This is a genomic window from Endozoicomonas sp. ALD040 (assembly GCF_049275945.1).
In the GTDB taxonomy this organism is placed as follows: domain Bacteria; phylum Pseudomonadota; class Gammaproteobacteria; order Pseudomonadales; family Endozoicomonadaceae; genus Endozoicomonas_A.
The window spans coordinates 230,687-288,357 of sequence record NZ_CP184829.1; the positions used below are offsets into that span (position 1 = coordinate 230,687).

Below are 57,671 nucleotides of genomic sequence, written 5' to 3' on the forward strand. Positions count from 1 at the left end.
TGAGGTTATTGAGCAACTGGCCACTATTATCAACATCAAACAGAGCGAATATTATCCGGGGCAGAGTCCGGAACACCCTATTGTCATCCTGGGAGAGTTCTCTGCCGACGTTCTGGAAAAGGCAGAAAACAGAGACCTGCTACTGAAGAGCCTGCCGGAAGAAGCCCGCTGTCGGGTGGATATTGTCCCCGGAGACACCTTCTTCCATAACCTTTCAGGCGGTGGGCTGCAAATACTGGAGAAAGATCGTTAGGTCTGCTAACCAGACGGTCATTAAGCAGCTTTTGAAAAAAGGAATACATCTTCCTCCAGCTTTCTATCAATACTTCGGATAATGTCCGAGACCGGTATGGTCATGAGAGAAAACAGCGAAAATAGAGAGACAAGACTTCTCCGGAGTCGGAGAGAAGTTGTCCAAAAACATCATTGCAATATCATCCCCTGAAGAACCGTTGTTAATAATGTGACTAGCGAAAGGGCTGTGAATGTCGAAGAGCTATGTACTTCTGTGCCGTTTTCTATGCTGACTTTTATCCGGGTTTTCGTAACAGCTTCTGTTGTCGGTGCTCTTAAACCATCGACCCGATAAATCATGATCTTTCCATCATCCCCCCCGGTGACCAGCCATTTGCCATCGCGGCTGTAAACAACCGTCGGTGACCTGCCGGAGGGCAGGGTGTGCAGATGGGAGAACGGAATGATTCCCTCAAAAACACTGACCTTGCCATTGCCCTGCCCAACTACCAGCCGGGTACCACTTGGGTTATAGGCAAGGCTCGATACCTGGCCTGATACGGATAGAGTGTGCAGGGTGTTGTTCGGGTTCATCCCGTTATAAAACCTGACCTGTCCTACCATATCCCCGGATGTCAGCAGGGTGCCGTTGGGATTGTAGGCAACAGCCAACATCTGGCAGCACGAATCAAACAGGGTTTTCAGAAGATTGTACGGACTGGTCCCGCGATAAGTTCTTACAATTCGGTGACGTTGAGCTGCTGCCAGCTGGCTGTTGATGGGGTTGAAGTCAAGATCTACTACACTACTAAGCCGTGATGCTTGGGACAGGGTTTTCACGTAGGTGAACTGATTGGTTTCGTTCTTAAGATAAAGCATGATCTTTGTGTTATATCCCCCGGCTGCCAGCAGGGTGCCGTTCGGGTTAATGGCAACGGTTCGTAAATCTCTTAGCGCTTCGGACAGGGTGTCCTGGTAGCTGAACGGGCTTATCCCTCCATAAATCTTGACCTTGCCATCCTTCCCCCCGGCTATCAGCTGAGTGCCGTCGGGGCTGAAAGTAACGCTTTCTATCCAGTTTGTTGCGTGATGGGTACGCACGAGTCTCGGGTATCCTGAGGCACTCACATTAAAGATTTGCAGGGCTCCTGAAAGCCGACACTTTCTCGTATCGTCATCGTTATCCCCAGAACCTATTCCCACAGCTATGAGCGTACTGTTTTTATTCCATGAAATACTCAATGCCCTGTGAGGGGGACAATGTGTTGGCGCAGGAGCAGTGGGTATTTCCGGTAGCTGGTTCGGATCTACTTCAAATTCATAGAATAATTGAGGTGGTATTTCTGTTGGCTGAATTGAGCCTGACGTTTGAGCCTGTGCCTGTAGACAGCTTACTGCCGGTAAGATAATCAGGCTTGCAACAGCCAGGTTCTTCACAATGTTCATCCACCTTCCACCTTGTATCTGAGCATTAACATCCTAGCTTGTTGTTCACCCGGTGTTGGAAAAAGAGTATCCGAACTTGAGCTTCTTGATCATAAAAAGATTGAGCGTTGAATTAATGCAGACATTCGTACTCAATCAGAAGCCCATACCTGCTTTGGCTGCACATACTGGAGAAAGATCGTTAGTTCTGCTGACCAGAAGGTCATTAAGCAGCTTTTGAAAAAAGGGTAAGCTGAATATCAATAACAGCATTCAAGGATAGAAAGGAGTTGCCTATGTACTCATGTATGATCACCAAATCACCGGACACTGAAACAGGCAGTACACTGCAATTTGCTCTCAATGCATTTTCAGAGGGCAAAAAGCAAGTCAAAAACTGGCTGTGTGATGGTGCTTCGAGGGCAGTATCCATATTTTATTCCGGAGCCAGTGCAGTCGGGTCCATGGCGAAAGACTCCATAACCAATATGCTTGACCTCTATGAGAACGGCATGTTCTTTGAGTGGGATTTGGATGAAACGGATATTGGCGACAGGCAGGTATCCGTTGCTGACACCACTTCCTATATCAAAGAGCCGTCCAGCAAAGAACAGCCCTTAAAAGAGCGATCCACGAAAGCGCCATCTCGAATTCCTCGTCCAGTGGGCCAGTTAAAGAAAAATCCAGACCATGCCTTCATGACGGCTCTTGCCAAGCCTCACACCATCCCTCTCGATACTCCGGGGGCAGAGGTCGCTGACCGTTATCAAAAGAACATCCGCACGGTGGTTTTCGGTGACAAAAATGAACGCAAGCCCAAGGCACAACAGAAAGCCCTCTCTGCAGATTTTCTGGCCAGACAAAACGCACTGGTCGAAGCCAGAAAAAAATATGAGGATAACCTGAAAGCCCCTGTAGCCCGGGATAAAAGCGGCAAGGTTAACCCTGAAACAATCAAACGGCTGGCACAACCCAAACACACCCGGACAAAGGGTGAGAAAAAAGCCATTCGTGACTTTACTCAACAAGAGTTTGCCAACCACGCTTTTCCAAAACTGTATCTGAGACAGGACTTTGAAAAGAACCGCCCGCTGGAAGGCCAGAACAGGCAGAAAACCAGGGTTAGAACCACCACCGCGAAATAATTGAGAACACTCCTTTTTGCCAGGACTTGCTCCTGGCTTTTTTTTGCAAATAAACGATACTGGAAGCCTGAATTCGACTGCTATTGGACATTTGACCACTATTTGACGGATACCGAGAATCAACTATTTTTCCTAGGAGCCTGACCGAGAATAGCGCCTGTAGCGAGGACGGCAGAAAATTGAGGATGAAAATTCGGTTTTGTGAGGAGAATAGCGAGCTATTTGACGAACAAAAGCGGATTTACAGACCAATTTGCTGCCGCCGCAGTAGGGCAGTCTATTCTCGGTCAGGCTCCTAGAGCGCTAACTTCTACCTGGAGTACTCCAATGAAGACGCCAAACACCTGCGTTGCTACCTACAAAACCCATAATGCGGCCGATGATGCGGTTAAAAGCTTGCAAAAAGCTGGCTTTGAGATGAAGAAAATTTCAGTAGTTGGTAATGACTACCATACCGAAGAGCACGTAGTAGGTTACTACAACACCGGGGACCGGATGAAAGCCTGGGGCAAGATCGGTGCCTTCTGGGGTGGTCTGTGGGGTATTTTGTTTGGTGCTGCGTTTTTTGTGATTCCTGGCATTGGTCCCATGGTGATCGCAGGACCGCTGGTATCAGCTATTGCCGGCGGGCTTGAAGGTGCGGTTATTGTCGGCGGGCTGTCAGCTCTCGGGGCTGGTCTGGCCAGTATGGGGATTCCTAAAAACAGCATTGTCCGCTACGAGAAATCTCTGTCTGCCGGCAACTTTCTGCTGCTGTATAACGGCACAGAGGAAGAGGTTGCAACAGCTGCCGCGTTACTGTTGGAAAAGACTGACCATGACGGTGTCGAAACCCATAATGAAGCCGACGTCGGATAATACCAGTTTCTCCCTCTGAAATAGCTTGCTTGACATCATAAGAAGAACTGACCAGCAGCTATGCAAAACCGGCACGCATTTTTTCGGTTTGTTGTTGATCTGCTCCAAATCGGTGCTATACCTAAAGCGCCAAATATTTTTCATGATCCAACTACAGACTGTCAGCGACGACAGGCCAGTGGAAAACCATGCGCCTGAAACACTGCCACAACACCAGAGACTTCCGGGAACTCGCCCGAAGACGGTTGCCCTCCCCCATTTTTCATTACATTGACGGCGCTGCGGATGATGAGACCACACGGCGAAGAAATACCGAGGCCTATTCCAACTGTGACCTGGTACCCAATGTTTTGAGAGGTGCAGAGCATGTTGATCTCTCTACCCGGGTTATGGGGCTGGATCTGGACATCCCTCTCTTCTTATCGCCCACCGCACTGCAGTGCCTCTTTCATCATGAAGGTGAGATGGCTGTAGGAAAAGCAGCAGAACAGTTTGGCACGCTTTTTGGCCTTTCTTCTCTGGGTACCACCAGCATCGAAGAGATTGCCTCAACCATTAAAACCCCGAAGCTGTTCCAGCTTTACGTACATAAGGATAAGGGGCTGACCCGCAACATGATAGACCGATGCAAGGCAGCCAACTTCGATGCCATGGCATTAACGGTGGATACAGCTGTGGGAGGCAACAGGGAAAGGGATCTTGTCACCGGTTTTACCATCCCCCCCAAACTGACATTGAAGAGTCTGCTGAGTTTTACCTGTCATCCGGCCTGGGGTCTGAATTACTTGTCCCATGGTGGCTTTGAGCTGCCTCAGCTTCAGGACTATGTTGGCGAAGGCACCAGCATTACCCTTTCGATCGGTAGCTACATCAATACCATGCTGGATCAAAGTATGGACTGGCAGGCAGCTGAAGAGATTGTCCGCTACTGGGAAAAGCCATTGGTATTGAAAGGCATCATGTCGGTCGAAGATGCACGCAGAGCCGTAGATATTGGCGCTGCAGCCATCATGATTTCCAACCATGGTGGCCGACAGCTGGATGGCTCACGCTCTCCCTTTGACCAGCTGGCAGAAATCGTAGATGCCGTTGGAGATCGGATTGATGTCATATGCGACGGCGGAATACAGAGGGGTACACACGTTCTTAAAGCTCTGTCAATGGGCGCCAGAGCCTGCTCAGGTGGCCGCCTGTATCTTTATGCTTTGGCAGCAGCGGGAAGAGCTGGCGTTGAAAAGGCTCTGGGTAATCTGTGCAGCGAAATGGAGCGGGATATGAAACTGATGGGTTGTAAAAGCATTTCAGAGTTGAACCGGAGTAATCTCCGGTTCCGACCAGAATTCGCCTATCATTCCCGGTGACTTGAGTGAGTGTCTTAACGATTTAACGATCATTTATAGAGTTAGAATATCAATGTTGCTTTTCTTTATTAAGCATTTTGGCCAACCCTGTGCGCATTGATATTTTTTTTCCCGGAATGGTTCTAAGCATAATGGATAACTGTTCGGCATCAAATTTGTGAGTGTAGCTTCTTCCCGTAGACACAGTATAAACATTCTCTTTACTGGTACCCGTCATTATAAATACAGCCCTGAAGCCCATAGTGGGAAATGCTTCATTTTTTTTAATGACTCTGGACAGACTTACAAAATCAGAAGCTGTTTCCTCTAACATTTTTCTTTCGGCAAAGTCTACCCCATGAAGGGTTAACGCGTAATTTGAATCCTGATAGCCTGCCAAGCCCACTTTGGAATGTTTAAGAATCCATTCGAATGAAAGCATTTTTTTGTAATCATCAAACATTGAGCCTTCATCATTGCTTTGAGTTGTACTTTCGGCATTAAGTATTAAGTGTTGAGCATTAGGAGGTTGGCAAATATCGTTCGACGTAAGGCATTCCAGAGTTGCAGCTTTGTGGCTGAAAGAATAAACATAGACAGACTCAATATCAGCAGCTTTTATTAGTTCCTGACGAACAGTATACTCATCGCTGAACAATTCAATCATATGGTCTTTTATTGCGCCAAAGATTTGATTGAACTTCTCCAGTTCATCATCAGAAAGAGCATCCATGTTTATACTCCCCCTGCTTAATGAGAATAATCTGGATTCATAGTCTTCGGGCAGAGTTTTCCCATCTAACTCCATCAGCTCGTTGATTATCGTCTTTTCCAAGCCGGAAGTTCGAAGCTGCGTTTCTATGCCTGTTCCTCTATTGACTGGTTGAGGCAATTCCAAACCTGTTTCAAAAGATTGAGGCGCTTCCAATCCTCTTTCAACAGATTGTTGCACTTCCAACCCTGTTTCAGTCGTTTCAGTCCGGGTATCTGGAACATCTTCTGAAAAAAAACCAAAAAGATATGCCAGTCCTGCTAATGCAACCGTTTTTAATAACATCTGCTTAACCTTCTTTTTTGAACGCCTACTTAAAGCGAGTATTTCATTAATTGATAGCTCTGGGAGCCTGACCGATTAGAATCGGGTTACTAACTCCCACTGGGAAAGACCTTCTTCCCACTGGTTTGAGATAAAAACTTTCACCGAAATTTTTGATCCCAAAACTGAAATTAAGCTCACTGAACTCTCTGGTTATTATTGCTTTTTGGGTAAATGGCTTTGATTCCGCACAGGAATATAAGTACTCAACCATACAAAATCATATTTTCTGACTTATTGTTCAGGGACTCGCGGCAACTGCTCCTGCGTTGCTCTAGCTCCTGCATCCATGCAGTCGTGATGCGTTGCAACTCTGGTCACATAGCTTGCTATGTTCCCGTCGTTGCGCCTTGCAGAGCACCTGCCCAATAAGCCAGAAATATTCGATTCCGTATGGCTGAGTAATTATGAAGTGTGGTGATACTGACAAAAGATAAACCCCGATAATATTGAAGCGTCACACGCTATTGGCAATTGACGCTTTGGAGTGTAGCCGACTCTTTGTAAAAGGCAATATTATGGCCAATCGGTCAGCATCACACCCATGCTGTTTCGGTTCAGACTGAAATTGTAATCAATCAGGCTTTCATCATAGCCATTAGAGTATTGGACATAGACGCGAAAACGGTCATTAAGAGGGAAGGACCAGCCCAGTGGTAACTGGGCCTTTGTTATCAGAAAAATGAAGGTTACTTCTAAGCATCGTGAAAAATTTTGTGTTCATAGAGTTTATAGCCAGAATGAAGCTCACCATGTCCTATAAACTTTTCAATATCAAGGTTGATTTTTTTTATTAAGCCTTTTTCCGATTCCTGTAAACTTTGATATTTGTTTTCCCGGAATGGTTTTGAGTAACTCTGATAACTGTTCGGCATTGTGAGCGCCAGTGTACCTTCTGTCAGTACTTAGAATATAAAGGTTCTTTTTATCAGGATCAGTCATTACAAATAAAGCCCTATATCCCAAAGCGGGCAATCCTTTATCTTCATCGGTGATACTGGCGAGCGATATAAGATCAGAAATTCTTTCTTGTATTAACTGTTTTTTGGTAATGTTTACCTCATCAATGAGGTTCATGTAAGACGTACTATAGTAGTTGTATAAAAAACCTTCGTCTATGGTTTTTTTCATAATAAAATCGAATGCAAACATGTTTATATAATCATCCAGAACTGAGTTTTTATTACCCAATTGAGTTATATCTTTTAATCTATGCTCTGTGTATTTGGCACTATCAGGCTGGCAAATATCGTTCCATGTGAGACATTCCAGAGTGGTAGCACTGTGGCTAATAGAATAAATATAGACAGCCTCAATATCAGCAGATTTTATTAGTTCCAGATCAATTTCATCGCTGCGTCGGTACAGCCCAATGACATGGTTCTTGATTGTGCTAAAAACTTCATTTAATTCACCTAACTCAGCATCAGAGAGACTGGCAGTATCCAGATCGCCCTTACTTAAAGTGAACAATCTGGTCTCATAGTCTTCAGGCAAAGTTCTCCCGCCTAAATTTTTCAGTCCTTTGATGATTGTTTTTTCCAAGTTGGAATTTCGATAGAGTGACTGTATGCCTGTACCATTATTTACAGGTTGATAAACTTGCTCTTCTGTTTCAGTCTGAATATCTGGAATATCCTCTGAAAAATAATGTAGAGCAAAGTAAACTGCTAATCCTGCGAGAATTGGTTTCATGTCTCCACCTCCATTTTATACATCTATTCTGAGCGTTCGCATTTCAGAAAGTCATGGCATCAGATATTTAACTATCCAGGGATAAATTCTGAAAGAGTCTCAATTCTGCAGTCAGCTCCGTTTAAAAACGACCTTCTTCCTCCGGTTTGAGATAATCTGAAGCCTCCCATAGTACTTTAGACATCAGAACCTCAATTAAATTCCCCTGAGCACCCTAATTATTATTTCTTTGCAGTTATTTGATTTGCTTTAGCGCAGTGTGTGTCTGGAATGGCAATAGCCTGAATGGAGCTCACCATGTCCCATAAAGCTTTCAATATCAGGGTTGTTTTTTTGTATGAAGCTTTTTGGCCAGCCCTGTGAGCATGGATATTTGTTTTCCTGGAATGGTTTTAAGCATATTTGATAACCTTTCAGCACCAAATTTGTGAGTGTAGCTTCTTCCAGCAGTTTGAATATAAAGATCTTTTTTAGCTGGATCAGTCATTATAAACACGGCCCTGAAACCCGCAGTGGGGAATGCCTTATTTTTTTCAACGACTCTGGACGCCTCTATAAAACCAAGACATGCTTCATGCAATGATTTTTTTTGGGTAAAATCCGCCCCAGAAAGATAATAGCCGGGATCTGTTTCCCGATAGCCTTTCAGACTCGCTTTAGATTGTTCAAGAATCCATTCGGATAAAAACATGTTCTTATAATTATCAAAAATCGAATCTTCGTTATTGCTTTGAGCTGTGGGCTTACCTTTAAACGTTATGTGTTGGGTATTTGCAGGTTGACAAAGATCGTTTGATGTAAGGCATTCCAGAGTAGCGGCTTTGTGACTAAAAGAGTAAATATAGACAGCCTCAATGCCATCACCTCGAGCTTCTTCCAGATTAAAAGTATCCTTGCCTTTAAAGAACTCAATCATGTGACTTTTTATTGCGTTAAAAATTTGATTCACCTTATCCTGCTCATCTTCAGAAAGGGCATTAGTGTCTATACTCCCTCTACTTAAAGTGAATAATCTGGACTCATAGTCCTCAGGAAAAGTCATTCCATCCAAATCCATCAGCTCTTTGATGATCTTTTTTTCTATTCCGGAGGCTCGATAGAGTGTTTCTACGCCTGTCCTTCTATCTACAGGCCGATGCACTTCCAAGCCTGTTTCAGTCTTTTTGGTGCGTTTGTCGGGTGCATTTCCTGAATTACAATAAAGATATGCTATTGCTGCTGCTATAAGAATATTTACCGCCATGTTTTCCAGTCTCCTCTATTGTCTGCCTGCTTGAAGGTTGGGTTTCATTAAGTCATAACTTCAGGGGCCTTAACGAGCATAGTGTTCCTTCTGACGCTAATCAGGAATGCCCTACTTCCAATGGTTTGAGATAAACCGTTTTCAGTGATGCTTTTTTCAGTGATACTTTTGCCCCCGAGACCAGAACCAGGTTCACTGAACTCTCTGGTTATTATTTCTTTATAAATCGATGGTTCTGCTCCCGCACGGGGACATAGAAAGAATGGCAATACTATCAAGAGGTGACCCCCACTTACTGAAGCGTCCCATGCTATTGGTGATTGACGCTCCAGTATAGTCGAGTCCTCGTGAAACGCACTTTATAGTCTGTCGGTCAACATCACCCCCATACTGATCCGGTTTACACTGGCGTTGTAATCAATCAGGTTCTCTTCATGGTCATAAAGGTAATGGCAAAAATCCCTGAAATAGTCATTAGGAGGGAAGGAGCAGACCCGTTGCACCGCTCCTTAGTTATCAGAGAAACAAAGGTTGTTTCTGAGCATCATGGAATTCTGGTATTCATCCAGCTTATAGCCAAAATAAAGTTCACCCTGTCCCATGAACTTTTCAATATCAGGGTTATTTTTCAATAAAGCTTTTTGGCCAACCCTGTGAGCATTGATATTTGTCTTCCTGGAATGGTTTTAAGCATATTTGATAGCTGTTCGGCATCAATTTTGTGAGTGTAGCTTCTTCCAGTCGTTTGAATAAAAAATTCTTTTTTAGCAGGATCAGACATTACAAATAGAGCTCTGAAACCCATAGTGGGGAATGTTTCATTTTTTTCAATGATTCTGGATGCCGTTAGAAAATCAGAATTATTTTCATATAATATTTTTTTTTGGGCAAAGTCGACATCAAGAAGGAAGTCTCCGGGACTTAATTCCCGATATTTTGCTCCCCCTTTTGAATTTTCAAGAATCCATTCTGTTGAAAACATGTTCTTATAATCACCCAATATTAAGTCTTGATTATTGCTTTGAGTTATGAGCTGGGTTTTAGCGGGTTGACAAATATCGTTCAATGTAAGACATTCCGGAGTAGCAGCTTTGTGACTAAAAGAATAAATATAAACAGCCTCAATATCAGCAGCTTGTACCCGTTCCAGATCAAAAGTACCACGACCTTTGAGTAACTCAATCATATGGTCCTTTATGGTATCAAAGATCTTATTTACCTTATCCAGTTCACTATCATTAAGTGCATTCGTTTCTACATTCCCCCTACTTAAATTGAACAATCTTGATTCATAGTCTTCAGGCAAAGTTTCACCCTCTAAATCCATCAGCTCTTTTATGATCGTTTTTTCCAAGTCAGAATTTCGGTACAGTGTTTCTACACCTGCCCCATTATTTACAGGCTGATGCACTTCCAAAACTGTTTCATTCGTTTTCGTCTGATTGTCTGAAACATATCCTGAAAAGCAATGATAAAGATATGTCACTGCTACAGCTATGATAATATTTGCCATCTTGCCCAGTCTCCTTTTTTTGTCTGCCTGCTCAGAGCTGACGTTTCATCAGGTCATAGCTCAAAAGCCCGACCGATAACAGCGCCGTTAGTCACTCTAATCAGGAACAATCATATTTCATTGTTTTGTGATACAGCGTTTTCAGTGATGCTTTGACCCAAAAACCGAAATTAAGTTCACTGAACTTTCTTATTATTATTTCTTTGCCGACGGATGGTTTTGCGCCCACACAGAGATACACGAGGAATGGCGATACTATCAAGAGATGAACCCCACTGATACTGAAAGCGTCCCATGCTATTGATGATTGACGCTTCAGTATAGTCGAGTTGTTGTAAGAAGCACTGTCACAACCAGTCGGTCAACATCACACCCATACTGATCCGGTTTACACTGGCATTGTAATCAATCAGGCTCTCACCATAGCCATTAAAGTATTGGAAATAACCCCGGAAACGGTCATTAAGAGGGAAGGACCAACCCAGTTGCACCGCGCCTTTGTTATCAGAAAAACGAAGGTTGTTTCTGAGCATCATGGAAATCTGATGTTCGTCCAGTTTATAGCCAAAATGAAGCTCACCATGCCCCATGAACTTTTCAATATCCGGGTTATCATCCCCCTCGGTATCATTCGGGTTATTGGGATCTTTTTCAGGTTCCGGAATTCGATACCAGGGCTTGAAGCTCATGTAAAAATCACCCTTTTCCAGCAGGAAATTCAGGTAGGCCCGATTCCAGCTTCGGGATAGATTGCCCGACCGGCCATTAGACTGGTGAGACAGACCGACCACTACAGCCCTCAAGTCCATACCCAATACCGAATAATCGACCGGGAATATTGCAAAGACCTCCGGTTCATGATTCGTTTCCCGAAATGGTGCCGAGTTGCTGTTGTAGGCCTGCCACCAGGAAGTGTTGGTATAGGCGACATAAACATTACCGTAACCATTCCACAGACCTTCCCAGACAGGCGCTTTCAGACTCAGCTGAAACTTGATTTCAGTTGACGACAATTCCTCACCTACTTCATTGTAAGGTGCCTTGTTAACATTGCTGTTCCAGGAAACCGGAAGCACATAATTGGGCCGATGGGGAGTAATCACGAAACGATTATCAAATGCCTGACGTTCCCCTCTGACTCGCTCATCAAAAGCGCTTTTCTCTCCCTCCCGGGCCATATCGGAATCACCTGCAACGACTGACAGAGCATCTTCTTCGGAGGGTTTGCTGCAAACGGCCCTGATCTCCGCCATTGTGATCTGGTCATCGGCTTCCATAGCCTGTTTCAGGAGGCATTGTTCATAGAAGCTTGATGAAAAAGCCAAAGCGGGCAACAGACTCAGGACTGTAACTGCAACCCACAAAGGTCCTTGTTTGAATGAGACAGGCGTCGCATTGTTATCCATGGTTGAAACTCTTTTTCTTCCTAATGAGTACAATGAGCCGAGATGTCGGTGCGCGACTGGGCTCATCACAGGGCAATCTGAAACTTTACTGCATGAGCGAACATAAATCCCTGACTCTGCAATCTCAACCCTTTTCCGCTAGTGTTGTGTCAAGACATTCATTTTTTTTCATATCGTAGTCAGGCCAGGGAGCCAGAACCGCCATCAGACTGATAATGCCGATGACCACAAGATAGTATGCAGGTCCCAGGTGCCCGAAAAACAGCCCTTCCAACGGTCTGGTTAAATACCTTGCAGCAAGGGCAGCAAAACTTCCCAGCAGGGACGTCAGCTGATCCGAGGCAGGAAAAAAATGCCCGGAGATATAACTGGCCATCAGGGCATAGATCAGGAAACCATAAAGCTCCAGCATAGCAACCATGGAGACAGCCAGAGCCAATTTGTACTGTTCACTGGGTGCAGTAATGCAACGCCGCATAAGTCACTCTAATGTTGGTCAGGGAAAAGCCCACTGTCCCAGACAGGAAGGTTAAAAAGAGCAGTGACTCCAGGTTAGACCATTGTCCCCCCCGGGGCTGGTACAAGAAAAACCACCTGCTATTGGAGAACCATCAGCTGGCGGGAAAATCGGCTGAGGCCTGGCCAATGGGAGAAGAGTGGATATGTGCTATTTTCCATGCTCCCTGGTACTGTCTCAAAACGTGTGTCGCCCGCAGAAACTGTAGTTCTACCACCGCCCACTCAACATCCCTGAGCCGGGTTTCCAACTGCCAGGTACTGCTGCAGGAAATCTGGTCTGGTCCCTCCCAGGCAGACTCAATTCGGTATTTAACAGACAGGATTTCGAACTGGTTGAAGAGGGTTTCATACCAAAACTTCAAGGCATCATGACCGTTAATCTGGGCTCCCTCTGAGCTCCAGAACAGCAGCTCTTCTTCTGGTGCATAATGATCCAGCATGCCAACACTGTCCTGCTGAATATAGTTTTCAGCCTGCAGATCAAACAATGATCGGATGGTCTCTCTGGAGTCCGCCATGCTGTCCCCTCCTGAATAGTGCCCTGTTCCTGAAATATTCATATAAAACTGCAGGTAGAGTCAACGCAGGTTTCTTGACGGAATTTTCATAAGCGGATTCAAAAACCCTGAAGCAAACTCCAAGCCTGTTGCTATGCTTAGGCATCTCACCCACTACCCTTTCAGTTATGAAAACATTATTAAAGCCTCTTTTTATTTTAATGCTGATTCTGCCTGGCTGGCAGGCTCAGGCCAGTGAAGCCGTCAACCTGATCAGAGAATACATCAGCGTCACCTATGGTAAGGATCTGAATATTACCAGCAGCCAGATAGAGCAGCTAAGCTGGGTCATGGACAATCCCAATGTCACCCCTGAAATGTCGGCGGACCAGCTACCCTCCAATATACATTCGGAAGTCCCTCGTGCCCTGTCGCGCCTTTATTCACTGCAGTTGCTGAGATCCGGTACACAAAAGGACTACGATGCATTTATCCTGCCTCAGAAAGATCTGGATAAGCCGGTCTTGAGTCTTGAACACTTCAACCAGCTATCAGCGCTCATTCGTGGACTGGACGAGGAGTCCTACGAAACACTGGCTGCGGCAGCGATCATCAGCGCCGTTACCCTGTCACCGACCGCGAGGGAGCGGGCCTCTGCAGTCCTTGGTACCAAACTCCCCGAAGACAGTACCCGTTTCCTTTCGGTCACGGCGAAAAAAGCCACCAGTATCTACCCGCTGGCTAAAGAAGTTGCCAGTAAATACCACTCCGATGGCCGTAAATTCACCATTGTGTTCCTGCCGGAAAGTCATCTGCGCCATATGATGTACGACGAAGGTTCATTGAATATGTACAGCACTCTGAAAGAGGGCTTTCGCAGTGGCACACTGAAGCCCGGGGACCTGAACCTCTGGTATGCCTACTGGGTAGATAATATTGCCGGCTTCAGAGGTCACATCAGTGCCAAAGGCTCTCTTTACCTGACAGAGAACACTTACCGGGCAATGAACCAGATCAAAGAAGAACTGGACAAGCTGCAGAAAGATCCCGGTTTTAATCCCATTCCTTCCTACCTGACAGCGCGAGCCTGGTGGTTGAACCTGTCAAACAATAGCGGGCTATCGACTCAGGAAATCGAGGCTCTTGGTGCTCTGGCTGCAATGATGAGACTCTTTACTCCGGAAGAAGGTAAGCAGTTGCTGAAAGCTTTCAACAAGTTGCCCGAAGAAAAAAAGAAACTCTGGGTCGATCATATCCAGTCTCAGCTTAAGACCACCGATTACGCTACACCGACTTATGTACCTGCGCTAATGGCTAACGCTATGATTCTCAGCAATCTGGCCGAAACAGTAGAGAAGGTGTTGCCTTTTTACCTTAATGCCCTGGATACCGCTGCCGAGGCAAGAAAAAACGGCGAACTGCCCAAGAGTACACCACTGTCATTCAGGGTTTTGGCCAATGACAAACAGGTGAAGGTTATACTCAGGTCAGCACCCATCGGGATACAGATTGATCCAAAATCGGGTCTGGCAACACTCAAAGGAACTTAACACGACCCGTGTCTACTTCTAACTCCAGAAGCAATGGACTGCAAAGGAGCTATCATGTTTCTTCAAACCTTTGGACCCAACTTATCAGGAAGAGATTTCGCAATCGGCGACCTACACGGCATGTACGACTTGCTCTTCGAAACTCTGGAGCGTGTGGATTTTGATTTTAAGGTAGATCGTTGTTTCAGTGTTGGAGACCTGATTGACCGGGGTCCTGATTCGCCCGGTTGCCTCTCCCTGATCCATGAACCCTGGTTTCACCCTGTCTGCGGCAATCACGAAGATACCCTGAGGACCATTGCCCGAAACCCTGAGTCATCAGCTATTCTGGCAGACTGGGTTCTCAATGGCGGTCGCTGGCATCTTAAAGTTTCTGCAAAAAAAATGCGAGAGTATGCCAACTGGGTTGATACTTTGCCCTACCTGATACTCGTTGAACATTCTAATGGCAACAAACTGGCGATCTGTCACGCAGAATACCCATTGAAGCAATGGAATCCCCGTAACATAGAGACCGATCCGGAACTGACCCGGCAATTGATGTGGTCGAGAACAAAAGTACAAACCGGAAACACAGACTGGGTTGAAGGTGTTGATCATATCATCTGTGGCCACACCATTGTCGAAGATCCTACAACCCTCGGTAATACCCACTTTATTGACACCGGGGCTTTCAGGTCCAACACTCTGACACTGCTGCCACTGTCACAACTTAAATAGAGAGAAAAAATTAACCCGCCATCTTTTTCAGCACTGCTTTATACTTGGGAATTTGAAGTATCGACAAAGCAAAAGCCTGACATGCAGCCCATAATCGCCAGAACACTGTCCGACATCGACTGGGAAAGCTGGAAAGCGCAGGATCCTGCTACCCTGACGTTTATCGTTAAAAGTGACCATATTCTTTTAATTCGTAAAAAGCGCGGACTGGGAGCCGGTAAAATCAATGGGCCCGGCGGCAGGCTTGAAGAGGGTGAAACCACACTGGAGTGCGCAGTGCGTGAAGTTCAGGAAGAACTGAAAATCACCCCGCTGAATATGACCTTCCATGGCGAATGCCTGTTCCAGTTTGTCGATGGCTACTCCATTCATGTCTACGCCTTTTCCGCTTCTGACTACGATGGTATTCCCGAAGAAACCGACGAGGCGATTCCCCTGTGGTTTCATATCAAAGATATTCCTTATGATGAAATGTGGGAGGATGACCGCTACTGGTTACCGCTGTTGCTTAAGAAAAAGAGTTTTATCGGTCGCTACCTGTTCAACAAGGATAAAATGCTGGATTACGAAATCGAACTTCTCACCTGACTTTTCCCATGTTTTCAGCACCGCTGTCGTCCATACCAGAGCTGCCCTTCTTTATAACGGCTATCCCGGCGGTCGTTATTACGGGGCTGGGCAAGGGAGGCATGGGCAATGCTCTGGGCATGATTGCCGTGCCACTTATGTCGTTATCCATGCCTCCCGTTCAGGCTGCCGCAATCCTCCTGCCCCTGCTGTTAGCTATGGACGGATTCGCCGTCTGGGGATGGCGGAAGCACGTGGACTGGACTGTGTTCAGGATCATTATTTTTCCTGGCCTGTTCGGCCTGTTGCTGGGCCTGATGGTGTTTGCATCCCTCAGTGAACAGGCTGTCAAAGGCATGATCGGTATCATTGCCATTTTGTTTTGCCTGAAGCAATGGTTCGGTCACTACTTTCACTCACCCCGCAAGCCGGGAACACTGTCCGGTATCTTCTGGTCAACCGTCAGTGGTTTCACCAGTTTCGGCATTCACTCCGGGGGACCTCCCCTGAGTGTTTACATGCTGCCGTTGAAGCTTAAAAAGGAATTTCTGGCAGGCACCATGGCGATCTTTTTTGGTTCTCTCAACCTGGTCAAATGTCCTGCCTATGCTGCCCTTGGCGAGTTCACCCCAGATAACCTGCTACTGTCTTCTTTGTTGCTACCTGTTTGCCCTCTGGGTGTCTGGCTTGGAATGAAGATGGTTAAAACCATCTCTACTGATTTTTTTTACAAGGTTTTATACATCTGCCTTTTTCTAACAGGGCTGAAGCTTCTAACCGGCTTGTTCTAATAAAAAATTGCAGAAACCAAAAGTTTGTCGACTAGAATAAACGAGCCCATTGCTTGGTCAGTTTATTGGTTTACTGCCGAGGTAATTTAAATCAGATATTGGAATATTAATGCCGGTATCCAGCTGACCAAAGTTCAGGAATAACACCAGGACAGCATTGAAGCTTTTCAGTTGAATAACATTCAAGGTTTATCAAGTGTCCAAAAAAGAATTGTTGCTCTCAGAACCTTCTAACCATTCAAGCAGTTACTCGTTTCTCCTCGTTCCCACGCTTTGCGTTGGAATGCATACGGGGAGCTGGTCACACTCCGATGCAGCAGCGTGGGAGCGAGTTGAAATGGTACGGAGATTAACGCTTGGCTGCACTAATCGTTAACGAAAGTCTCACTCACTTAATCCACCTGAGTTTTCAGCCGATACAGCATTATAAGGTGAATACAAAGATGATAAACCAATGGATCAAAAGCCAATGGGTCGTATGGAGGGGTGCAAGCATACTTACAGAATGACTCTGGATCAAGGCGAGAGTCGTATTGCTGCGGTTAGCAGGGCTGCTAAAGCACTAATATTTGGATATCGGGTCAGTTCGGTGGACAATTCCCGGCGATATACTCCATCGCCTGAAGCCCCTGGTTCTACCTTGGAGGGGAAAAGTATTTTGGCAAGGGATGTGGTAGCCACGCCCCCTTCACCTGTTTTAAGTAAGCGTGCCCCGGTTCACTTTTCCCGGGCTATTTTGTCTGCTTTTTCTTCTGAGACGGATAAGCATCAAGCAGCGTATCTCACAGAATGTGTTAGTTATAATTCCAAATCGGGTGAGATTGTTCCGAAAACGTCATGGATTGGCCGACTGTTCAGGCCAAAGCATAAAGAGCCAACGCGTGTTGAGATCAATGATAGTTTCAAAGCTGCACTTCAGAATGCTTTTCCTGACGCTGACGTCAATAAGGTATTTGATGCTTTTTTTTCTCAGGGGTATGACCCCGCAACGCACAAAATAACCGAAAAAGAGGCTCTGTTGCTATTAAATGCGTTGAAGCTGCCTCCACAGAAAGATTCTGCACAAGAGCCTGATAATGATGCTGTTGATTATACGAGTGATGCATTGGTGTTTCAATTCGATAAAGCATCGAATTCGATTATGTTGGTAAATGATCTGCGTTCCTATCTAATAGGAAGAAACAGGTTGAACGTTTCTAACACTGCTTATCAGACTGACTTTGATGTTCAGTTCGGTCAGGATCATACTGCTTTGCGCCAGAAGATATCCCATAGCTTCTTTAAAAAAGCCGTAAAAGACTGGATTGAAAGTATGGGAGGTGATTCTGACAATGCCGGTCTTATTTTCAGAGCAGCCCGGGAGCTTGCGTTGGGGATTAAAGGAAAACCCGAGTCATTCAAGGGTGAAGACGGGATCAAAATGGTAAAGCTAATGGGGAGTTCACCTGTACTCAACCTGTCTCAGGCAGGAATGCAGCAATTTTTTCCAGGTGGTAAAAACTTTTCTGAATTACTCGAGCTGGTGGCAGAAAAGATTCAGTACAGCAATGTATCTTTACCTGCTCTTACTCCCGAGCAAGAACGCAAGTTTGTAGCAAACTGTCGGGGTGCCGTGAGGGAGAAAGTCAATAAATCCATCTGGGACTCAAGAGAAAAACTGGAGAAGTTCAAAAAAGAAGGAAGACAGATTACAACTTCTTTGATCTCGGATGCCGCTATTGGTTCTTTGTTGTTCACGAATGAACTCAGAAAAATTGCCGTCAATGAATATATCAAGCTGGTGTCAAATGCCTATTCTGAAACTCTGTATAATAAACTGAAAAACCGCCACAGTGATGACTAAACACGATCTTCTCGTTCCCATGCTCTGCGAGGGAATGCATACGGGGAGCTGGTCACACTCCAATGCAGCAGCATGGGAGCAAGTTGAAATGGTACGGATATTAACGCTTAGCTGCACTAATCGTTAACGAAAGTCTTATTATCAATCGCAGCCAGCAAAGCTCTTGCTCTTTTCCCATCCTCCCTGGCATTCATGCGATCAGACAGAGCCAGTGATTTCAGGACTTCCGCTCTCGCCGTGTCCCAATTTTCCAGACGATGATGAACTTTTGCCGCCATGTAGTGAGTTAGCATCCGGGTACGTGGACTCTCAGCCCCAGCAAGGGCTTCAAGTTTTTTTACAGATTCAATAACAATCAGAGCACTGTCGTAGTGACCTTCAAGGTAATCAATTCTTGCCAACCTCAAGTGTGTACGGACGATTTCGTAATGATTTTTCAGATGATGATAGAGGGCAAGAGATCTCACCAATGCTATTCTGGCACGACCCAGATCAGGTTTATTCGAATCACTGAGAAACGCACCCAGATTATAAAGCGTCTTAGCCTTAAGGTACGGGTCAACGGGCGGGTGTTTCTCTATCACTCCCATGCCTTTTTTGGTATAGCCAAGCGCCGCCTCGTCTCGACCCTGGGCCCTGGCCACCCCGGACAAATGAGCCAGGCTGGCAATGTATCCATCCCACTCTTCGTGCTCCTGAGCATAGTTGCTGGCTTCCTCAGCCACTTTGCGAGACTGGTCATAATCGCCCTGATAGAAGTAAATGGAAGCCACCGCCAGAGCAATTCGAACCCGGTCCTGAAAACGCGAGTGCATGGCCGCTTCCTGCATCCCCTGGGGGCCCAATTGGATATAGGTCTGCCAGCAGCCTTGCTCCTTCATTTCGTAGCCATTGCGCAACAGCCAGTCGACCAATTGTCCTGACTTGCTCTCAGGTGGTTGAAATTTTTGACAAACAGCAGGGTCTTCATCAGACGCCTGCCCGCTGACTGAGGGTGTCGCAAAGAGAATAGCGCACAAAAGTACAAAGCATTTTGCTTTATATTTGTGAAAATAAGGTTTTGAAACAGTCAGGAAAAACGGCTTTGGCATAAATTCAGACTCCATCTTACCCGTAATTAATAGCCGACAGAAAAAGGAGTCTAGTATAGGATAACCATTCTGCACTGGATGAAGCTTCGCTCTGTCAACGGCCAAAAGCCGGGATGACTACTCGACAGAATTCAACCGTTACAATAACCAAAACAATGGAACCAGAACTATGAACCAGGCTTACAACCATTTGGTAGAACGTTTCAACAAGCTTTACCGTTTTCAACATCTGTCTGCCATGGCCAGCTGGGATCAGGCAGCCATGATGCCTTCCGGGGGCAATCAGGCCCGCGCTGGAGCCCTTGCAGAACTCTCCAGCCTGATGCACGAACTGCTGACTGAAGAACAGGTTGGCCATTGGCTTCAGGAAGCCAGAGAGAAAGCTGACGATGCGTTAATACAAAGTTCTATCCGGGAAATGGAACGCAGCTGGAGAAAGGCTTCGGTCATACCAGCAGATCTGGTTAAAGCTCAGTCTCTGGCCAGCTCGAAGTGCGAACATGCCTGGCGAACCCAGCGCCCGGAAAACGACTGGAAAGGCTTCTCCGAAAACCTGAAAGAAGTCGTCAAACTGGCCCGTGAAGAGGCCAGTATCCGCTCCGCTGCTTCCGGTGCCAAAAGCTACGATGCCATGCTCGAGCTTTATGAACCCGGTATGACCTCCAGAGAGCTGGATGCCCTTTTTAGCAACCTCAAGAGCTGGCTGCCAGAAACCCTGCAAACCGTTGTCGAAAAACAGAAAAATGACTCTCTGATCGCCAGTCAGGGCCACTACCCTGCTGAAAGCCAGAAAGCCCTCGGGCTGGATGTAATGAAACTGCTGGGTTTTGACTTCGACCATGGCCGACTGGACGTCAGTGTTCACCCATTCTGTGGAGGGGTTCCGGAAGATGTTCGCCTCACAACCCGTTATAACGAACGAGACTTCGTTGAATCCCTGATGGGAACCATCCACGAGACAGGTCATGCCCGCTATAACCAGAATCTTCCGGCAGATCTGAGGGCGCTGCCGCTGGGCTCTTATCGTTCCATGGGGGTCCACGAAGGCCAGAGTCTGTTTTTTGAAATGCAACTGGGCCGCAGCCCCCAGTTCCTGCATCTGATAAGGCCTCTGATCGTGAAACATCTGGCAAGAGGTCAGGAAGATGAACGTTTCAGCCAGACCAATCTTGAGATGATCTACAACCGGGTAAAGCCCGGCTTTATTCGTGTTGATGCCGATGAAATCAGCTATCCAATGCATGTGATCCTGCGTTATGAAATCGAGAAGGCATTGATCGAAGGAGACCTGCAGGTGGATGACCTGCCCCAGATCTGGAATGAGAAAATGCAGGCTTACCTGGGCCTATCCACCGGCAAAAATCACAGCACCGGCTGCATGCAAGACATTCACTGGCCGATGGGCGCTTTCGGTTACTTCCCGAGTTATACTCTGGGTGCCATGTATGCAGCCCAGCAGTTTGCTGCTGTTAAACGACAATTACCCGATGTAGAAAGTCGCATCGCTAATGGTGATCTGGAGCCGGTATTTAACTGGCTGACAGAAAACATCTGGCAGCAGGGCAGCAAGCTGGAAACCCATGAACTTTATACTAAGGCTACTGGCGAGCCACTGAATGCAGATCACTTCAAACAGCACGTTTTGAGTCGTTACCTGAACACCTGATGACTCGCTCCCCTTAAATTTCCGGACCCACTCATTCGGAGACCGGGTTCAGGTTTACCCTGAGCAGCAGCGGGATCGGGTCTTGAATCTCCAGCATATCTAAAAGGAGCAGGATCAAGACCTGAGGCCCACCCAAGTAGAGAGGGTGTCGCAAAACTTCAACAGCTCGTTCTCACGCTCTGAAGTCGTCATTCCCGCGAAGGCGGGAATCCAGCGCCAACGGTGGATCTCTGCCTTCTCGGGGATGACAAGGCCAGGGGGACACCGGGCAGTATGGTTCTGGTGGAGAGTCAGTGTGGATTCCCGCCTTCGCGGGAATGACGAGAATGAAGCCGACAATGACGGGAGTCAACGCGTTCCCACGCCGGAGAGAGCTTTGCAACACCCTCGTAGAGGGTGGGAGTGAATATCAGTCACAATGTTGATGGGTCAGGAAAAATGGATAAGGATTTGATCTTACCATTTTCATCAAGCACAAAAACATCAACATATGAGCTATTAATGCCCTCAATATTCAGAGTTAAATTTAACACGCAGTCAGTCAAAAGCTGTTGATTGACAACATCATATTTCACATCTTTATCCTTATGGCAAAATAAGTGTTTAGCTGTAATTTCTCCATATTTAGGTGAATACACCAAGTCATCCTTGTTGCTGAATAATGGCAGTATGCCATTGCATTCGTTACCATTCTTAAGGCTTTCTACATATGTTTTTGTCACTATTGTGCAATTACCGGATAAGGCAATGCTAGATGCAAATGCCATTATTGATATTAAAAATAAACATGAGATATTTTTAATCATCTTTAGCCTCAAATATCTGGCTTTAGGATTTTAGTGCATGATCGACTTTTCAATTTGCACGACAAATACCAAGGCAAGCCCAATTGCCCATGGCATGCTGTGCAATGAGATCAGGCACAACTTAATTTTTGATGGTTTCCTCAAAATCCTGTATACAGTCATTGCGACGCTCCCTTTGTCGGGATTAAGCTTGATGCGGCTTCATCTGCGATACATCCAGGCGAGCCTGTTCTGAAAGCATTTTAGTATAAAGATGGCGGCTTACTCACTAAGTTAGCCAAGGTGGATCGGCGTAGCATTCGCCTTCGACTCTCCATGGCTGGCAACGATGATGACAATCAATTTTTGCAAGCAGAGGAGTCAGATCTTGAATCCTGAACATAGGCAAAAGGAGCAAGAATCAAGTATGCAATCAGCCGAAATACAGAACATTAGCCGCTATTTAGTGACAGCTGCTTCACTGGTGATTATTCTAGCCGGTATCCGTCTGGGCAGTGAAATACTCTCTCTCCTGCTGTTTTCCTACTTCCTGGCGATCCTTCTTAACCCTGCCATTAATGCCTTGAGCCGACTGCACATTCCCAGGGTGCTGGGTATTTTGTTAGTGGTCTCGGTGCTTATCATTACTATGATGATGATTGTGGCTTCCATTGGCAGCGCCTTGCAGGAGTTCGCCAAAGCACTGCCAGGGTATAAGCAGCAAACGATCGAGATGATCCACCAGGTCAGTGAAAAACTGGCACAGCGCAACATTAATCTGGATCTGAAATCCATCACTGAACCACTGGATACCTCGTCCCTGTTTGGCTTTTTAACGTCCATGCTAAGTCATATGGGCAGTGCCACCAGTTATGCTTTTCTGATCTTTCTGACGGTTATATTCATGCTGGCCGAGGCTCCGCTGCTAAAAAATAAGCTGGTCCGCGCCATGCCCAATCCGGACCAGCAACTGAAAGATCTCGAAAGATTTGTTGCCTCGGTCAATCATTATGTTGCCCTGAAGACGGCAATCAGTCTGCTCACCGGATTGCTGGTCGCTCTGATGCTATGGTCACAAGGGGTTAACTTTTACCTGCTCGGTGGCATTCTGGCTTTTGCCCTGAACTTTATTCCAAACATTGGTTCCATACTGGCGGCGATACCCGGTATTCTGATCACTTTGCTGCAACTGGGTTTTTCTGAAGCGATATTTGTTTCAACAGGCTATTTCGCGATCAACATGCTGATTGGTAACATGCTTGAGCCCAGAGTTTTGGGTAAAGGGCTTGGCCTTTCATCCATGGTCGTTTTTTTATCGTTACTGATCTGGGGCTGGTTACTGGGTCCCATTGGCATGCTGCTCTCAGTTCCATTGACCATCAGCATAAAAGTACTGCTGGAGTCCTCACCCGGTAGCCGAAGGTTTGCTGCGCTTCTCGGATCTGGTCGGACAAAAGAGGAAGTAGAAGCTGAACTGTCAAAGTAATACTCAGCTCCAGCCGACTGTACTAGAGTGAATAGATTCATCAATGGACAGGCAAATATCATGCAGAAAAATCCATGGATAGACTGGGCTGAAAAGATTCGCGCTATAGCCCAAAACGGAATAACTTATGCTGATGGCGACTTTGACCTGGAGCGCTACCATCAGCTCCAGGGCATTGCCCACGAAATGACGGCACTTCTCGCCGGTGCTCCCATTGAAAAAGTTGATCATTTTTTTCTTCCTGAGAATGGCTACACCACACCCAAGCTCGATATCCGGGCCGGGGTGTTTCAGGAAGGTCGTATCCTGCTGGTGAGAGAGCGCTCTGATGGTCGCTGGGCCCTGCCGGGTGGCTGGGCCGACGTCTGTGAGTCTCCGGCCCTGGGAGCAGAACGGGAAACTCTGGAAGAATCAGGGTATGTTGTCAAAGCCGGGAAGCTGGTGGCTGTTCGCGATGTTCATAAACATCCCTACTACCCCACAAACCCCCATCACCTGATCAAAATGCTGTTTCTCTGCGAACTCAAGGGCGGTAGTCCCACTGCCAATATCGAGATATCAGAGGTCGGCTTTTTCGAACCGGATCAACTCCCACCTCTTTCACAGGGGAGAACCATTGCTTCTGACATCGCTTTGCTGAAGCAACATCATGAAAATCGTGAACTGCCCACAGAGTTCGATAGCTAGCAGCCTGACCGAGAATAGCGCCCGTAGCGAGGACGGCAGAAAATTGAGGATGAAAATTCGGTTTTGTGAGGAGAATAGCGAGCTATTTGACGAACAAAAGCGGATTTTCAGACCAATTTGCTGCCGCCGCAGTAGGGCAGTCTATTCTCGGTCAGGCTCCTAGGCAGTTTCACCGGCCACTTCCCATAATGATCAGGCCGTTCCGCCTACCGTGATTTCATCAATCTTCAGCGTAGGCTGGCCCACGCCAACAGGCACAGATTGGCCGTCTTTACCGCAGACGCCAACGCCCGGATCCAGCTCAAGATCATTACCAACCATGGAGACCTGATTCATCACATCAGGACCATTACCAATGAGGGTAGCGCCTTTAACCGGGGTAGTGATCTTGCCATTCTCAATCAGGTAAGCCTCACTGGTAGAGAATACAAATTTGCCGGAAGTAATATCAACCTGACCACCGCCCATATTGGCAACATAGATACCTTTGTCAACACTGGTAATAATCTCACCCGGATCGCTCTTGCCGGCCAGCATGTAAGTATTGGTCATTCGCGGCATGGGCAGATGAGAATAAGACTCCCGACGTCCATTACCCGTTGGAGCGACACCCATCAGACGAGCATTCAGCTTGTCCTGCATGTAACCTTTCAGGATACCGTTCTCAACCAGAACCGTTGATTCGGTCGGTACGCCTTCGTCGTCAAGATTCAGGGAACCTCTGCGGCCTGTCAGAGTGCCATCATCAACAATGGTGCACAGTGGGGAAGCAACTCTTTCACCGATGCGACCCGAATAGGAAGAACTTCCCTTACGGTTAAAATCGCCTTCCAGACCATGACCTACGGCTTCATGCAAGAGAACACCCGACCAGCCCGGAGCCAATACCACTGGCATGGTCCCAGCCGGAGCAGCAACGGCCTCAAGATTCACCAGAGCCTGTCGCACCGCTTCACGGGCGTAGCCCAAACCTTTGTCATTCCGGATAAACTGCAGATAGTCACCACGGCCACCACCACCGGCAGAACCTCGCTCAATACGGCCATCTTTCTCGGCAATAACACTGACACTCATACGAACCAGCGGGCGAATGTCTGCTGCCAGTGTACCATCAGAAGCAGCCACCAGAATCACTTCATGGGCCCCCGCCAGGCTGACATTCACCTGCTTAACCGCTGGATCCGCTTTTCTGGCTTCCTGATCAACAGCCTTGAGCAGTGCCACTTTCTCTTCACGGCTCATAGAATCCAAAGGATTATCCATGCCATATAAAGCCAGTGGCTGGCTGCGGTTCCAGGCCTGAATCTGATGTTCCTGCCCCTGACGGGCAATACTGCGAGCCGCACCCGCAGCCTGCTCCAGGGCCGGTAATATAATTTCGTTGGAATAGGCAAAACCGGTTTTCTCGCCGCTGATAGCACGTACACCCACACCCCGGTCTACATTGAAGCTGCCTTCCTTGATAATACTGTCTTCCAACGACCAGGCTTCATGGCGTGTGGACTGAAAGTAGAGGTCCGCAGCATCTACCGAATGGCCGAGAATACTGTCAAGTACTCTGCCCAATTCGTTGTCACCGATATTTGCCGGCGCCAGCAAATGATTTCGCGCCTGTGTAAGAATGTCGGTCATAGTTTATTCAGGCCTTTGCTATTATCCATAGCCTGCCCCTATGAATTCGGAGCGGGCAGACGTCGTTATAGTGAGATTGTCACACCTATAGATAGAAAAAGCATTCTCATTTTGCTTAATCCTGTTTTTGAGTCAGGGTTTTTTCCGCTTGGGAATCTCTGTCTGGTTTGGTTTTCGGGCTTTGCCGGAGAATAACTGATCCAGAGTCACTTCAGGATTATCAAAAGAACCTTTGATCCGGTAGCGAATACTGGCCAGCTGATCCACTTGTTTGCCCACCAGCACATCCGCCAGATAAATCAGACCAGCCACCTGAGGCGCAGACCCCAGCAAAACACTGAGTATTGGCAGATTAGACGATAGAGGAAGTGTAATAACCAGACTCATATCCATCCTCTCGGAAAGAGTGTCTATGTGACCATCCATCTTGAAGTTCGATGAAGGCCCCTGAATTTCAAGCGGCTTATCGAAAGTGATAAGCCCTTCGTTGAACCGCACGACCCCGTCCATACGGTCAAAACTGATGCCTTTCTTGTAGAGGTCAGAAAAATCCAGTCGCAGACGTCGGGTCAGTGCCTCCATATTCAGGATGCCGAACATTTTCAAAGCTCCGGCTCCCCCTTCCAACTTCTGCAGGGTGCCAGTTTCCAGCTTCAGTCGAACGGCACCTGTCAGTGACGCCATATTGATACCCATCGGAGGTCCATCCCAGGCCAGTTTTCCCTCAATGGTCGTCTTCTTTGCTGAAACAAAAGGTGAGATACCCAGAGCTTCCTGAAGAGCCTGAATTCCCGACCCCGTCAGATGCTCATTAAAAAAAGTTCTTTGCTGACCATTGATAGAGGTCCAGTCCAGATCTCCGGATAACTCCATCTTCTGCAGATTGATTTTCAGATTCTCAATACGCTTGCCATCAGGAAAGGGTCTCAAACCAAAAGCAACTGAACCCAGATTCCTGCTGCCTAACTTAAGAGAGCTAATGGAGACATTAGCATTGGGCAGATCTAAAGGCCGGATATCAGCCAATACACCTTTATGCCCGGCAGTAGCTTCATTCTTTGCAGGATCTTGGGAAAAATGCAGCTTTTTCAAATTCAGTTGGTAGGGTTGCTTCTGATCCTCAGGTATTATCAAACTACCATCTATCGTGTCACTGCTTAAATCAAGACGTGTGCCACGGGCTTCATGAGACAGGTTAAACACCAGATTATTCAGAGTTTCTTTATTGCAGATGAGTCGGTCAATCTTCAATTGACGGACTTCTATCTGACTCACCAGAGTCTTTTCTGTTGTGTCACCCGGCTGCCCTTCAAACTGACGTTTCCATGGCATCAGATCAAGTTTGGATAGTTGCCCGGACAGTACAATTTTATCGGGCTTCATAGTCGGCAATTTACCTTTATTGCCAAGCAGAACGACAGCAGACTTATACTTGAAGCCATTCTCAAACTGAATTCTGGCCTGTGCTGTCCTGCCAAGAACTATATCCAAAACAGCAGTATCCAGTTCACCTCGATGAGTGAATTGATTAAGACGCAGTTCAAAAGGCACTGTCTGGCCAGCCGCTACTTTTAGAGGCGCCGGAAGCTCGATTTCCATGCCTTTCATGTCACTGGTCACTTTCAACTGAAGGTCAGCAGGCTTGCCGCCCAGTATTAACTCGCCTTTGTAGTGACTAGCACCTTCGAGAAAACTGAGAGCATCCAGCTGAAGCCATTGCTGAAGTCCTTCAGCAGAAACAGAACCGTTCCAGTGGACATGGACTTCAGGCTCAGTTTTATTCTTCATATCGGTGTAAACTCGAGCCTCAACAGCATCACCCAGAAAGCGACCCCTCACTTTTTCAGCAGACAATCCGGTTTCAGTACTGAAATTCAAGACACCTTCAATGTCTTCAATCTGGATGTCCGCCGCATCTATGCCAAAATACGCTCCCGATGTTTCCATACTTACGTCAACTGACGTATCCATGGTACGCTCAAGTGGAATCCCTAACTGAATGCTGCCATTCAGGTCTCCACGAATCGTCCACTTCTTTGCTTCTCCCTTCAGCCGCTGAGCTATGGGGGTCTCTGTCAAGAGCTTTTCGAGATCCGTGCCTGTAGCGGCCACCTGACCAGAGATATTCAAATCCAGATTTTTATCCAGCGCCAGATCAGCCTGGACATGACTGAGCTTTGCAGCCAATAACTTTGCTGAGGCCAATTCAATCTTGATGTTGTCGTTATCCACCCACACTTGTCCCCGGGCGTCATAGACTTCTGGCCAGTCAGGATCATAATCCAGACGCGCTTTATTGACATCGAAATAGAGTCCCCACTTCACAGCATCAGAGTCGTCAGTGTCTTCCAGCGGACCATCGTAGGTAAAGCGCCCTTGGTAAATTTCGGCCCCTTTGATACTGGAATCAAGCCACTCGACCAGCTCTTTTGAAAGCGTTGGCAGATGGCTGGGCAGGTATTTTGGCGTATAGCTGGCATCACCGTTTTTCATGCCCACATTCAGGTCCATGACAATGGGCTCCTTGCCATCCAGGGGAATATCGAGCCTCAGCCGACCACTGAGATTACCCTCGGGTGCTTTTATGGTGATATCATCGCTACTCAGCTGAAAGAAATTCTTCTTATCCAGTACATCCCAACTCAGCCTTGCCTGGGCAGTATCAAAGTGCCAGACATCGCGAAACAGTTTGGTCAGCCCCAATGTAAAATTTTCTGTATCCAGGTCAAAATAGCCGCTGATCATGCCCATTTTTAGATGGCCATTGACGTTTGAAGCAGACGGTGCTCCCTCCCAGGCAGCCACTGAAACGCCTTTCAGTTTCGCAGAAAGATCCAGCTGCTCCCTAAGTGGCTTATCAGGGTGGTATTGGGCAAATATGTTATCGAGCTCACCTGCCGGGTTGAGAATAGTGAACAGCTCATCAGCCAGCTCTGGCATTAGCTGAGTATTGACCAGAAAAGATTTGAGCGCTGCCAGATCAACAGAGTTAACCGAAGTCGTGTAAGTCGGCTCTCTTTCCCTCTTGCCATGAATCTTGATGTTAAGACCAAGATGATGCTCGCCGGACGTCAGACTCATATTTTGCAGCCCAAGCTGCCAGTCTGTACTTCCAATCAGATAATTACTCGCCAGTGAAAGCTCAGTCGACAAAGCAGCATTCGGCAGCAGTTGCTGATCTTTCTGGTAGACAATCGATGGCAGATTCAAATCTCCCTGCAACTGCCACTGACCATCGAGATATTGCCACTCAGCATCGAGATTCAATTGTGCGGTTTTCAACTCCGTACTTTTCAAATGAGCGGCTTTCAACTGAAGAATGTCTTGTGAAAAGAGCGCAGACCAGGGAGCCAGGTCCAGTGCACTGGCCTTGATAAGCCCGGTCCAGGTCATGTCATTTCTTTCAATCCCCTTGCCCAATGCTTTGAACTCCAGACTCCCTTGTTGTGTCACAATTCTGGTCTGAAGATGCTTTAGATCTGACGCTTCTTCAACCAAGAAAAAATAGCGGGTATCAATAATCAGCGGCTCACTGCCATAAGGCTGCATTGTCAGGGAAAAATTGGTGACATCAATGTGTTCCTGAAGCTGTAATAACTCCAGAGTTTTGTGCAGGTTAAAGCCCTTGCCGTCGTCACGGATGTATTGAACTCCTCTGAGTGACCACACGCCATCACTGTCGCTCTCAATGGCCAGAGTGACACCTTCTGCTTCCAGATAGGAAAAGACCGGAGCCCGGTTCATCAGACTGGCTTTAAAATCCAGCTCGAGATCAAGGCGCTCGATAGCAAAACCGGGAGCTTCAGAAGCATTGCCCTGAAGCGTCAACCCTTTGATGTTGAGAGTAGGAGTACCCCCAGCCCAGTTGGCGTCCAGCTGATCGACAGCGAAAGAAGTGTCGAGCGTGTTGTTAAGATATTCAACCAGATAGTCTTGCAACAAGGGCAGGGATCCGATAAAAATCCGGACCCCGGCCACCAGCAATACAATTAAAAGAAGGGCCGCCATGACCAGGCGGAAGCTCCATAGAGCGGCAGACTTGAGGTAAGTTACCAGTCTTGAATCTGACCTCATAAAATACCAGGCCATCTGTTTTTCATTGACGAGTTCCTATTCCCGGTTATACCAGCACCACATCAAACTGTTCCTGGCTGTATATGGGTTCAACCTGGAAACGAATCGGTTTTTGAATAAATTCTTCGAGATCTGCCACATTACTTGACTCTTCATCCAGCAGGCGGTCCACCACCTGTTCAGATGCCAGAACGGTGTAACTCTGGCTATCATAAGCGCGAACAGCTCGAAGAATTTCTCTGAAAATTTCATAGCACACTGTTTCAGCTGTTTTCAATGTGCCACGACCATCACAGGTTGGACAGGGTTCACAGAGCACATTCTCCAGCGACTCCCGTGTTCTCTTACGGGTCATTTCCACCAGCCCCAGTTCACTCACGCCAGTGATGTTGGTTTTGGCGTGATCTTTCTCCAGAGATCTCTCATAGGTTCTCAGCACCTGCCTCTGATGCTCCGGGTCTTCCATATCGATAAAATCAATAATAATAATGCCGCCCAGGTTTCGCAGTCGTAACTGCCGGGCAATGGCTACAGATGCTTCCAGATTGGTCTTAAGGATAGTTTCTTCGAGGTTACGATGACCTACGAAAGCCCCTGTGTTGACATCAATCGTGGTCATGGCCTCAGTCTGGTCGATAATCAGATAGCCGCCTGACTTCAACTGCACCTTGCGACTGAGCGCCTTGTTGATTTCGTCTTCGACCCCAAACAGATCAAAAATTGGACGCTCGCCCGGATAATATTCCACCCTGCCATCCACCAGGGGCACCAGTTTTTTGACAAACTTGGAGACCTTATTGAAGGTCTCCCTGGAATCAATTCGGATTTTCTCGATATCTGGTTCCACCAGGTCACGCATAGTTCTCAAGTGCAGAGGCAAGTCTTCATAAATCGTGGCCGGAGCCGTGTTTTCCTTAACCGTTTCTTCAATGGTCTGCCATAGCCTTCTCAGGAAAAGAATATCGGCCTTCACTTCTGCCTCGGTAATACCTTCTGCTGCTGTTCTGAGAATAAAGCCGCCTTTCTGATCTTCCCCGTCGTCACTCATGCCTTCTTCAACCAGCTTTCTGAGACGCTCGCGCTCTTCTCCATCTTCAATGCGCAGGGAAATGCCTACATGATTATTATGAGGCATCAGTACCAGATAGCGGGCAGGGATAGAGATATGTGTGGTCAGGCGGGCACCTTTTGTTCCCAGGGGATCTTTGGTAACCTGGACAACCAGCGACTGACCTTCATGAACGAGCGCGACAATCGGTCGCTCCGATTGATCATCATTGTCTCTCTCATTGCGGGGAGCAATTTCACTGGCATGAATAAAAGCGGCCCTTTCGAGACCGATATCCACGAAAGCAGCCTGCATTCCGGGGAGAACCCGGACTACTTTGCCCTTGTAGATATTACCGACAATGCCTCGACTACAGGCTCTCTCAATGTAAATTTCCTGAAGTACCCCATTTTCAACCAGCGCCACACGCGATTCCATTGGCGTGATATTCATCAGAATCTCTTCACTCATTCCCTTCCCCTTGAGCTGGTCAGCCTCCCAGAGCCCTTCGGACTTAAGGCCATCTTGGCTGTAAGTCCGAAGGGTTCAAAATTCAATGACAATCCTGACCTGCCAGAAAAACTAAAAAAACAAAACAAATACCTGAAAACGATTTGCCAGACCGAAGGAGCCTTGTCTGGCAGGAAAGCTGTTGAACAGTCTCCCGAGGTTCTTTCTGATCAGTTTTTTACTGACTGAGAGTGCCATGGGCTAATGCCCAGATTCTGAAGCAGATCTGCGGTTTCCTTAACGGGCAAACCCACCACGCCGGTGTAGCTTCCCGTTATGCTGTCTACCAGAACGGCTCCTTTTCCCTGGATACCGTAAGCACCGGCCTTATCCATTGGTTCACCGGTGGCGACGTAAGCTTCTGCCACTTTCCGATCAAAAGCAGCCATTCTGACCACTGTTCTGGATACTCTCACAGATAGATTATTACCATCAGTGACCGCAACTGCTGTGAATACCTCATGGCTATTCCCACTTAATGACAACAGCATATCACAGGCTTGTGGCTCATTTTCGGGTTTACCGAGTATTTTCATTCCCAGAATCACTGATGTATCAGCTGCCAGCACAGGTCTGGCTGGCAAATGGTCAAGAGTAAGCTGCTGCCATCCGGCCAGCGCTTTTTCTTCAGCCATTCGGGTAACATAGGCTTCAGGAGCCTCGCTCAAAAGCGGAGTTTCATCAATCCCGCAATGAATCTGCTGAAAGGCAATACCGATCTGTTGGAGAAGTTCCTTTCTGCGCGGCGACTGGGAAGCAAGATAAATCATGATAATCAGGTCACTCTGAAGTTTCGCCTCAGTGCCCCTAAAATAGCAGACACCCATGGCCAAAATGCGGCGCTGGTGAGGGCCGGCGCCAGATACCAGAGGGTCGGCGGCGTTCTACCCAGGGCACTGCGAATCCACAAATTCAGCAACTGATAAAAACCGACAATCACAAACACCATAAAGGCCTGCTGCCACCAGGGGAACATTCTCAAACGGCGGTGCAGACCCAGCACAATCACAGCCACCAGCAACAATCCCATAGAATTCTGACCAAAGGTTGTTCCCAGCACAACATCCATCAACAAGCCGGTGAAGAAAGCAAAAAATAATCCGAAACGCTCTGGAAGAGCCAGGACCCAATAAAGCACCACCATAGCCACCCAGGATGGCCTGGCAATGGAGATCCAGGCTGGCAGAGGTAAAATACTCAACAGGAAAGCAACCAGCACGGAAAACCAGACAATCCAGTGAGCATTGGCTTTCTGCATACTCATGGGCTCTCCTTCTGGTTAGCCTCAGGTGCCAATTTCGGTTCCATGTCTTCGTTTGAACGGAAGACCAGCAGAACAAAACGTGTCCTGTTGACTTCAGCCATCAGCTGAACCTCGATCCTGGCGAACGCCTCCCCTGGTGTACGCACTATTTTCCTGACTTTCCCCAAGGGGTAGCCCACCGGGTAAATCTGTCCCAGACCCGAACTGGTCAAAAGGTCACCTTCCTTAATATCCACTGTGTCGGAAATATGAAGCAGCTCGACAGAATCCATACTGCCGGTGCCTACGGCAATGGCACGATAGTCACTGCGATTAACCTGGACAGGAACCCTGCTGGCGGTATCTGTGACCAGCATGACCCGGCTACTGACCGGATTAACGGCAATCACCTGCCCCATAACCCCGTGGGCATCAACAATGGCCTGACCTCTGAACACCCCGTCGGTAGAACCTTTATTGATCGTCACGATATGTTCATAGGGGTCCGGATCAATACCAATGATTTCAGCCACCAGAACCTGCTCATCCACAAGTTCGGATGAATTCAGCAATTCCTTCAGGCGTAGGTTCTGGGCAGTCAGAGATGCCAGCTTCTGAACTTTTTGTTCAAGAATCAGGTTACGGGCTTTCAGCCGGGTATTTTCTTCAAGCAGCTCACTTCGGGAAGTCACCAGTTCATCAGCTGTGCTAATAGCCCGGGAGGGCAAATCAGAGATCCACTGCAGGGGGGTAACAGCCATTGTTAACCAGGAGCGTGCAGTAGAGAGGTACTCATAACGGTGATCAACAAACAGCAGGGCAATACAAATACTCAGCAAAAAGACAAAACGTGTCGCCAAAGACTGTTGCTGGCTAAATATCGATTTAATGGCTGGCTCCTGTGATTTGCACGGAGAACTCAATCTTTTAATTTCACAAAAATACAGGCTTCACTCATAACAACAGGCCAGGCGGAAACCGCTTGGCCTGTTGTTTGGCTGGAAAGCAACCCAAATGACGTTCAGTCGGTGGACAGTAAATCCATACAATGTTTGTCCATCATTTCCAGAGCCCGACCACCGCCACGGGCAACGCAGGTCAGCGGGTCTTCAGCCACCAGCACGGGCAGGCCGGTCTCTTCACTGATCAGTTTGTCCAGGTCACGCAACAAGGCACCGCCACCAGTCAACACCAGACCTCGCTCGGCAATGTCGGAAGCCAGTTCCGGTGGAGACTGTTCCAGTGCACTTTTAACCGCCTGAACAATCGCACTCAGGGACTCCTGCAGGGCATCAAGAATTTCACTGCTGTTCAGGGTAAAGCTGCGGGGAATACCTTCAGCAAGATTACGACCACGGACGTCGATTTCCATTAACTCATCACTGGCATAAGCAATAGCAATCTCTTGCTTGATGCGCTCAGCGGTTGAGTCGCCAATAAGGCTACCATAGTTGCGGCGAACGTAGGTTACGATCGCATCATCAAAACGGTCTCCACCCACTCTTACAGACTCGGAATAGACAACACCGCTCAGAGAGATAATGGCAATTTCAGTGGTACCACCACCAATATCGACTACCATGGAGCCACTGGCTTCTTCTACCGGCAAACCAGCACCAATAGCGGCTGCCATGGGCTCTTCAATCAGATAAACTTCACGGGCACCAGCACCCAGAACGGATTCACGAATGGCTCTGCGTTCCACTTTGGTGGACTTGCAGGGAACACAGACAAGTACTCGAGGACTGGGCTGTATAAAACTGTTCTCATGCACTTTGTTAATAAAATGCTGAAGCATGCGCTCGCAGACATCAAAGTCTGCAATCACACCATCTTTCATGGGCCGGATGGCAGTAATATTGCCTGGTGTTCTTCCCAGCATACGCTTGGCATCAGCGCCTACCGCGACTACGCTTTTCTGTGGCCCCAAGTTTCGAATGGCCACAACCGATGGCTCATTCAGGACTATTCCCTTTTCACGGACATAGACCAATGTGTTAGCCGTTCCCAAGTCGATTGACAAATCGCTGGAAAACAGACCCCGTAACCTTTTCAGCATTTTCTGTATTACCTTGATTCAAGGCTTTCTTTAAATGCCGCAAACTCTATCAATGCACAGTACTCAGAGCAAGCAACAATTCCGCAATCTGTATGGTCCAATAAGAGTTACTCAGGGTCAAAATGGAGGATTGCCACTTAAGCTATTCAACACAGACCATAGATTAACCTAATGCAGATAGCTTGCGTTCTCAATGGCCGCCATTCATAATTTTGAAATAAAATAAAAAATCATGAACCTGCTCCTCACCTTTTTCGAACTATTTGAGCTATACTCGTTTCCAATTAAAAATCACATGCCTTGCGCACCTCATACAAAGAAGCCCGAACTTCTGACATTAGTGATGGCTTACACTAAAACTTTTGATAATCCTTACCCGATGCTAACAAACCTTTACCCCGCCTATTCATGCTAAGCAGACGAACACACGTATAGTAACCCCGTTATGAGCACAATCTGAACGGGAGGCCGTTATGGATTTTAAAGGTTTATTTAATCAAGTTGTTAGCTCAGGTTCTTCCCTGATCAGTGAAGGTAAACACAAACTTGAGGGAGAACTGAAAACCTCTTCATCAGGCAGAGAAGGCGGCTCTATTTTTTCTGGCTTCGGAAAAGGTGCACTGACTGGCGGTGCTTTGTCTCTGCTACTTGACGCCAAAAAAGGCTGCACGATGGCAGGTAAAGCAGCCGAAGCGGGTGGTGCAGCAGCCCTGGGAGCATTAGCACTGAAAACCTACAAGGGCTGGGCCAATCAGCCTGAAGATAACCAACAAGACTCCAGCGATCTGGAATTGCAGCAGGAAAATGAAGAAAGGCAGAATCAGGTGATTCTGATGGCGATGATTGCCGCCGCCAAAGCCGACGGCCACGTGGATGAAGCCGAAAGAGAAAGAATCTATAAAGCCTTCGAGTCAATGGGAACCAGTCAAGAACTGAATCAATTTGTACAGCAGGAATTGAAGAAACCTCTTGATCCGGCAGAAGTAGCTAATGAAGTGTTCGGTCCTGAAGAAGCCTCTGAGGTCTATCTTGCCTCCCTTCTCGTTGTGGATGAACAAAATGCTATGGAAAAAAACTATCTTGAGGAACTGGGTAGACAGCTGAAACTCGAGCCTGAGTTGGTTGAAAAACTCGAAGCCCAAGCCCATGTGCAAGCGGCGTAATACCCTGAAGGGACCACAAAGGTCCGTTCGTCTTTGTGGTTCCGACTCAAACCTGCTTCTGACGATTTGGTCCTGACTTCTCAACACCTCTTCCCAGACCGACTCGACACCCATGACTTCTGTCTACAAGAATTAATCTCGACTGCATCTTGAGATTCACCTTCATAGCCCATACATTTAGCCTTTATTCTTCACGTCCAGCTCTCTCTTAGCCTCAAAAAGCAGGTGAAAGCTGGGTATGACCGCTTTTTAAAGCCCGAATTCGGAGATAGCCATGGCCATTGATGCCTCTGAAATTCAGAAGCTTGCCCATTTGGCGCGCTTGTCCATAGACGACAATCAGGTAGAGACCACTGCCAATACCATCAGCCGCATTCTCGAACTGGTTGACCAGATGCAGAAAGTTAATACCAATCATGTTGAACCCATGGCTCACCCATTGGATGCCATCCAGCGCCTGCGCGAAGACGTTGTGTCTGAAGAGAATAATCGCGAGCAGCTGCAGAGCTGTGCACCGGCCATTGAAGACGGACTCTTCCTGGTTCCCAAGGTGATTGAGTGAGCTGGCTCGATACCAGAAACCTCAACCCTTTACCCTGTTTTAAAGCGATTACCCAGAATCATGTACGATAAATCACTCTCAGAACAAAGCCGCGCCCTGGCCGACGGGGAACTGTCCAGTGTTGAGCTGACCCAGCTCTATCTTGAGCGAATCAAACAGCTTGATGGCAATTACAACAGCTACATAACAGTGACCGAAGAACTGGCACTGAAACAAGCCAGGGCTGCCGACGAACGTCGTGCAACAGGCGATGCCTTGGCATTGACGGGTATTCCTCTGGCCCATAAGGACCTGTTTTGCACAGAAGGTGTAAAAACCACCTGCGGCTCCAAAATCCTGGACAACTTTGTAGCGCCTTATGAATCAACGGTTACCCGAAAATTCAAGGAAGTCGGCTCTGTCACGCTGGGTAAAACCAACATGGACGAGTTCGCCATGGGTTCCTCCAACGAAAACAGTCACTTCGGCGCTGTGAAAAACCCCTGGGATACCCGGGCCATTCCCGGCGGTTCCTCCGGTGGTTCTGCAGCCTGCGTTGCAGCACGACTGGCACCCGGTGCCACCGGCACTGATACTGGCGGCTCCATTCGTCAGCCAGCTTCTCATTGCGGTATCACGGGCCTTAAACCTACCTACGGTCGTGTATCCCGTTACGGTATGATTGCTTATGCATCCAGTCTGGATCAGGCAGGCCCTATGACACAAACCGCCGAAGATGCGGCCCTGATGCTGAACGTAATGGCTGGCTACGATCACCGTGACTCTACCTGCCTGGATCGTGAAGTGCCCGATTATACAGCCAAACTCAATGATTCTCTGGAAGGTCTGACAATTGGCTTGCCAAAAGAATATTTTTCAACGGGCCTCGACTCTGAAGTTGAACAATGTGTGCGTGACGCCGTTGCCGAATACGAAAAGCTGGGGGCCAGGGTCAAAGAAGTCAGCCTGCCTAACCTGGAGCTGTCCATTCCTTCTTACTACGTAATTGCACCGGCTGAAGCCTCTTCCAACCTGTCACGCTTTGACGGTGCCCGCTTTGGTCACCGCTGTGATAATCCTGTTGACCTGATGGATATGTACAAGCGCAGCCGTAGCGAAGGTTTTGGTGAAGAAGTCAAACGTCGTATTTTGGTGGGTACATACGCACTGTCTTCAGGATACTATGATGCCTACTACAAAAAAGCCCAGAAGATTCGTCGCCTGATCCGTGATGACTTTATAAATGCTTTTGAACAGTGTGACATTATCATGGGACCTAACGCTCCGACCTCGGCCTTCAACATTGGCGAGAAGAGCAACGACCCTGTTGCCATGTATCTGTCCGATATTTACACCCTGTCTGTTAATCTGGCGGGTCTGCCCGGCATGTCGATACCAGCCGGAATGGCCAGTGGCCGACCAGCAGGTTTGCAGATGATTGGCCGTCACTTTGATGAGTCCCGACTGCTGAACGTTGCTCACCGCTTCCAGCAGGCCACCGACTTTCATAAACAGTTCCCGGTTAATGGTTAACAGTGGGCGGTAGATTGTGCTTCAGACTTACCTCCTGAAAGACAATTTACAACGGATTACATTTCGAGGATTTGAAAAGTGTCTCAAACAACTCCGAGTCAACAGACCACTGATCACTGGCCACTGTCAACAGATCAATGGGAAACCGTTATCGGCCTGGAAATTCACGTTCAGCTGGCCACCAAAACCAAGATTTTCTCCGGAGCTTCTACTGCTTTTGGCGCCGAGCCCAACACTCAGGCCTGTGCGGTCGATCTGGGCCTGCCGGGCGTCCTGCCGGTGGTGAACGAAGAAGCCATTAACATGGCCATCAGGTTTGGTCTGGGTATTGATGCCGAGATCAACCAGGTTAACGTTTTCGAACGTAAGAACTACTTCTATCCTGATCTGCCAAAAGGCTATCAGACCACTCAGCTGGAGAAGCCCATTGTCGGTGCAGGTCACATAGAGATTACTCTGAAAGACGGCTCGACCAAAACCGTTCGTATTCATCACGCTCATCTGGAAGAAGATGCGGGCAAGAGTCTGCACGAAGATTACCACGGCATGACCGGTATCGACCTCAACCGTGCTGGCACACCTCTGATTGAGATTGTGACAGAGCCCGACATGCGTAATGCCGAAGAAGCAGTCGCCTTCGCCAGGAAACTGCACTCTATCGTCACCACACTCGGCATCTGCGATGGTGACATGTCCCAAGGCTCCATGCGCTTTGACGTAAACGTCTCTGTACGCCCAAAGGGTCAGAAAGAGCTTGGTACCCGCACCGAAACCAAGAACCTGAACTCCTTCAAGTTCATGGAAGCAGCAATCCTGAAAGAAGTGCAACGTCAGATCGATCTGATAGAAGACGGTGGCGAAGTCATTCAGGAAACCCGTCTTTATAACGGCGACACCGGCGAAGCCCGCTCCATGCGCAGCAAGGAAGAGGCCAACGATTACCGTTATTTCCCCTGCCCGGACCTGCTGCCGATTGTGATAGAAGACAGTCGTCTTAAAAAACTCCGTGCTGAAATGCCGGAAATGCCAGATACCAAAAAAGCCCGCTTTGTCAGAGAGCTGGGGTTGAGCGAAGTGGATGCTGAAATTCTGTCAGGCGATCAGGCGACGGCCACTTTCTTTGAAACCGCTGCGAAAATCAGTGGTGACGCCAAACTCGCTGCCAACTGGGTTCTGGGTGAAGTATCCAAGTCCCTGAATGCCAAAAGCATTGCAATTTCAGACAGCCCTGTTTCTGCTGAAGCACTGGCAGGCCTGATTGCCCGCATCAAGGACAACACCATTTCTGGCAAGATCGCCAAACAGGTTTTTGAAGCCTTGTGGAATAGCGAAGGCAAAGATGCGGATGAAATCATCGAGAAGAAAGGTCTCAAGCAAGTGACCGATACAGGCGCCATTGAATCCATGATTGATGAAGTACTTGCTGCCAACGCCCAACAAGTCGAAAACTATCGCGCTGCACCTCCCGAAAAGCGTGGCAAGATGATCGGCTTCTTCGTGGGTCAGGCCATGAAAGCCTCAAAAGGCAAAGCCAATCCAGGTATGGTTAACCAGATTCTCAAGAAAAAGCTGGACGCCTGAGAGTTATTTTCCGATTCGGAGACAATCAACCAACTCACCCCAAGGAGGCAGTCGCAAAACTCCAACAGCTCTTTCCCACGCTTTGCCCTACAGGACCTGAAAGCGTGGAAACCAGAGTTTTTCGACAGCCTCCGGGGAAGAGGAATATGAACCTTAAAGATTTATTCCTCAGTGAAATACAGGATACCCTCAACGGGATAATGATCCGAAAGCACACCTAATCGGGTATTTGTTTGATTGGCCTGTAAAATTCTCAGGTAACCACTCACTGGACAGACATTTCTCCTGTCACAAAGAATATTATCCAGAGTACCCTGATGAGGACCTTTTCCTTTGGCCATTCCATTGCTATGGATGTCAAAGGAATAGGGCAAAGAGGTATTGGTAAAATCAGCTGCCTGGCGGCTGAACAGGGTTTCCAGCATGATTTGAAAATATTCACCCCCTTCAGATTCTCCGTCTTTTCTACCCGCATCAGAATTAAAGTCCCCCATGTAAATGACTGCTTCATGGCTGGGTATATTCAATTTACTCTTGATCTCCCCAAGATAATCGTAGTGCCTGATCAGACCTTTGTATTCATCTTCGCTATCAGTTTGCACCGTTTGCAAATGGAGACCAAACACATGCAAATTTCCACTTTGGGTTGGCACCTTGATATACCAGGCACCGACAGCACACCACCCCTGGTTGCCTGCCGGCATTGGAAAGACAAATTCACGCATCTCAAGAATCGGCGCCTTGCTATAAATCACTACCCCGCCATTGAATAGCCTGCCATACAACAGCCATTCCCACCCTTCACCCAAAACAGGCGTCATGTAATAACCTGCCTGCCTCATTCCCTCATTGACGACGTCTCTGAGATACTGATCACCCAATTCCTGAAGCGAGACAATGTGATAATCCCTCTTGCTCATATAATGGGCAATTTCCTGCGCCCTCATTTCCGGATCGTTCATGTCCTGGCTACCAAACCACCACATCAGGAACTCAAAAAAGTCATAGGAAGTCATCAGATTCACATTCCAGGTCAATAGTTTAAGAGGCAAACACTGATCAGAGACACTCAAGGGACAGGTCGTGGGAGGGCTGGTGTAGACGGGAATGGATTCCATACTTTTTCGTTTTCCAGAAGCATCCGGCAAAGGCGAACCTGCAACTGCAAGGATACTCACCCCAAAAAGTAAAGCCAGAAGGGCACTGAACTCTTTCATCAAGCTTGCTCACTGACTGGAAAATCAAATTTACAGGATAGAAGCTCTCGAAAAAAAGCATAGAAGAAAATCAGGGGCTACTGACCGGGGCGTACGCCTTCAGCTACTAGTAAAAAAATGGAACCACAAGAAGGAGATTAATGGCTGTTTTTGGCACTCTTCATATTATTAGCCTTCCTGAAGAATTCGGTGAAGCCATCCTGAATATTTTGCAGCTCTTTATAAATAAACGATTGATGTCTTCCATCATAACCTTCAGTTTTGATCAACTTTTCCAGATCATCGAAACGTGTCTGAAGATCAACACTGTTGCTGATGAGCTTTTTAGCTTCAGCATCAATTGCTTCATAGCTTTCCCAAAACGCCTCACAGGATAAATTGGCTGATTGAAGCCTGCCATGGAGCTGCTTCAATTCACTCACATCCACCTTTGTCGCTGCAACTGCCTGCTGCTCAGGCCAGACCCAGCCACACATCCAGCTACCAACACTTCTTACCGCTTCCGTCAATTTAGGGACGTATTTACCCACTATTGCCACCAACATCAAGGTTCCACCTATCGATTTGGCCGTTTTGACTAGAGGATGGTAGCTGCCTGCGTAGAGTCCCGCTACACCCAGATGCTGGTCCAGAAGGGAAGACGTAAAGTATTGAATAAAATGCCCGGGATAGCCGGTTTTTGAAAAAGCTTCCTGAGCAAAATCAACACAATTAAACCCAAGCCCTTGATAGATACAACTTTCCTCTCCTTTATCACAGGCATCGGCGTACTCTGAGATATACTTCTCAACTCTTATGGCTTCCTGTTGAGAGATAAAGAAAGTGACTTTAGGGATATCATTAATTTCGTTATGGTAATAAGTTTTAAATTCGATAGCTTCATCCAACACAACCCCCTGCTGTGTTTTGGAAAGAATTTCATATGAATATCTGTCAACTCCAACAGAACACGACACCTTTCCCTGAGATCTTCTGCCCGCCAACTTGGCCCCTCCAGACACTACAGAGGCCAGTAAGAGTCTGCGAACCCGCCCAAGATCCCCAACAACTTCCCGCACAGGACACTGATTATGATCAACGAAAGGCTCGAGCACTTCGTCAACAGGGTCTGGTTTCTCATCTCTCGGTACTCGAGGATCAGCGGGGGGAGCCTCAGAATGAGACAGGGAGTCCAGTTCATGATCATCATCAAGACTACCTTCTGCATTCTGTGGTATCACTTCCCACCGAGTATTCGAAACAGGATAGAGACCGCGAGCAATGTCTACGCCTCTGGCTTTGTTTTCAAGTCTGACAAAGCTGTGGCCATTGTCGAGGTAAACAGTCAGTTTACAGGAAGGGTTATCTGCTCTTGTCACATTGCGAGTATTGAAAGTCGCCGAATCACGAAACAGGACGCCGGATTGAGAAAGATCACCGGTATCCATCGGCCCGGGAGGCAGAGCCCCTGTCTGAAGTTTACTATGCCCAGCGCCCATGCCAACTCTCCCTGCTGTTATGAGCGTTCTTCATGTCAGCAGCCTCCCTGAAGAATTCGGTGAAGCCGTCCTGAATATTTTTCAGCTCTTTATAAATAAACGATTGATGTCTTCCATTATAGTCTTCTGTTTTGATCAGCTCTTCCAGATCATCGAAACGCGCCTGAAGATCAACACTATCGCTGATCAGCTTTCTGGCTTCAGCATCTCTTTCACTATAATTTTCCCAGAATACCTCGCAGTATAAATTGGCTAATTGAAGGCTGCCATGAAGCCGCTTCAACTCACTCACATCGACCTGTGTCGCTGCGATTGCCTGCTGTGCAGGCCACACCCAACCACAGATCCAACTGCCAACACTCCTGACAGCTTCCTTCAGCCTGGGAACTGCGTATTTGCCAACCACGACCGCCAACATCAGTGTTCCAGCTATCGAAGCGGGATTTTTGACCACAAGATGACAGCCAACTGCGTAGAGTCTTGCCATGCCCACGCTCTGCGACAAAATTGAAGGGGTGAAATATTCAATAAAATGACCGGAATAGTCCGTTTTTGAGAAAGCTTCCTGGGCAAAATCAACACAGTTGAACCCAATCCCTTGAAAGATACAACTTTCCTCTCCTTTATCACAGGCATTGTCATACTCTGAGATATACTTCTCCACCGCCAATGCTTCTTGCTGAGAAATGAAGAAAGTAACTTTAGGGATACTGTCAAACCCCTCATAGGCATAGCCGAAGGTTTCATCTGAAAGGCGCCCCTGCATTTTCGAAAAAAGCACTCTATGAACACCCATTAACGCCAATGCTCGCCCTACGTGTGTTTTGCCCGCCAATTTTGCCCCCAAAGACGCTGCATAGGTCAGATAAAGTTTGGATTTCAATTTATCATTATTACTATCAACCACCGGACACTGATTACGAGCAACGCGAGGCTTTTGCACTTCCTCCACAGGAGCTGGTTTGGATAGTTTTAATAACAAGGGACTAACGGGAAAAGTCTCAGAATTGAACAGAGCTTCCAGCCTCAGCTTATTACGAAGATTAGCTTTCGATGCAACAAACCGTGCTGGGTAGAGACCTCGGGTAATGTCTACTCCTCTGTCCTTGTTTTCAAGCCTGACAAAGCTGTGGCCATTGTCGAGGTAAACAGTCAGTTTACAAGAAGGGTTATCCGCCCTTGTCACATTGCGAGTATTGAATGTGGCAGAACGACCTGATACCCCCCTTGAATGAAGCTCATTACCCGTGCCCGATGGCCTCAGAGGTTGACTGACTGTGAAAGATTGACTGGATCCAGCCTCCATACTCAGACTCCTTATCTACAAAAACCACATCCTAAGTACTATTGAAGGTGAGCAGGTTCTGATCATTCATCGTAAAAATGCCTTAGCTCACGATCAGTCGTGCCACGGAAGAATTAATTGTCAAATCCCTCCCTAAACAAGCCCTGTTACCTGCTTACCATGGACTCAGGGTTTTCAACTTAATTGACAAACGTCTTTTAAAATGAAATTCAAATCAAATAAAAACTATATACTTATAACTAAATTTGTAAAAAAATCCTGTTTCAGAGTATTATGCCGACCAGATTTTCTGGGAATATAGTCCAGCTTATCTTTTTGTCAGGATCATTTGCCTGACTCATCCGTCGCATTCATTTGCTAAACGACCACAATCACAAGCATTTAACGAATGAGTGTTACTCATGGCCAGGCTATCAAAACTACAAGCAAAGATGCTGGCTAAAAAACTACTAAAACTGTTTGGAGCGGAAGTATGTCGTACCAGTCCGAAACTCTCCCAACAGGTGATGCAAATAATAGCAAAAATAATAGCACCGCCTTTGATCGTTTCCTCGCTACTGTAGAGTGGCTTGGCAACCTGTTACCCCATCCAATTACCCTGTTTGCCCTGTTTGCTGTGGGTATTGTTATTATCAGTGGTATCGCCTCATGGGCAGGACTGAGTGTCGTTGACCCCCGTCCGGAGGGAGCCGCAGGCCGTGCAACAGATGGCATGATCCATGTTGTCAACCTGCTGACAGGTGATGGCCTGCGGATGATTGTGACCAGGCTGGTTACCAATTTCACCGGCTTTGCTCCTCTGGGCACCGTACTGGTTGCTCTCATGGGTGTTGCTATTGCAGAACACTCCGGGTTGCTAAGTGCACTGGTTCGCTCCCTGGTGATGAAGGCATCCCGCAACACCGTAACCATGATTGTTGTGTTTGCCGGTATTCTGTCCAATACCGCTGCTGAACTGGGCTACGTGGTTGTTATTCCTCTGGCTGCCATGATCTTCCACTCACTGGGAAGACACCCTCTGGCCGGTCTGGCTGCCGCTTTTGCCGGTGTTTCCGGGGGGTATAGCGCTAACCTGCTTCTGGGCACTGTTGATCCACTGCTTTCCGGCATCACAGAAACGGCCGCCAGAATGATTGACCCGGCTTATGTCGTGGGTCCTGAAGCCAACTGGTACTTCATGTCGGTCAGTGTATTCCTGATCACCTTCGTAGGTACCTGGGTAACCAACAAGATCATTGAGCCTCGTCTGGGCAAGTACAACGAATCAGAAGCTTCCGTTGATCTTTCTGAAGACAAAATGGAAGACGTCACCGACCTTGAGAAACGCGGCCTGAAACGGGCTGGAATGGCATTACTGGTCTTGGTGGGTGTTATGGCTCTCACCATTGTTCCCGAGTGGGGCGTTCTCAGACACCCTGAAACGGGTGCTGTTGCGGGTTCTCCATTCCTTAAGGGCATTGTTGCCATGATCCTGATCTTCTTTGCGATTCCCGGCTTTGTCTACGGTAAAACGGTAGGCACGGTCAAGAATGACAGAGACGTAATCGATTGCATGTCCAAGAGCATGAGCACCATGGGCATGTACATTGTCCTGGTGTTCTTTGCTGCCCAGTTTGTTGCTTTCTTTGGCATGACCAATCTCGGCACCATCTTTGCGGTACTGGGTGCGGAATTCCTTCAGAACATCGGCCTGACCGGCCCACTACTGTTCGTTGTTTTCATCCTGATGTGTGGTTTTGTAAACCTGATGATTGGCTCCGCTTCCGCGCAGTGGGCCGTTACTGCACCAATCTTTGTGCCAATGCTGATGCTGGTAGGCTACGCGCCTGAAGTCATTCAGGCCGCCTACCGTATCGGTGACTCAGTCACCAATATCATCACGCCAATGATGAGCTACTTTGGCCTGATCGTTGCCTTTGCTTCACGTTATAAGAAAGACCTCGGTATTGGCACTCTGATCTCCATGATGTTGCCTTACTCAATGTTCTTTGTGATTGGCTGGAGTGTGTTGTTCTTCATCTGGATCTTCGTAATGGGTCTGCCGGTTGGACCGGGGTCAGCGACTTTCTACAGTGCTGGCTAACTGACTGACAGGACATTTAAGACAGGGGTGATGGTTCACCCCTTTTTTATTGCTCGGAAATAAGTCAGAGACACCAGCGAATCTCAAACCTACCGCTCCATCGGAACAGCTTAACCCACGAAAAGACCTGCCGGAAAAAAAGCTGTTCAGCTGAAATTGTCAGCAATGCTGTCAACCTTGTTATACCAATTGCTTCCAACAGATCCTAGGATATCTCGCAACAAAGCAGCCATTTTAAAGGAGTAAGACTATGGCCTTATCCATCAATCTGGAAGATCATTACAACTACACCCTGCTGGAAGTTCGGGGTAAAGTGGACGCTGCCACCTCACAAATGCTGGACCGAGCCATCGAAGCCGCCACCTTTGAGGGCAATCACCACCTGATTCTGGACTGTTCACAGCTATTCAGCATCAGCAGCGAAGGCCTGAGAGTCTTACTCAACACGCGAAATTCATTGACCCGGATTCACAGCATCACACTTTGCAATGTCTCAAGATCCATCCATTCACTGCTGGAACTGACGGGCATCTCCAGATTCATCAACATTGCCAAAGATCTGGATGAAGCTGAATCTATGCTGTTAGAATCTAATACCGAGCTGGACAGGATCAGTTTCAATTAGTTTTGTAACAGGATCACTTGCAATCAGGCATCTGTAGACTGAAACTTATCTTCCCTGTCGGCATGAGGCAAGATCGCATTCAGCAAAACGGCAGTAATGGCACAAAGGCTAACGCCTTTCAGAGTGAACCCACCCATCGACAAAGCCAGATCACCAATACCAAACACCAGAACAACTGACACAATCACCAGATTGCGTGGCTTGCTCAGATCCACCTGAGCCTTGATCATGGTACTGAGACCGACAACAGCAATAGAGCCGAATAACAGCATCATGATTCCACCCATCACCGGTGTTGGAATCGTAGCCAGAAAGCCACCGACTTTGCTGATAAACGCCACTGCAACAGCCATGATTGCAGCCCAGGTCATGATTTTGGGATTGAAAGCTTTTGTCAGCATCACCGCACCGGTGACTTCTGAGTAGGTAGTATTGGGAGGGCCACCCAACATGGCCGCAGCAGAAGTGGCAAAACCATCACCCATCAGGGTATTTTTCAGACCGGGCTTTTCGAGGTACTTCTTACCGGTAACCGAACTGATCGCCAGCATATCGCCAATATGCTCAATAGCTGGCGCAATCGCGACTGGTACCATGAACAGAATGGCATTCCAGTTAAACTCCGGGGCCGTAAACGCAGGAACAGCAAACCATGGACGATCAATAACCGGCTGAAAATCCACAACCCCCATAAATAACGCAGCAATATAACCAACAGCGATTCCACAGATAACCGGAATCAGTTTGAAGATACCGCCGGCCATGGTGGAAACGGCCAGTGTTGTCACCAGAGCGACGCCCGCCAGCAACAAGGAAGTATTGGGATCAATCGATGAGTTGGCATCACCACTGGCCATGTCAACGGCAACAGACGCCAGCCCGAGACCAATGACCATAATCACCGGACCCACTACTACCGGAGGAAATAATCGATAAAGGATGCCGCTTCCCCGCAGGCGAATGATAAAGCTGAGCACTACATAAAACAGCCCTGCTGCCATCATACCGCCCAATGTTGCAGGCAGGCCCCAACTTTGAACACTAAACGTAATAGGCGCAATAAAGGCAAAAGAAGAGGCCAGAAAGATAGGCACCTGCCGTCTGGTACATAACTGGAATATCAGCGTACCAATACCAGCGGTAAAGAAAGCAACATTTGGATCCAACCCGGTCAACAAGGGCACCAGTACCAGAGCACCGAAGGCGACAAACAGCATCTGCCCCCCCATCAACATCTGTCGCCATACTGGCATTCCATCATCGGCCAGGTTTATATCAGTCATAATCAGCCTTTCCCTTCACTATTTAGTTCCGAAGATTTTATCTCCTGCATCGCCCAGACCCGGTATGATATAACCGTGGTCATTCAAACAATCATCTACTGATGCAGTAAAGATTTTGACATCCGGATGAGCTTCAAGCACTTTCTCTATACCCTCCGGAGCCGCCACCAGCACAAGGCAGCGGATTTCCTTGCAGCCGGCTTTCTTGAGCATATCAATAGTGGCCGTCATGGAACCACCGGTAGCCAGCATAGGGTCTAATACCAGAGCAATTCGCTCATCGATATCCTTAACCAGCTTTTCGAAGTAAGGAACCGGCTCAAGGGTTTCTTCATCCCGATACAGACCTACGACACTGACCCGGGCACCCGGCACCAGATCAAGCACTCCATCCATCATACCCAGACCTGCTCTGAGAATGGGAACAATAGTAATTTTCTTACCTTTGATCTGCTTGACGGTGACGTCTCCGGCCCAGCCATGAATAACATGATCTTCCAGCTCAAAATCTTTGGTCGCTTCGTAAGTTAGCAGCGAACCCACTTCATTAGCCAGTGTCCGAAACCCTTTCGTACTGATACCCCTGGTGCGTAAAATGCCCAGCTTGTGTTGTACCAGAGGGTGCTTGATTTCTTGTACGCTCATGTCAGCTCCCGATGCCTTCCACTTAATACTGACTCTACCCATTTGACGGGCTTGAATCTTTTTATTTTTACACAGCCCTTATGACCCACCTATAAGTTTTTCTCACAGCAAACCGAAGTAAGCTATAACTTGCTGTTCACATCTAATGTAGGTATCGTTGCCCTCTTTTTTCCACGGTTCAACTTTTGTCTGCGCTGCCTGGAACCCGATTCATTGCTTGCCCATCAGGCAGTTTCCGGAGAAAGCCAGTTGTTAGCCAATGACGAGTTATTACAACGAGGTTCCCAACCCATGTCTGTTGATCTCGACCATATCCAGCAAGTCCTCAACGAGGCTGACTGCCTGTACAATGAACAACAGATAGAAGACGCCATTAAAAATATGGGCAGCGCTATTACTGAACAACTGTCTGGTAGTAATCCACTGGTTTACTGTGTAATGAATGGTGGCATGGTCATTACCGGCAAGCTGCTCACTCACCTGCAGTTCCCCCTGGAAGCCTCATACGTGCACGCCACACGCTACCGTGATCAATTAACCGGTGGCCGTCTGGACTGGAAAGTACGCCCTTCACAGGACATGAAGGGCAGGACAATTCTGATCGTTGATGACATTCTTGACGAGGGCCACACTCTGGACGCCATTGTCGACTTCTGCAAGGAACAAGGTGCCGAGAAGGTTCTGACCGCCGTTCTGGTTGACAAGCTGCACGACCGCAAGGCTCGCCCCGGCCTCAAGGCAGATTTCTCAGGTCTTGAAATTGAAGATCGTTATATCTTTGGGTATGGGCTGGATTACCAGGGCTACTGGCGAAATGCCAACGGCATTTTTGCTTTGAAGGGTCACTGAAAATTGAGTTAGCTGAACCAGTTTACCCGGTGGTAGACTGGTTCAACGCCTTTTAGCTTATTCTTCCCTGCAAACCTTTTCTGATTGCAGCTCGATCAAGTTCAATTTTCCCGGGAAATGCCTTGCGCATTTCATAAATTTTTCTTATTTCTTTACTCTCCCCATTGAGAATTTCATTTATGCTTTCTCTGAAACCTCTGCCCTCAGCGGCGTGGTCCCTGGCCTCAATGGCTCGATCATATTCTTCCTGAAGCACTTGCTTTATGCTTTGATAAGAATTTACCTTACTTTTAAGGCTCTTTAACTCTTCCTGAAGCTCCACCTTCCTCTGACTGAATGACGCCTCTATTCGTGCTTTGCTCTGCTGTTTCTGCTGTGGATTCAATTGAGTATTACTCTCAACATTATTCAGCCACCGTTGTCTGGAGCTTTCGATTCCCTCGAGCTTGCGTGTCACTCCCGAGATTTTGAACTTCCTTAACTCATTCTCCATTCTGTGGGAGTCCAGTTCTTTTCTTTTACTATCTACTGCTTCTTTCAGTGTTTTTATATTTGTTCGATACTCTTCGGACTTTTGCTGAATTGCCTTTTTCGTTTTCATTTGAATAGTTTCTACCTGAGCATCGAGATTTCCAAGGCGAAGCTCGGTTTCCTGACCAGCCTCTGCGTCAACCCTTGGTTTCAGGGATTGACTCAGCTCCCTGATCTCCTTTTTCAGCTCAGCTTTCTTGCCTGGCTCATCTCCATTGCCTTTTATACTTCTTAACTCTTCAAGATCAGAGTTGTAACTCTGAAAACCAGGATCTTTATCAAAGGCAGCTTTGAACTCATTCAACATCTTCACTCTGTCACCAAAAAATTGCCCCTTGGAAAAGTCGTAGGTTTTTCCATCCGGAGCCGGAAACTTACCTTTTTTGGGAGGATTTTCCGGTGCCGCATAAAGCGCAAGTGACTTGGCGTACTTTTTATCAAAACTTACCAGCTTGTTCTCCAGAGCATTGGCTCTTTCTTTCAGCTGGCCCAGTTCCACTATCTTTTCATTTCTGGTGGAAAGCTCTTCTCTCAAACCATTGTTGCGAACCCTATTGATCAGATCCTGAGGAACAGGCTTCCAGTTTTCATTCTTTAAGGAACGCTTCAACTCGCCAAAGATGTGAACCACCTTTTGCTTTAAGGTCGGTTTGGTGATTTCTTTAGCTGGGCTGACAGAGCCTGATGGCTCTTTTTCTAAATGATTTGATTCAATGTGCTTTCGACCCTCTACTACTTCGCTCTTTCGTTCGTACAGCGAAATGTCAGATGGGAGTGATTGAAGTGAACTACCGTGTGTCGGGGGAGATGAAGGGAGAAGATTGGGATGATTACGCACTTCGATACTGCGATTCATACTCTGGGCTTTCGTTCTGGCTCCTCCTTCAATACCCTGAGAAACCTGCTGCCCAGTTTTTACCGGACTTTGCCCCCCAACTGAACCTACTGCTGCTGCTGACATCCTTGTTACCTCTGATTCATTCAGTCTATTCCTTTGTAAAGTTAAGTATCATCTAAAGTTGAGGCGCTTATTTAAAAAATCTATACCATTTCGGAATAATTCAGATTACTTGAATAGGGCTTGGGCAACTATAAATGCCATAATCGCCACTTTTCCGACAATCCCGGTGAAAGTATCAAGATTAAGATTCCTGAAAGTTTAAAATCCATCGTGTACAATGCCGGCAAACAGCCAAAAGCTATCAGGAATAACGATGAAGAAAGACAAACAGAAAGTCATTGGTGAAGTGCTGAATGATGAGCGAATCAAAGAACTGCTTACCCTTCAGGCACCAGCCGGAGAAGATCGCGCCCTACACATTCTGACCCGTGCTTATCGTGCACTGCGAGTAGAGGACTTTGAACGATTCCTGCACTTTTACTCGGAAACAAGTCTGGAGATCAATCCAGTGACACCAGAGGGCGGCACCTTTCTATCGCTACTGGAAACACACCATCATGCCGCACCCTATGCCCAAGCTTTAAAGAACTTCGGAGCCAACTAGCGACAGGCCATCTATACTCTGAGCTTTAGCAGTAAACCGGAGACCCCCCATGTTCACTTCATGGTTAAGAGACCCACGTATGCTGGCTTGCGCCGCGATCCTGCTGAGCACCAGTGTGACAGCTTCAGAAAACGCAACCACGGAAGACAGGCTCGCCGCCTACAACAGGCACTACCCCGCCATCTCTTACCCTGACTTGCGCAAGGCAGTCGATGCTGGCGAAGTGTTTCTTCTTGATACTAACAGGGGGGAGACCTATACCATGGGCCACCTGCCAGATGCCTATTCTCTGACAGACAGAGCCACTCTGGAGAGCCAACTACCCATCCTGAAAAACTACCCCATAGTTGTTTATTGTGGTGGTCCACAATGTACATCCTGGTTTGCCGGAGCAGATTTTGCTGCGGCTCGGGGTTATACCAACATCATGCACTTCAGAGGAGGTCTGAAAGACTGGAAAGATCAGGGCGGTAGTCTGGCAACCAGAAAAACAGAATAACTTTATGTCGGTAAATGTCTGAAAGTGTTCGGATATTTTATGACATGCCCTTCAGTGACAGTGCCTTTAAATCAAAAAGTTTTACACAACTAGCCTTCTTATTTCTTGCAAGAATCATTATGATGCCCGAGCGAAATGTTTATACGGAAAGTTAATATGAAATCGCTTGCCAAAGCCCTCTTTATACCACTGGCACTGTCCGCTTCATTGATGGCTTCCATGCCTGCTTCAGCTCATGGCCATGGCCACGAAGGTCATTCTGATGAACTGAACACTGAAATGAAAAAAATGGGCTTCAATTTCAAACGCTCCGGCTCTGCTAAAACCATTGAAGACATGCAGAGCTACCTAACTGAATTCCGTACGCACGCCGAAAACGCCAGGGAGACCGGCTACACTGATGCGCCTGAGGAATTCCGAAAAGGCATTGATCAACTGCTGACCGGACTGGCCGGGGTTCAGGCTGCTCTCGACAATAAAGATCTGGATCTGGCCAAACAAAGAATGAAAAAGCTCAATGACATCAGAAAGAAATACCACAGAAAGTTCGATGTCTAAAAAGTTTCAATGGCCACGAACCGTTCAGTTGATTCACTGGACGGTTGCATTACTCTTTTTCAGTAATCATTTTCTGATTGACGGGTACAGCGAGTACCATGCGTATTCTGGCTGGGTCATCCTTGCCCTGGTAGGACTCAGACTGCTTTACGGCGTGACTTTTGCCCCGGCACCTGCTCGCCTTCGGGACATCAAACCCTCATTCTCGGGCATCAAACTGCACCTTCACGAGCTGAAAACCCGGCAGCAGGGTGAAAATGGCCACAACCCGATGGGAGCGATTGCTGTTTGGCTGATGTGGATTGCCCTGGCTCTGGCTGCGTTTACCGGGTGGCTGCAGGATACCGACTTTGGCTTTGAACACAATGTTTATGAATGGCATTCGATGCTGGTGAATGGCCTCTACTACTTTGTCGGCCTGCATTTACTGGCAGTATTCATTACCTCCTGGCTGACCCGTCGAAACCTGGTCAAGACAATGCTCTGACGACAGACATTAGCTTAGCCAGGAAAGTTCATTTTAAAGTACACGGCAAGCAATTCGATTAAACGCAAATGACTGTGTCTTATAGTATTGCTTTTTGTTAGGGCTTTAGAGAATAATTCGGACCATTACTACCAATGTGTCGATAACATGACTGAATGCTAACCATAAGCCTGATAAACACTGCCCACAGACACAGACCAAATCCTCTTCGATTTTGTCTGATTCTTGTCGTTTATTTGCTGGTTATCCATTACTCCGTCAGTCACACGCATAATCCCCCTAAGGACTTTAGTTCTAGCTATCACAATCTGCTCCAACAACTATCGCTGAATGATCATGCCGATCACTGGCATGGGGATCAGCATCATTCAGCGGGCTGCCAACTGACTTCCCAGGCACCTCCGTCCCCCGCACTGTTTACTGCAGAACGTTCGTTCTTCGCTCCCTTCAACAGTGCAGAAAAAACCCGCTCCTTTTCTCTGGAAACCCCCACCAAAAAGCTGACCCGGGCTCCGCCGGCCTTTATCTGATGTCATCAATAAACCAGAAAACCTATTTATCAGATAAGTGCCTCTACGAGTGACATTATGCAAACTTTTACTAAACTGGCTGCCGGTATTGCCTGCGGAGTCCTGTCCCTGACTGTTTATTCCGCAAATGGAGAGCAGCGTCACGTTGACGCCCATGTTCACGGACAGGGTGAACTGAACTTTGCAGTCGAAGGTTCTGAAATTCACCTGGAACTGAAAATGCCTGCCAATGATGTGCTGGGCTTCGAGACCATTACTACCGATAAACAACGCCACCAGCTCCATGAAGCTCTGGAAAAGCTGGAAGCCGCCAGCCTCTGGAGCATGACCCCTGCCGCTTCCTGCAAACTGGTTAGCGCCAAAGCTACCTCAAGCTCTGTTGATCACGATCATGGTCGTGAAAAAGCTCATAACGACGATCACGGACATCATGAAAAAGATCATAACAGGCATGATCACCACGATGAGCACGCATCTCATGGCCATGATGATGAGCACGATCATCACGGTGAGCATGCCTCTCATGACCATCATGATGACCATCACGGTGAACACAACCATGAAGAGCATGAGAGCGAAAGTGGGCATATGGATATCTCAGCTACGTACGTCTTTGAATGTGGCAATGCCAATCAGCTGAACACCATCAGCACTTCAATCTTTGAAACATTCGAGCGCAGCGAATCCTTAAACGTTCAGGGCTTCACCCAAAAAGGTCAGATGGCTGCCGAAATGACCAAGAGCAAGCCAGAGGTTCGCTTCTAAGATGACTGACTCCCGCTCTCACGTTATTGAACTCACAGCTGTTGAGTTCAGCTGGAAAGCAGGAATACCTGTTCTGGATATTCCTGAACTGACTGTATCCAGAGGCGAAAAGGTCTTTGTCCGCGGCCCGTCGGGTTCCGGCAAAACCACACTACTGGGACTGCTCGGCGGCGTCATTACACCGGAGCGGGGACAGGTCAACGTGCTGGGGAACGACATTAGTCGTTTTTCCCCGGCGCAGCGCGATCGCTTCCGTGCTGATCATATTGGCTTTATCTTCCAGATGTTCAATCTGATTCCCTATCTCTCTGTAATAGAGAACGTCACTCTGTCTCTGGGCTTTGCCAAAAAGCGCAAAAGCAATCTCGACAGTATTGCTGGCAGTGAGCAGGACGAAGCAAGACGTCTTCTTAAACATCTGGAACTGGACGAATCCATACTGCATCGTCCCGCTACAGAACTGAGTATCGGACAGCAACAGCGAGTTGCCGCCGCCAGAGCTTTGATTGGCAAGCCTGATCTGATCATCGCCGACGAGCCTACTTCAGCACTTGACACAGATACCCGGGAAGCCTTCATCAATCTGCTGTTCGCAGAATGTGAAACAGTAGGCAACACCCTGCTATTCGTCAGCCACGACCGTAGCCTTGAATCGTTATTTGATCGCAGCATTGTGCTCAATGAAATTAACCGGGCCAGCAAAGTCAAAGAGGTGGACTGATGTCGATTTTAAGCCTGGCTTTAAAGAGCCTTAAAAACCGAAAAACAACCGCCTTGCTGACTATATTTTCTATTGCTGTCAGCGTAGCCCTGCTATTGGGGGTTGAACGTATCAGGGTCGAAGCCAAAAACAGCTTTACCAACACCGTATCAGGTACGGATTTGATTGTGGGAGCCAGAAGCAGCTCTATCAATCTTCTGTTGTATTCTGTTTTCCACATTGGCAATGCCACCAACAATATCTCCTGGGAGACTTATCAGGATCTGACGTCTGCCCCGGATGTTGCCTGGTCTGTTCCCATTTCCCTGGGTGACTCCCACCATGGCTATCGGGTCGTGGGCACCTCCCACGACATGTTCAGTCATTTTCGATACGGCGATGATGAATCACTGCAACTGTCCGAGGGCCAACCTTTCAATGCCTTATACGACGCTGTACTTGGATCTGAAGTCGCTGCCAGCCTTGGCTATGAAGTCGGTGACAGCATTGTTCTGAGCCATGGCATAGAAAGTAAGAGTCTGCTGCCTCACGATGATAAGCCTTTTAAGGTTTCCGGCATTCTCAAGCCAACGGGCACGCCCACGGACAGAGTAATTCTAATCTCTCTTGAGGGGATCGAAGCCCTGCATATCGACTGGGTAAGTGGTGCACCACCCATTGCCGCATTCTCGGTGTCCGCTGCAGAGGCACAGGCCATGAATCTGCAGCCCGCCAGTGTTACCGCCTATTTCGTTGGCCTGAAATCCCGTATTGCCGCTTTCCGATACCAGAGGAAAGTCAATGAATACCGGCAGGAAGCCATGACCGCCATTCTGCCCGGTGTTGCTCTTCAGGAGCTCTGGCAACTGGTTGGCACCGCAGAAAAGGCACTGCTGGCGGTTTCCATCATAGTGGTCCTGGCAGGTCTGATGGGCATGCTGACTTCGATTCTCACTTCTCTTAATGAAAGGCGCCGGGAGATGGCCATTCTCCGCTCAGTTGGCGCAAGGCCGATCCATATCTTCACGCTGATGATCACTGAATCTGTCGTTTATGGGGTTTCAGGAACCCTTCTGGGCTTCCTTATACTCTATGGACTGCTTTTCGCTATTCAGCCCGTTGTGCAACAGATACTGGGGCTGCACCTGGCCATCAGTGCTCCGGGCACCTTTGAATGGTCATTGGCCGGAATGATCATTGTCTGCGCCATTGTTTTGGGCATAATCCCGGCCTGGCGCGCCTACAAAAACTCTCTTGCCGATGGCCTGACCATAAGAGTCTAAATTGGATATCATCATGAAAACAGGAAAATCCCTGATACTGACGACGCTACTGACTCTGCTGCCAGTAGTCGCCGCTCAGGCCAAGCCGGTGGAAAAGCCTGCAACCCAAGCAGAAGTCATAGAGATCACCTGGGACGAGCTGATGCCTGCACCGGATCAAAAAGTCGTTGACAGTTATCAGGCCGGAGAGATGAGCAAAGATGATGTCATCGCCTATCTGGATAATCTGGGCAAGACGCCCGTTGCAAGACTGGACAAACGCACGGTAAAAATACCCGGATACCTCGTGCCACTTAACCTCGACAAAAACCAGAGAGCGACGGAGCTGTTGCTGGTACCAACCAGGGGTGCCTGCATCCACGTACCAGCACCACCGCCTAACCAGACCATTTATGTAAAATTCAAGAATAAAGAAAAAGGCATCAAAGTTGAGGAAGCGGGCTTAATCCCGTATTGGCTGGTTGGAACCCTGCACGTTGAGACCACTCACTCAGAGTACACTGAAACCCTTTACTCCATAACTGTTGACTCGCTGGAAGTCTATAAATAAGGCGAACTGTTTCAGTTAAAAATCTTTATTGATCAAAACATGGATGTTCTTAAACGACGCAGTAACTACCAGGCCTGCTGGTTAGGTACTTACTTCACAACAAAGGACTTAACAGCTGAAAAAGACTCTCCAGAAACCGTCTGGTGACAGACCTTCGGCTCCATAGAGACAAACGAACACGCTCGGAGTTCTGCATGTACTGATCCAGAAGCGTCGCCATGGTTTGGCTGAAGGCTCTGTCATAGATGATCATGGTCACTTCATAATTCAGCCAGACGCTGCGCATATCCAGATTTACAGTACCAAAAAGAATGGTCGATCGGTCCACCAGAACACACTTGGTATGCAGCAATCCTCCCTTGAACTGCAATATTTTCACCCCTGCGTTTAACAGGTCTTCGTAATAGGAGCGACTGGCATAGTGAACCATTCTGGAGTCATTTCTGCGAGGAACCAGTAACTGAACGTCCACCCCTCTCATGGCCGCTGACTTCAGGGCTGTCAGCAATGATTCGTCCGGAACAAAATAAGGTGTAGATATCAGCAGCTCTTCCTTACTTTCGTAAATTGCGGTAAGCAAAACCTGATGGAGCCTTTCCCGGTTGATACCCGGTCCTGATGGCAGTACGTGAACATCAGCACCGGTGTAACTGTCAAGACAGGAAGGTGGAAACTCGTAGGTAGCATTAAACGACGAATGTTTTTCACCCGTTTCAAGCGCTTTATCCCAATGAGCAATCACTGCCATAACGTGTGCGGGTATACCTTCTACCCTGACCATGGCGTCGATCCATTGTCCGACATTAGCCTTCTGACGAAAATGAACAGGATCGACCAGGTTAAAGCTGCCACTCCAGGCAATTTCATCATCAATCACGAGAATTTTGCGATGGTTGCGAATATCAAGGCGCTCAAACAGCATCCTTAAAAGACCAACCGGCATGGACCCGGTAACACTGATGCCCTCCAGACGGAAACGTCTTGCCCACTCACTTCGAAGAAACTGACGACTGCCCACTGCATCAAGTATTACCATACAGTCAACACCCCTTCGTGAAGCTCTGATCAGAGCCTCTGCCAGAACCTTGATTCGCCCCTTGGGCTCACAGATGTAAAACTCCAGTACAATGCTGCATCTGGCTTTCTCTATGTCCTGTAACAGGCCATGAAGAATGGTATCGGTTTCATGAAACAGCTGAAGCTTGCTACAAGGCAGCACTGGAATACCCAGGGTCT

General features: G+C 47.7%; 54 protein-coding genes (2 of these 54 running past the window's edge). 27 read left to right on the forward strand and 27 right to left on the reverse strand.

What is annotated here, in order from left to right; genetic code table 11:
- On the forward strand, window positions 1-253 hold the 3' end of the coding sequence (locus tag ACOJUN_RS00600; protein ID WP_422134754.1) for a hypothetical protein. It extends 1,001 nt beyond the left edge of the window; 253 of the gene's 1,254 nt are visible here — the last part of the coding sequence; the start codon falls outside the window, past its left edge; it ends in the stop codon at window positions 251-253.
- Window positions 254-423: 170 nt separating this feature from the next.
- Here the strand turns inward: ACOJUN_RS00600 and ACOJUN_RS00605 are convergent, their stop codons facing one another.
- Window positions 424-1,680 carry a WD40 repeat domain-containing protein gene (locus tag ACOJUN_RS00605; protein WP_422134755.1) on the reverse strand — a complete coding sequence of 419 codons (1,257 nt, stop codon included), beginning with the start codon at window positions 1,678-1,680 and terminating at the stop codon, window positions 424-426.
- 275 nt (window positions 1,681-1,955) lie between these two features.
- On the opposite strand from ACOJUN_RS00605, the gene ACOJUN_RS00610 reads away from it, so the two are divergent.
- The 3 genes from ACOJUN_RS00610 to ACOJUN_RS00620 all read left to right on the forward strand — a co-directional run bounded on the left by ACOJUN_RS00610 (window position 1,956) and on the right by ACOJUN_RS00620 (window position 5,023).
- The gene (locus ACOJUN_RS00610) at window positions 1,956-2,804 is read left to right on the forward strand and encodes a hypothetical protein (protein ID WP_422134756.1); all 849 of its coding nucleotides are present in this window, start codon (window positions 1,956-1,958) and stop codon (window positions 2,802-2,804) included.
- 327 nt (window positions 2,805-3,131) lie between these two features.
- Complete coding sequence (locus ACOJUN_RS00615; RefSeq protein WP_422134757.1) at window positions 3,132-3,662, forward strand: general stress protein; 531 nt, start codon at window positions 3,132-3,134, stop codon at window positions 3,660-3,662.
- 188 nt (window positions 3,663-3,850) lie between these two features.
- Window positions 3,851-5,023, forward strand: a complete 1,173-nt coding sequence (locus ACOJUN_RS00620) for an alpha-hydroxy acid oxidase (RefSeq protein WP_422134758.1) — start codon at window positions 3,851-3,853, stop codon at window positions 5,021-5,023.
- Between the two features lie 49 nt (window positions 5,024-5,072).
- On the opposite strand, the gene ACOJUN_RS00625 is transcribed toward ACOJUN_RS00620, so the two are convergent.
- From ACOJUN_RS00625 to ACOJUN_RS00665, 9 genes are all read right to left on the reverse strand, one after another.
- On the reverse strand, window positions 5,073-6,059 hold the full coding sequence (locus ACOJUN_RS00625) for a hypothetical protein (RefSeq protein ID WP_422134759.1): 987 nt from the start codon (window positions 6,057-6,059) through the stop codon (window positions 5,073-5,075).
- A gap of 555 nt (window positions 6,060-6,614) precedes the next feature.
- Window positions 6,615-6,782: a phospholipase A gene (locus ACOJUN_RS00630; RefSeq protein WP_422137131.1), complete on the reverse strand. Its 168-nt coding sequence runs from the start codon at window positions 6,780-6,782 to the stop codon at window positions 6,615-6,617.
- Window positions 6,783-6,872: 90 nt separating this feature from the next.
- Window positions 6,873-7,793 carry a hypothetical protein gene (locus tag ACOJUN_RS00635; RefSeq protein WP_422134760.1) on the reverse strand — a complete coding sequence of 307 codons (921 nt, stop codon included), beginning with the start codon at window positions 7,791-7,793 and terminating at the stop codon, window positions 6,873-6,875.
- A 319-nt stretch (window positions 7,794-8,112) separates the two neighbouring features.
- Entirely contained in the window at window positions 8,113-9,036 is a 924-nt protein-coding gene (locus tag ACOJUN_RS00640) for a hypothetical protein (RefSeq protein WP_422134761.1), read from the reverse strand.
- Window positions 9,037-9,545: 509 nt separating this feature from the next.
- Window positions 9,546-9,638, reverse strand: coding sequence for a hypothetical protein (locus ACOJUN_RS00645; RefSeq protein WP_422137132.1), 93 nt, complete (start codon window positions 9,636-9,638; stop codon window positions 9,546-9,548).
- Between the two features lie 26 nt (window positions 9,639-9,664).
- Complete coding sequence (locus tag ACOJUN_RS00650) at window positions 9,665-10,549, reverse strand: hypothetical protein (RefSeq protein ID WP_422134762.1); 885 nt, start codon at window positions 10,547-10,549, stop codon at window positions 9,665-9,667.
- A gap of 347 nt (window positions 10,550-10,896) precedes the next feature.
- Window positions 10,897-11,955 (reverse strand): phospholipase A, encoded by a 1,059-nt coding sequence (locus tag ACOJUN_RS00655; RefSeq protein ID WP_422134763.1) that lies wholly within the window; start codon window positions 11,953-11,955, stop codon window positions 10,897-10,899.
- A gap of 124 nt (window positions 11,956-12,079) precedes the next feature.
- Complete coding sequence (locus tag ACOJUN_RS00660) at window positions 12,080-12,433, reverse strand: hypothetical protein (RefSeq protein ID WP_422134764.1); 354 nt, start codon at window positions 12,431-12,433, stop codon at window positions 12,080-12,082.
- A 133-nt stretch (window positions 12,434-12,566) separates the two neighbouring features.
- Window positions 12,567-13,034: a YybH family protein gene (locus tag ACOJUN_RS00665; protein WP_422134765.1), complete on the reverse strand. Its 468-nt coding sequence runs from the start codon at window positions 13,032-13,034 to the stop codon at window positions 12,567-12,569.
- Window positions 13,035-13,159: 125 nt separating this feature from the next.
- Between ACOJUN_RS00665 and ACOJUN_RS00670 the strand changes: the two genes are divergently transcribed.
- The 5 genes from ACOJUN_RS00670 to ACOJUN_RS00690 all read left to right on the forward strand — a co-directional run bounded on the left by ACOJUN_RS00670 (window position 13,160) and on the right by ACOJUN_RS00690 (window position 18,442).
- The gene (locus tag ACOJUN_RS00670; protein ID WP_422134766.1) at window positions 13,160-14,521 is read left to right on the forward strand and encodes a hypothetical protein; all 1,362 of its coding nucleotides are present in this window, start codon (window positions 13,160-13,162) and stop codon (window positions 14,519-14,521) included.
- 54 nt (window positions 14,522-14,575) lie between these two features.
- Window positions 14,576-15,241, forward strand: coding sequence for a metallophosphoesterase (locus ACOJUN_RS00675; protein ID WP_422134767.1), 666 nt, complete (start codon window positions 14,576-14,578; stop codon window positions 15,239-15,241).
- Window positions 15,242-15,322: 81 nt separating this feature from the next.
- Window positions 15,323-15,829, forward strand: a complete 507-nt coding sequence (locus ACOJUN_RS00680; RefSeq protein ID WP_422134768.1) for an 8-oxo-dGTP diphosphatase — start codon at window positions 15,323-15,325, stop codon at window positions 15,827-15,829.
- Window positions 15,830-15,837: 8 nt separating this feature from the next.
- Window positions 15,838-16,599 carry a sulfite exporter TauE/SafE family protein gene (locus ACOJUN_RS00685; RefSeq protein ID WP_422134769.1) on the forward strand — a complete coding sequence of 254 codons (762 nt, stop codon included), beginning with the start codon at window positions 15,838-15,840 and terminating at the stop codon, window positions 16,597-16,599.
- Window positions 16,600-17,053: 454 nt separating this feature from the next.
- Window positions 17,054-18,442 carry a hypothetical protein gene (locus ACOJUN_RS00690; protein ID WP_422134770.1) on the forward strand — a complete coding sequence of 463 codons (1,389 nt, stop codon included), beginning with the start codon at window positions 17,054-17,056 and terminating at the stop codon, window positions 18,440-18,442.
- A 116-nt stretch (window positions 18,443-18,558) separates the two neighbouring features.
- Here ACOJUN_RS00690 and ACOJUN_RS00695 read toward each other — a convergent pair whose 3' ends face one another.
- Window positions 18,559-19,533: a tetratricopeptide repeat protein gene (locus ACOJUN_RS00695; protein ID WP_422134771.1), complete on the reverse strand. Its 975-nt coding sequence runs from the start codon at window positions 19,531-19,533 to the stop codon at window positions 18,559-18,561.
- 169 nt (window positions 19,534-19,702) lie between these two features.
- On the opposite strand from ACOJUN_RS00695, the gene ACOJUN_RS00700 reads away from it, so the two are divergent.
- A complete protein-coding gene (locus ACOJUN_RS00700) occupies window positions 19,703-21,199 on the forward strand; it encodes a carboxypeptidase M32 (protein WP_422134772.1) in 1,497 nt (498 codons plus the stop codon).
- Window positions 21,200-21,371: 172 nt separating this feature from the next.
- Here the strand turns inward: ACOJUN_RS00700 and ACOJUN_RS00705 are convergent, their stop codons facing one another.
- Window positions 21,372-21,551: a hypothetical protein gene (locus ACOJUN_RS00705; protein WP_422134773.1), complete on the reverse strand. Its 180-nt coding sequence runs from the start codon at window positions 21,549-21,551 to the stop codon at window positions 21,372-21,374.
- A gap of 61 nt (window positions 21,552-21,612) precedes the next feature.
- The gene (locus ACOJUN_RS00710; RefSeq protein WP_422134774.1) at window positions 21,613-22,005 is read right to left on the reverse strand and encodes a hypothetical protein; all 393 of its coding nucleotides are present in this window, start codon (window positions 22,003-22,005) and stop codon (window positions 21,613-21,615) included.
- 367 nt (window positions 22,006-22,372) lie between these two features.
- On the opposite strand from ACOJUN_RS00710, the gene ACOJUN_RS00715 reads away from it, so the two are divergent.
- On the forward strand, window positions 22,373-23,470 hold the full coding sequence (locus ACOJUN_RS00715; RefSeq protein ID WP_422134775.1) for an AI-2E family transporter: 1,098 nt from the start codon (window positions 22,373-22,375) through the stop codon (window positions 23,468-23,470).
- Between the two features lie 60 nt (window positions 23,471-23,530).
- Complete coding sequence (locus ACOJUN_RS00720) at window positions 23,531-24,157, forward strand: NUDIX hydrolase (RefSeq protein WP_422134776.1); 627 nt, start codon at window positions 23,531-23,533, stop codon at window positions 24,155-24,157.
- A gap of 192 nt (window positions 24,158-24,349) precedes the next feature.
- Here ACOJUN_RS00720 and tldD read toward each other — a convergent pair whose 3' ends face one another.
- The 7 genes from tldD to ACOJUN_RS00755 form a co-directional block, all read right to left on the reverse strand.
- On the reverse strand, window positions 24,350-25,789 hold the full coding sequence (gene tldD, locus ACOJUN_RS00725; RefSeq protein WP_422134777.1) for a metalloprotease TldD: 1,440 nt from the start codon (window positions 25,787-25,789) through the stop codon (window positions 24,350-24,352).
- 132 nt (window positions 25,790-25,921) lie between these two features.
- Window positions 25,922-29,878 carry a YhdP family protein gene (locus ACOJUN_RS00730; protein ID WP_422134778.1) on the reverse strand — a complete coding sequence of 1,319 codons (3,957 nt, stop codon included), beginning with the start codon at window positions 29,876-29,878 and terminating at the stop codon, window positions 25,922-25,924.
- A 31-nt stretch (window positions 29,879-29,909) separates the two neighbouring features.
- Complete coding sequence (gene rng / locus ACOJUN_RS00735; protein ID WP_422134779.1) at window positions 29,910-31,382, reverse strand: ribonuclease G; 1,473 nt, start codon at window positions 31,380-31,382, stop codon at window positions 29,910-29,912.
- Between the two features lie 209 nt (window positions 31,383-31,591).
- Complete coding sequence (locus ACOJUN_RS00740) at window positions 31,592-32,191, reverse strand: Maf family protein (RefSeq protein ID WP_422134780.1); 600 nt, start codon at window positions 32,189-32,191, stop codon at window positions 31,592-31,594.
- A gap of 5 nt (window positions 32,192-32,196) precedes the next feature.
- Window positions 32,197-32,685, reverse strand: a complete 489-nt coding sequence (gene mreD / locus ACOJUN_RS00745) for a rod shape-determining protein MreD (RefSeq protein ID WP_422134781.1) — start codon at window positions 32,683-32,685, stop codon at window positions 32,197-32,199.
- The gene (mreC, locus tag ACOJUN_RS00750; RefSeq protein WP_422134782.1) at window positions 32,682-33,587 is read right to left on the reverse strand and encodes a rod shape-determining protein MreC; all 906 of its coding nucleotides are present in this window, start codon (window positions 33,585-33,587) and stop codon (window positions 32,682-32,684) included. The genes mreD and mreC overlap by 4 nt, the downstream gene beginning before the upstream one ends.
- Window positions 33,588-33,685: 98 nt before the next feature.
- Window positions 33,686-34,723 carry a rod shape-determining protein gene (locus tag ACOJUN_RS00755; protein WP_317145571.1) on the reverse strand — a complete coding sequence of 346 codons (1,038 nt, stop codon included), beginning with the start codon at window positions 34,721-34,723 and terminating at the stop codon, window positions 33,686-33,688.
- Between the two features lie 473 nt (window positions 34,724-35,196).
- Here ACOJUN_RS00755 and ACOJUN_RS00760 point away from each other — a divergent pair, with 473 nt between their 5' ends.
- From ACOJUN_RS00760 to gatB, 4 genes are all read left to right on the forward strand, one after another.
- Window positions 35,197-35,886 (forward strand): tellurite resistance TerB family protein, encoded by a 690-nt coding sequence (locus ACOJUN_RS00760; protein WP_422134783.1) that lies wholly within the window; start codon window positions 35,197-35,199, stop codon window positions 35,884-35,886.
- Between the two features lie 274 nt (window positions 35,887-36,160).
- Complete coding sequence (gene gatC / locus ACOJUN_RS00765) at window positions 36,161-36,448, forward strand: Asp-tRNA(Asn)/Glu-tRNA(Gln) amidotransferase subunit GatC (protein WP_317145569.1); 288 nt, start codon at window positions 36,161-36,163, stop codon at window positions 36,446-36,448.
- 60 nt (window positions 36,449-36,508) lie between these two features.
- Window positions 36,509-37,960 (forward strand): Asp-tRNA(Asn)/Glu-tRNA(Gln) amidotransferase subunit GatA, encoded by a 1,452-nt coding sequence (gene gatA, locus ACOJUN_RS00770; protein ID WP_422134784.1) that lies wholly within the window; start codon window positions 36,509-36,511, stop codon window positions 37,958-37,960.
- A gap of 78 nt (window positions 37,961-38,038) precedes the next feature.
- Window positions 38,039-39,541, forward strand: a complete 1,503-nt coding sequence (gene gatB / locus ACOJUN_RS00775) for an Asp-tRNA(Asn)/Glu-tRNA(Gln) amidotransferase subunit GatB (RefSeq protein WP_422134785.1) — start codon at window positions 38,039-38,041, stop codon at window positions 39,539-39,541.
- Window positions 39,542-39,702: 161 nt separating this feature from the next.
- On the opposite strand, the gene ACOJUN_RS00780 is transcribed toward gatB, so the two are convergent.
- The 3 genes from ACOJUN_RS00780 to ACOJUN_RS00790 all read right to left on the reverse strand — a co-directional run bounded on the left by ACOJUN_RS00780 (window position 39,703) and on the right by ACOJUN_RS00790 (window position 43,542).
- Complete coding sequence (locus tag ACOJUN_RS00780) at window positions 39,703-40,758, reverse strand: endonuclease/exonuclease/phosphatase family protein (protein WP_422134786.1); 1,056 nt, start codon at window positions 40,756-40,758, stop codon at window positions 39,703-39,705.
- A 137-nt stretch (window positions 40,759-40,895) separates the two neighbouring features.
- On the reverse strand, window positions 40,896-42,236 hold the full coding sequence (locus tag ACOJUN_RS00785; RefSeq protein WP_422134787.1) for a hypothetical protein: 1,341 nt from the start codon (window positions 42,234-42,236) through the stop codon (window positions 40,896-40,898).
- Window positions 42,220-43,542, reverse strand: coding sequence for a hypothetical protein (locus ACOJUN_RS00790; protein ID WP_422134788.1), 1,323 nt, complete (start codon window positions 43,540-43,542; stop codon window positions 42,220-42,222). Before ACOJUN_RS00790 ends, ACOJUN_RS00785 begins: the two co-directional genes overlap by 17 nt.
- 472 nt (window positions 43,543-44,014) lie before the next feature.
- On the opposite strand from ACOJUN_RS00790, the gene ACOJUN_RS00795 reads away from it, so the two are divergent.
- Window positions 44,015-45,625 (forward strand): AbgT family transporter, encoded by a 1,611-nt coding sequence (locus ACOJUN_RS00795; RefSeq protein ID WP_422134789.1) that lies wholly within the window; start codon window positions 44,015-44,017, stop codon window positions 45,623-45,625.
- Between the two features lie 250 nt (window positions 45,626-45,875).
- Window positions 45,876-46,250, forward strand: a complete 375-nt coding sequence (locus tag ACOJUN_RS00800; RefSeq protein ID WP_422134790.1) for an STAS domain-containing protein — start codon at window positions 45,876-45,878, stop codon at window positions 46,248-46,250.
- A gap of 23 nt (window positions 46,251-46,273) precedes the next feature.
- On the opposite strand, the gene ACOJUN_RS00805 is transcribed toward ACOJUN_RS00800, so the two are convergent.
- Window positions 46,274-47,533: a uracil-xanthine permease family protein gene (locus tag ACOJUN_RS00805; protein ID WP_422134791.1), complete on the reverse strand. Its 1,260-nt coding sequence runs from the start codon at window positions 47,531-47,533 to the stop codon at window positions 46,274-46,276.
- Between the two features lie 18 nt (window positions 47,534-47,551).
- Window positions 47,552-48,178 (reverse strand): uracil phosphoribosyltransferase, encoded by a 627-nt coding sequence (gene upp, locus ACOJUN_RS00810; RefSeq protein WP_422134792.1) that lies wholly within the window; start codon window positions 48,176-48,178, stop codon window positions 47,552-47,554.
- 291 nt (window positions 48,179-48,469) lie between these two features.
- On the opposite strand from upp, the gene ACOJUN_RS00815 reads away from it, so the two are divergent.
- On the forward strand, window positions 48,470-49,027 hold the full coding sequence (locus tag ACOJUN_RS00815; RefSeq protein WP_422137133.1) for a hypoxanthine-guanine phosphoribosyltransferase: 558 nt from the start codon (window positions 48,470-48,472) through the stop codon (window positions 49,025-49,027).
- A gap of 52 nt (window positions 49,028-49,079) precedes the next feature.
- On the opposite strand, the gene ACOJUN_RS00820 is transcribed toward ACOJUN_RS00815, so the two are convergent.
- Window positions 49,080-50,519 carry a hypothetical protein gene (locus ACOJUN_RS00820; RefSeq protein ID WP_422134793.1) on the reverse strand — a complete coding sequence of 480 codons (1,440 nt, stop codon included), beginning with the start codon at window positions 50,517-50,519 and terminating at the stop codon, window positions 49,080-49,082.
- A 253-nt stretch (window positions 50,520-50,772) separates the two neighbouring features.
- Here ACOJUN_RS00820 and ACOJUN_RS00825 point away from each other — a divergent pair, with 253 nt between their 5' ends.
- From ACOJUN_RS00825 to ACOJUN_RS00860, 8 genes are all read left to right on the forward strand, one after another.
- A complete protein-coding gene (locus tag ACOJUN_RS00825; RefSeq protein WP_422134794.1) occupies window positions 50,773-51,063 on the forward strand; it encodes a PA4642 family protein in 291 nt (96 codons plus the stop codon).
- 49 nt (window positions 51,064-51,112) lie between these two features.
- On the forward strand, window positions 51,113-51,562 hold the full coding sequence (locus tag ACOJUN_RS00830) for a rhodanese-like domain-containing protein (protein ID WP_422134795.1): 450 nt from the start codon (window positions 51,113-51,115) through the stop codon (window positions 51,560-51,562).
- 156 nt (window positions 51,563-51,718) lie between these two features.
- A complete protein-coding gene (locus ACOJUN_RS00835) occupies window positions 51,719-52,120 on the forward strand; it encodes a cytochrome b562 (protein WP_422134796.1) in 402 nt (133 codons plus the stop codon).
- Window positions 52,113-52,607, forward strand: a complete 495-nt coding sequence (locus ACOJUN_RS00840; RefSeq protein WP_422134797.1) for a cytochrome b/b6 domain-containing protein — start codon at window positions 52,113-52,115, stop codon at window positions 52,605-52,607. The genes ACOJUN_RS00835 and ACOJUN_RS00840 overlap by 8 nt, the downstream gene beginning before the upstream one ends.
- Before the next feature lie 587 nt (window positions 52,608-53,194).
- Window positions 53,195-53,902: a ZrgA family zinc uptake protein gene (locus tag ACOJUN_RS00845; RefSeq protein ID WP_422134798.1), complete on the forward strand. Its 708-nt coding sequence runs from the start codon at window positions 53,195-53,197 to the stop codon at window positions 53,900-53,902.
- A 1-nt stretch (window position 53,903) separates the two neighbouring features.
- Entirely contained in the window at window positions 53,904-54,623 is a 720-nt protein-coding gene (locus ACOJUN_RS00850) for an ABC transporter ATP-binding protein (protein WP_422134799.1), read from the forward strand.
- Window positions 54,623-55,885 (forward strand): ABC transporter permease, encoded by a 1,263-nt coding sequence (locus ACOJUN_RS00855; protein WP_422134800.1) that lies wholly within the window; start codon window positions 54,623-54,625, stop codon window positions 55,883-55,885. Before ACOJUN_RS00850 ends, ACOJUN_RS00855 begins: the two co-directional genes overlap by 1 nt.
- Before the next feature lie 13 nt (window positions 55,886-55,898).
- On the forward strand, window positions 55,899-56,435 hold the full coding sequence (locus ACOJUN_RS00860) for a DUF3299 domain-containing protein (RefSeq protein ID WP_422134801.1): 537 nt from the start codon (window positions 55,899-55,901) through the stop codon (window positions 56,433-56,435).
- A gap of 94 nt (window positions 56,436-56,529) precedes the next feature.
- Here the strand turns inward: ACOJUN_RS00860 and cls are convergent, their stop codons facing one another.
- Window positions 56,530-57,671, reverse strand: the 3' portion of a protein-coding gene (gene cls / locus ACOJUN_RS00865; protein ID WP_422134802.1) for a cardiolipin synthase. It continues 325 nt past the right edge of the window; only the last 1,142 of its 1,467 coding nucleotides appear in the window; the start codon falls outside the window, past its right edge — the gene reads right to left on this strand; its stop codon occupies window positions 56,530-56,532.

Coding starts and splice junctions, on each gene's coding strand:
- ACOJUN_RS00605 (WP_422134755.1), bottom strand. CDS start 1,680: ATGAACATTGTGAAGAACCTGGCTGTTGCAAGCCTGATTATCTTACCG.
- ACOJUN_RS00610 (WP_422134756.1), top strand. CDS start 1,956: ATGTACTCATGTATGATCACCAAATCACCGGACACTGAAACAGGCAGT.
- ACOJUN_RS00615 (WP_422134757.1), top strand. CDS start 3,132: ATGAAGACGCCAAACACCTGCGTTGCTACCTACAAAACCCATAATGCG.
- ACOJUN_RS00620 (WP_422134758.1), top strand. CDS start 3,851: ATGCGCCTGAAACACTGCCACAACACCAGAGACTTCCGGGAACTCGCC.
- ACOJUN_RS00625 (WP_422134759.1), bottom strand. CDS start 6,059: ATGTTATTAAAAACGGTTGCATTAGCAGGACTGGCATATCTTTTTGGT.
- ACOJUN_RS00635 (WP_422134760.1), bottom strand. CDS start 7,793: ATGAAACCAATTCTCGCAGGATTAGCAGTTTACTTTGCTCTACATTAT.
- ACOJUN_RS00640 (WP_422134761.1), bottom strand. CDS start 9,036: ATGGCGGTAAATATTCTTATAGCAGCAGCAATAGCATATCTTTATTGT.
- ACOJUN_RS00645 (WP_422137132.1), bottom strand. CDS start 9,638: ATGGGACAGGGTGAACTTTATTTTGGCTATAAGCTGGATGAATACCAG.
- ACOJUN_RS00650 (WP_422134762.1), bottom strand. CDS start 10,549: ATGGCAAATATTATCATAGCTGTAGCAGTGACATATCTTTATCATTGC.
- ACOJUN_RS00655 (WP_422134763.1), bottom strand. CDS start 11,955: ATGGATAACAATGCGACGCCTGTCTCATTCAAACAAGGACCTTTGTGG.
- ACOJUN_RS00660 (WP_422134764.1), bottom strand. CDS start 12,433: ATGCGGCGTTGCATTACTGCACCCAGTGAACAGTACAAATTGGCTCTG.
- ACOJUN_RS00665 (WP_422134765.1), bottom strand. CDS start 13,034: ATGAATATTTCAGGAACAGGGCACTATTCAGGAGGGGACAGCATGGCG.
- ACOJUN_RS00670 (WP_422134766.1), top strand. CDS start 13,160: ATGAAAACATTATTAAAGCCTCTTTTTATTTTAATGCTGATTCTGCCT.
- ACOJUN_RS00675 (WP_422134767.1), top strand. CDS start 14,576: ATGTTTCTTCAAACCTTTGGACCCAACTTATCAGGAAGAGATTTCGCA.
- ACOJUN_RS00680 (WP_422134768.1), top strand. CDS start 15,323: ATGCAGCCCATAATCGCCAGAACACTGTCCGACATCGACTGGGAAAGC.
- ACOJUN_RS00685 (WP_422134769.1), top strand. CDS start 15,838: ATGTTTTCAGCACCGCTGTCGTCCATACCAGAGCTGCCCTTCTTTATA.
- ACOJUN_RS00690 (WP_422134770.1), top strand. CDS start 17,054: ATGGATCAAAAGCCAATGGGTCGTATGGAGGGGTGCAAGCATACTTAC.
- ACOJUN_RS00695 (WP_422134771.1), bottom strand. CDS start 19,533: ATGCCAAAGCCGTTTTTCCTGACTGTTTCAAAACCTTATTTTCACAAA.
- ACOJUN_RS00700 (WP_422134772.1), top strand. CDS start 19,703: ATGAACCAGGCTTACAACCATTTGGTAGAACGTTTCAACAAGCTTTAC.
- ACOJUN_RS00710 (WP_422134774.1), bottom strand. CDS start 22,005: ATGATTAAAAATATCTCATGTTTATTTTTAATATCAATAATGGCATTT.
- ACOJUN_RS00720 (WP_422134776.1), top strand. CDS start 23,531: ATGCAGAAAAATCCATGGATAGACTGGGCTGAAAAGATTCGCGCTATA.
- tldD (WP_422134777.1), bottom strand. CDS start 25,789: ATGACCGACATTCTTACACAGGCGCGAAATCATTTGCTGGCGCCGGCA.
- ACOJUN_RS00730 (WP_422134778.1), bottom strand. CDS start 29,878: ATGGCCTGGTATTTTATGAGGTCAGATTCAAGACTGGTAACTTACCTC.
- rng (WP_422134779.1), bottom strand. CDS start 31,382: ATGAGTGAAGAGATTCTGATGAATATCACGCCAATGGAATCGCGTGTG.
- ACOJUN_RS00740 (WP_422134780.1), bottom strand. CDS start 32,191: ATGATTTATCTTGCTTCCCAGTCGCCGCGCAGAAAGGAACTTCTCCAA.
- mreD (WP_422134781.1), bottom strand. CDS start 32,685: ATGAGTATGCAGAAAGCCAATGCTCACTGGATTGTCTGGTTTTCCGTG.
- ACOJUN_RS00755 (WP_317145571.1), bottom strand. CDS start 34,723: ATGCTGAAAAGGTTACGGGGTCTGTTTTCCAGCGATTTGTCAATCGAC.
- ACOJUN_RS00760 (WP_422134783.1), top strand. CDS start 35,197: ATGGATTTTAAAGGTTTATTTAATCAAGTTGTTAGCTCAGGTTCTTCC.
- gatC (WP_317145569.1), top strand. CDS start 36,161: ATGGCCATTGATGCCTCTGAAATTCAGAAGCTTGCCCATTTGGCGCGC.
- gatA (WP_422134784.1), top strand. CDS start 36,509: ATGTACGATAAATCACTCTCAGAACAAAGCCGCGCCCTGGCCGACGGG.
- ACOJUN_RS00780 (WP_422134786.1), bottom strand. CDS start 40,758: ATGAAAGAGTTCAGTGCCCTTCTGGCTTTACTTTTTGGGGTGAGTATC.
- ACOJUN_RS00785 (WP_422134787.1), bottom strand. CDS start 42,236: ATGGGCGCTGGGCATAGTAAACTTCAGACAGGGGCTCTGCCTCCCGGG.
- ACOJUN_RS00790 (WP_422134788.1), bottom strand. CDS start 43,542: ATGGAGGCTGGATCCAGTCAATCTTTCACAGTCAGTCAACCTCTGAGG.
- ACOJUN_RS00795 (WP_422134789.1), top strand. CDS start 44,015: ATGTCGTACCAGTCCGAAACTCTCCCAACAGGTGATGCAAATAATAGC.
- ACOJUN_RS00800 (WP_422134790.1), top strand. CDS start 45,876: ATGGCCTTATCCATCAATCTGGAAGATCATTACAACTACACCCTGCTG.
- ACOJUN_RS00805 (WP_422134791.1), bottom strand. CDS start 47,533: ATGACTGATATAAACCTGGCCGATGATGGAATGCCAGTATGGCGACAG.
- upp (WP_422134792.1), bottom strand. CDS start 48,178: ATGAGCGTACAAGAAATCAAGCACCCTCTGGTACAACACAAGCTGGGC.
- ACOJUN_RS00815 (WP_422137133.1), top strand. CDS start 48,470: ATGTCTGTTGATCTCGACCATATCCAGCAAGTCCTCAACGAGGCTGAC.
- ACOJUN_RS00820 (WP_422134793.1), bottom strand. CDS start 50,519: ATGTCAGCAGCAGCAGTAGGTTCAGTTGGGGGGCAAAGTCCGGTAAAA.
- ACOJUN_RS00825 (WP_422134794.1), top strand. CDS start 50,773: ATGAAGAAAGACAAACAGAAAGTCATTGGTGAAGTGCTGAATGATGAG.
- ACOJUN_RS00830 (WP_422134795.1), top strand. CDS start 51,113: ATGTTCACTTCATGGTTAAGAGACCCACGTATGCTGGCTTGCGCCGCG.
- ACOJUN_RS00835 (WP_422134796.1), top strand. CDS start 51,719: ATGAAATCGCTTGCCAAAGCCCTCTTTATACCACTGGCACTGTCCGCT.
- ACOJUN_RS00840 (WP_422134797.1), top strand. CDS start 52,113: ATGTCTAAAAAGTTTCAATGGCCACGAACCGTTCAGTTGATTCACTGG.
- ACOJUN_RS00845 (WP_422134798.1), top strand. CDS start 53,195: ATGCAAACTTTTACTAAACTGGCTGCCGGTATTGCCTGCGGAGTCCTG.
- ACOJUN_RS00850 (WP_422134799.1), top strand. CDS start 53,904: ATGACTGACTCCCGCTCTCACGTTATTGAACTCACAGCTGTTGAGTTC.
- ACOJUN_RS00855 (WP_422134800.1), top strand. CDS start 54,623: ATGTCGATTTTAAGCCTGGCTTTAAAGAGCCTTAAAAACCGAAAAACA.
- ACOJUN_RS00860 (WP_422134801.1), top strand. CDS start 55,899: ATGAAAACAGGAAAATCCCTGATACTGACGACGCTACTGACTCTGCTG.